The organism is Candidatus Enterococcus moelleringii (genome assembly GCF_017377575.1).
GTDB classification, from domain to species: domain Bacteria; phylum Bacillota; class Bacilli; order Lactobacillales; family Enterococcaceae; genus Enterococcus_A; species Enterococcus_A moelleringii.
The window spans coordinates 114432-168344 of the sequence record NZ_JAFREM010000033.1; the positions used below are offsets into that span (position 1 = coordinate 114432).

The following is a 53913-nucleotide window of genomic DNA, read 5'->3' on the forward strand; positions in this document are numbered from 1 at the left end:
TAACCGTTGCTGGTATTCCTCTGTTTGATAAAATTCCGGTAAGCGGGTAGTTTCATCAGTAAAATCAATTCCCTGAAGCAGCTGTTCTTTGACTTCAGCAATCGATAATTCTTTTTCGAATACATCAGACAGTGTCGTCATGCTATCAGGATTGACTGCGGGATAACCCAAAGTTCCAAAGGCCTCTTCTAGACCAGCCTGGTAAAATGATCGAACCAACTCGCCGCGATACTTCTGATCACCAGAAACACTTAGGTACATCATGATCGCAACGCCTTCTTTAACCCGGCGTTGGGCGATCCCGGCAATCTTCTTACCGTTAATAGAAAGATCGAATTTCCCAGGACAGTAGGAATCCGCTACTTCCCCGGCTGTGATGGTTGCCTTACCGAAACTAGTGCGATTCAGCCAATCCAGCATTGTTTGGTACCCATCATCGATGGATAACGGATTGATGGATTGCTTCGGCAAAATTAAGGAAACATTCAAAATCCCGGCATCACTGACAACGCCCAGGCCACCCGCATTGCGCAGTAAAGGATAATAGTCGGCTGCTTGAATTGCCTGCAATCCTTGGTTAAGATAAGGAACGCGGCTGTCCTTCATGCCTAAAATGAGGGTTTGAGAAAGCTGCCAAAAATGAATCATCGGTTGATCCTTTTCTCCAGCATATGTAGTTAATACGTCCGTTAGGGCAAAAGGACTAAAGTGATCGGCACGGGAAATCATTCCTTGGTCAAACAGCAGGGCAGTTTTCATAAAATCTTCCTTTCAAACAATGTCTAGTACCAGTATAAACAAAAATGGGCGTTTCGCGTAGTGCAAGCAACTAAATAAAGCAAGTAGTTGACAAAAAAATTAAAACCGTGAAAAATAGGAGTGAAAGGGGCGAGACTCAGTGAATAATAGTGGAGGAACTCCAGCCAAGATAAAACTGCAAACAAAAGTAACTCAAAACAATGAAGTGGAAGAATTTGTATTCGACTTGTCAGGCCAAGTGGTCCAAATAGGTGATACCTTATACATTCGTTATAAGGAAGAACAGCCGGATGGCAAGGAAGTACCGGTGACGATGAAAATCACACCAGATTCCCGCGTTCAATTAATTCGCTCCGGCGATATGCGCTTGCGCATGAAATTCGGCTATCGGGAGAAAATTGAAACCAGCTACAAAACACCTTATGGGATGTTCGTGATTACCACAAATACACATAAACTGCATGTTAGTTTAAAAGACCGGCCATTTTCGGGAATCATTACCATCGACTACTCACTGGCAATGCATGACGAAAAAGTTGGAGATTATAATTTAGTCTTAGAATTTACCACTTAAAACAAAGAAAGGTTTGCTTTTTAGTCACTGATTTTGTATGATAAGGAGTAGACTTTGAAAGGACGTGTCATACTTGGAACTTAGTGTTTTTGATGGTTTAATTAAAGATGAATTATCAATGATTGAAGTGGCACACGCAATCCTGGAAGAACGCGGCGAGGTAATGGATTTTTCAGATTTGGTGAATCAAATCCAAACATACCTTGGCAAGTCAGACAGCGAGATTCGTGATGCATTAGCCCAATTTTATACCGATCTAAATATTGATGGAAGCTTCATTTCACTTGGAGATAATCGTTGGGGATTGCGTTCATGGTACGCTATCGACTCAATTGATGAAGAAGTTAATCATGGATTAGATGAAGAAGACGAAGAAAAACCGCGTCGTAAAAAACGTAAACGAGTAAATGCCTTCATTAATGGCGATGACGATGCCATCGACTACAACGACGACGATCCAGAAGATGCAGATCTGATCGACGACGATGATGATGAAGATATTGTTGACGACGATGATGACGATGATGAAATCGCAGCATACAACTCTGACTTACAAGAGATCGGTGCCGATGAAAACAGCGATGACGAAGAAGTTGTCCCTGGTGGAATCGAAGACGATCTAAGTGTCATTGATGATGACGACGATGATGATTTTGATGACGACGAAGACGAAGAATAAACTGTCTTCAGTTTAAATGAATCAACAATTAAAAAGGCTAGCAGTTCGAAGATGATTTCTTCAAACGGCTAGCCTTTTTTGCTTTTATAGATTTTCAGGATCTAAATGCTATTTTACATTGGGAACCCTACGCCTCAGTTTTCTTCTTTTTTGGCAGCTTCAGCGATTTGGAAGGGATAATCAAAATAATTGCCCAAACCATCAATGAGACAACAAGGGATGCTTTTTGCACAAACGTCCCTTTATAGATTGCTCGAACAGTATGATCTCCTTTAGTAACTTTAAAGCTAAGCAGCCCTTTTTTGTTAGTGACTGCAACTTTTTGCCCATCTATTTCTACTTCATAACCTTTATAAGCAATTTTCGGCAGTGTGACCAATTGGTTATCTGCAGAAATGATCGAGTACGTAAACTCATTATACTCATTAGAGTCATTAACGATTTCGTAGACTGTCGCAGCATCATTTAGCATGGAAGGATTGTTATCAGGATTAGCAAACATTTGATCAGCGTCCATATTAGCTGGGAGATATTCTCTACCGCCACCTATAGAAGAAAGTGCATAATCGCCATAACTCTCATTCGTAAGGTTTGGTATGTTTTTTTGCTGAAAATCGTATAGTGCATTAGTAGAAAAAGAGATACTCAGAACCACTAGCAATACTGAAAGCCCTGTTTGCGCATTTCTCGGAACTTTTAAATCATCGATAAAACTCGTGAAGGCTAAGCTTAAAAAGAATGTTCCTAACGTTAATAATCTCCAGGGAAATTGAACAAAGGAGAGAAAACTAGTTTTAAAAAGCACCCACGGAAAAAGATTTGTTGTAAGTAGTGAGAAAGCTATACCAATCACCAGCAGCAGCTTTGTCCTGCCAGTTAATCTTTTAAAGATTGTGACCGCAATTAGAACAAAAATCATCAGCGCAACTCCAATGCCGGGTTTTAAATCTCCCCAAGTATCCGCACTGTTGGCTAATGAGTTGGATAATAGATTAAAAAAACTGTACTTTAACCCATTCGACCAAAGCGTACGATTTTCAATGTAATTAAAATCGATGTGCAAGTTTTGTTCTAAAATAGGGAGCAAAATATAGGCACTTAACAATACTCCTAAAACAGTTGCTTTTAAAAATTTCAACAACCTATACTTAGTTAATCTCTTCAAAAAGAACTGAAAAATAAGCATGATCCCAATAGCTATGACCACAAAATAAGCTGTAATAAAATGCGCGTGGATCAATAAGGCCATGGACACGCCGAGTGTAACCCAACCGTTTTTACTATCCTCCTGATAAAAAATCCGATACAATCCCAAGAAGACCATTGGCAAAAACACGAATGACAAGGTTTCGCCAAGCGCCCCTCTGACAAACTGATCCAGTAGCCGATAAGTGGAAGTTATATAAATGATAGCGAACAACAGTGAAGGATTGTCTTTTTTAAAAAAAGGTTTCGCAGAAAAATAAGCCGAAACGAATGTAGCAATACAAATCAGCAGCATGTATCCATTGTAAGAATTCAAATAACTGAATCCAAGCATTCTAAGAATGGCGTAAGGGTATAATAAAATTGACGGATAGAATAGATCAGCAGCATAGCCATACCCATTTGCCATATTTTGAAAAATCTTCGGGAAAAAATTGTTTGATATGACAGCACCGTAATAACTTTCCAGCCGTACCCGATGAAAGGAAAAATCGTCCTGAACGTAAATACCTTTGTTCAAGAGGAAAGGTGCCATTATGATTAAACATATAATTATTCCGATCAGCAGATGAATAATAGTTAACTTATGATTGGCAATCAGCCTTCTTATCAAACAAATCAACTCGCTTTCTGAAATTATTGTATCATTATGTCTGCAGTTGAAAAAAGAAAAATCTGCAGCCAAATAAAAAAGTCCTCATATTTGAGAGGACAACAGATTGTGTATATATTTTAAAATAAAAAAAGAGAGCTCTTCAGCTCTCACGAATGTATTATTCAGATGTTCCGTAATCCGCTTCACAACAGCATTTTGTAAAATTACGTAATCTAATGTATACTTAAAACTGCTTACAAGACGCGCCCTGAGGGAATCGAACCCCCGTCTCAAGAACCGGAATCTTACGTGATATCCACTACACTAAGGGCGCAGCAACGATTATTAGTTTAGCATATAATCTAAAAAATACAAGGGGAAATTACTATGAAGTTTCAACAAGGTTATTCGCAAGCACAACAACAGACCCAAAAGCTGGCCATGACGCAAAAACTCCAACAAGCTATTCAAATGCTTCAATTCAACACTGAAGAGCTGCGGGACTATGTTGAGACGGTTTCTTTAGAAAATCCGTTGATTGAAGTGGTGGCACCAAAAATTCGCAGTGATCTGACGATGATGGGCAATCGTTCTGAAAAAACAGATTTCATTGGACAGATTCCTGACCAGCATGAATCATTATTTGAATATTTAATTAACCAAATCCATCTAAACTATCGTGATACCTTTTTACGCAAGCTGATGCTGGTTTTGGTGGAGTATGTAGATGTCAACGGCTACTTGAAGGTAGACGAAGAAGAAATTAAGCAGGAAATGGGCGCTACTGATATTCAACTCTTGGATGCGCTGACACTGCTGCAGCAGCTTGATCCACCTGGCGTAGGTGCCAGAAATTTACAGGAATGCTTGATGCTGCAAACTGAAAGAGACAACCACGCACCTGATTTAGCCTACTTACTATTAGAAGAAGCATTTGATCAAATAGCTAATCATCGCTTTGAACAAATCGGTAAAGAGTACAAGTTGACGATGGTTCAAGTGCAAGAGATAATTGACTACATTCGTTCCTTGAACCCTTTTCCAGGAGCAGGCTTTGGCGAGAGCGTTCCGGATTTTATCATTCCTGATTTGACGCTTATTCGTAAAGAGGAACAGCTGTCGGTTCTTTCTAATAAACGTGGACAGCTGAAATTGAACTTCAACGAAAGCTATTTTACCCGTTTGGAACAGCAGGCTGATGCTGAGACCAAGGAGTATTTGAAAGAAAAGCTGCAGCAATATGAGTGGCTGAAACGAACGATTGGTCAACGCAAGGACACGATCTTAGAGGTGGGCAAGCTGATCGTGAAATACCAAGAGCCTTTCTTTTTAGAGAAAAAGGGGGCATTGAAGCCGCTAATGCTAAAAGACATCGCCAAGGAGTTGGAAGTTCACGAGTCCACGATTAGCCGTTCAGTAAACGGCAAATATATCGAAACTGATTTTGGCGTCTTTGAATTACGAAGCTTCTTCGTGAATAAAATCAGCGACGAAGATACATCGGCGGATGAAGTAAAACAGCTGATCCAAGGATTTATCGACGATGAAAATAAAAACAAGCCGTTATCTGATCAAAAGATTGCGGATATGTTAAAAACAAATGGGCAAAAAGTGTCCCGTAGAACAGTAGCCAAGTACCGAGAAGCATTGGGTATTGCCAGTTCATCTAAAAGAAAACGATTTGACTAAGCCAAGAAAAAAATCTTGGCTTTTTCCTTGCTTGTTAGGGCCAAAACTGGTAAAATTCAATTTGTAAGGTTTTGAGATTGTAAAAAATCAACGATTGAACTTACTTTTTTTTACTATTCATGGGTCGCTAAAAGTCTATGAGGGACTTAAGGAGTCCAACGGAGGGAATCCTTTGTTATCAGAAATCAGAGTTCTTGAAGCAATTGCCCCTGATGTGTTAAATGCGGTAAAAAGAAGATATCGAGTACTACAAAATATCTTCTGGATGCAGCCGATTGGGCGCAGAAACCTTGCTGATTCATTAAACTTAACGGAACGTGTGTTGCGTGGTGAGACAGATTTCTTAAGAGATCAACGTCTGATCGAAACAACGAAAAGCGGTATGTCGTTAACTGAACGGGGAAAAGAAATCTTGCAGCAGTTAGATCTGCTGATGGATCAATTCACCGGGATGGATCAACTGGAAAAGCATCTAGCCACCATGTTTAACATTGATCGGTGTCTCATCGTATCTGGAGACAGTGATGAACAGCCGAAAGTAATTGGAGATTTTGGGGAACTCGTTAATGAAGCCTTACATCGCCGATTACCTGATGGCAGAAATGTTATCGCAGTTATGGGCGGGACAACAATGGCTGAAATTGCCAAGCATATTACGCCGCTTGAAACAAGCAATCGCAAGAATTTGTTTGTGCCAGCACGAGGCGGCATTGGGGAATCTGTTTCCATTCAAGCCAACTCAGTCAGCGCAGTGATGGCCGCAAATGCTAAAGGCAATCACCGGGTATTGTATGTACCAGAACAGCTGAGTCAGGAAGCCTACCACACATTGCTGAAGGAACCGTCTATTATGGATGTTCTTGAAACAATTAAAGAAGCAAACTGCGTCGTTCATAGTATTGGACGGGCATTGCATATGGCAGCCAGACGTAAAATGCTGGAAAAAGAGATTGTTTCTCTAAGACAACACAAAGCTGTAGCAGAATCTTTTGGCTATTTCTTCGATGAAAGTGGTCAGATCGTCTACCGTGCTTCCCGAATTGGGTTGACACTAGAGGATGTACAGAAGATTCCAGTCGTTTTGGCAGTTGCCGGAGGAAAATCAAAAGCCAAAGCAATTATGGCTTATATGAAAAATGCACCAAAACAAACGTGGTTCATCACTGATGAAGCCGCAGCAAACGAGATTTTAAAAGGGGTAACCCTTTAAAATAAATATTTTTCTAATTCCATAAGGAGGAATTTTTAAATGACAGTAAAAGTTGGAATTAACGGATTTGGACGTATTGGGCGCTTGGCTTTCCGTCGCATTCAAAATGTAGAAGGACTAGAAGTAGTTGCAATCAACGATTTAACAGATGCTAAAATGTTAGCTCACTTGTTAAAATATGATACAACTCAAGGTCGCTTCGATGGAACAGTTGAAGTTCACGAAGGATCATTTGACGTTAACGGTAAAGAAGTTAAGGTTACTTCTCATCGTAACCCTGAAGAAATCCCTTGGGGCGATCTAGGTGTAGATATCGTTCTTGAAAGTACTGGATTCTTCACTTCTAAAGAAAAAGCTGAATTACACTTAAAAGGTGGCGCTAAACGCGTTATCATCACTGCTCCTGGTGGAAGCGACGTTCCAACAATCGTTTACAACACTAACCATGACATCTTAACTGGTAAAGAAACAGTTATCTCAGGTGCTTCATGTACAACTAACTGTTTAGCTCCTATGGCTAAAACATTAAACGACAAATTTGGTGTTGTTGAAGGAATCATGACAACTATCCACGCTTACACTGGCGACCAAATGACTCTTGATGGACCTCATCCTAAAGGTGACTTCCGTCGTGCACGCGCTGCCGCTGCAAACATCGTACCTAACTCAACTGGTGCTGCTAAAGCTATCGGCTTAGTAATCCCAGAATTGAACGGTAAATTAGATGGCGCTGCTCAACGTGTTCCTATCGCAACTGGTTCATTGACTGAATTAGTAACTGTTCTTGAAAAAGAAGTTACTGCTGATGAAATCAATGCAGCTATGGAAGCAGCAGCTGACGAATCTTACGGTTACAACACAGACGAAATCGTTTCTTCTGATATCGTTGGTATGACTTTTGGTTCATTATTTGATGCAACTCAAACTAAAGTTATGACTGTTGGCGACAAACAATTAGTTAAAACTGTTGCTTGGTATGACAACGAAATGTCATACACTGCACAATTAGTTCGTACTTTAGAATACTTTGCTAACTTATAAGATCTAAACATTGTCTGAAATAGGCGGGGAAGCAACGCGCTTCTCCGTTTTTTTAATAGGTTATCATTACCTTTTTTTATTGAAGAGGTATATACTATACAGGGTGTCAAAAAAATATTGGGAGGTCTTCTTTCATGGCAAAAATGACTGTCAAAGATATTGATTTAAAAGATAAAAAAGTCTTAGTACGTGTAGACTTTAATGTTCCTTTAAAAGATGGTGTGATTGGCGATGATACTCGTATCAAAGCAGCACTGCCTACTATTAACTACGTAATCGACAACGGTGGGAAAGCAATCTTATTCTCTCACCTTGGACGCGTAAAGACTGATGAAGATAAAGCTGGCAAATCTTTAGCACCAGTTGCTAAACGTTTGGGCGAACTTTTAGGTAAAGAAGTAACTTTCGTACCTGAAACTCGTGGTGCTGATTTGGAAGCTACTATCGACAACATGAAAGACGGCGACGTAGTTGTCTTTGAAAACACTCGTTTTGAAGATATCGACGGCAAAAAAGAAAGCGGCAATGACGCTGATCTTGGCAAATACTGGGCTTCTTTAGGCGACGTATTTGTAAATGATGCATTTGGTACGGCTCACCGTGCGCATGCTTCAAACGTTGGGATTGCATCAACAGGTATTCCAACTGTTGCTGGCTTCTTAATGGAAAAAGAAATCAAATTTATCGGCGAAGCGGTTGAAGAACCAAAACGTCCAATGATCGCAATTTTGGGTGGAGCGAAAGTTTCTGACAAAATCGGCGTAATCAAAAACTTGATTCCTAAAGCTGACAAAATCTTGATCGGCGGCGGCATGACTTATACTTTCTACAAAGCTAAAGGCATGGAAATCGGCAACTCTCTAGTTGAAGAAGACAAAGTTGAATTGGCGAAAGAATTAATCGAAGCAGCTGGCGACAAATTAGTTTTACCAGTTGATTCAATTACAGCAGCTGAATTCTCTAACGATGTACCAACTGAAGAACATGAAGGCGCCGTTCCTAAAGGCCAAATGGGTCTTGACATTGGACCTGAATCAATTGCTTTATTCGCTGAAACCTTAAAAGGCGCTAAAACAGTTGTATGGAATGGACCAATGGGCGTATTCGAAATGAGCAACTTTGCACGCGGAACAATCGGTGTTTGCGAAGCAATTGCTAACTTAGAAGGCGCAACAACAATCATCGGCGGTGGAGATTCTGCAGCGGCAGCAGAACAATTAGGTTTTGCTGACAAATTCACGCACATCTCAACTGGTGGCGGTGCAAGTCTTGAATTACTAGAAGGTAAAGAATTACCTGGACTTGCTGCAATCAACGACAAATAATTATTTTTGCGAGGAATGAAGCGAACTATTCGCTTCGTTTCTTGCGGAAAATTAGTATTTTAATACGAAAAGGAGTGCTACTACATGCGTAAACCTATTATCGCTGGAAACTGGAAAATGAACTTGACTGCCTCTGAAGCAAAAGACTTTGCTGAAGCAGTGAAAAACAAAATTCCTGCAAACGACCAAGTGGATTCAGTTATTGGATCACCTGCTTTGTTCTTGCAAGAATTAGTTGAAGCTGCTAAAGGAACTGAATTGAAGATTTCTGCTCAAAACTGCTACTGGGAAAATTCTGGTGCCTTCACTGGTGAAACTTCACCAGCTGCATTAGCTGATCTTGGTGTGGAATATGTAATCATCGGCCATTCAGAACGTCGTGAATACTTCCATGAAACAGACGAAGAAATCAACAAAAAAGCGAAAGCAATCTTTGCTAACAACATGACTCCAATCCTTTGCTGTGGCGAATCTTTGGAAACTTACGAAGCAAGCAAAACAGCTGAATGGATCGAAGGCCAAATCAAAGCTGGCTTGGACGGCTTAACTGCTGAACAAGTATCAAGCATGGTTATTGCTTACGAACCAATCTGGGCAATCGGAACTGGTAAATCAGCCGATGCACAAATCGCTGACGAAATTTGCGGCGTTGTTCGCGCAACTGTTGAAGGCATTTACGGTAAAGAAGTTTCTGAAGCTGTACGTATCCAATACGGTGGTTCAGTTAAACCTGAAAACATCGCTGAATACATGGCTAAAGAAAATGTTGATGGAGCTTTAGTTGGCGGAGCCAGCTTAAAAGCTGATTCTTTCTTAGCTTTACTTGAAGGTGCAAAATAAATTCGTCAAATAAGACAATTTTGATTGCAACTGTGGTCGTTTTTGACTAATATTGGTTATGAGGGTTTTATACCCTATTAATAAAACAAAACTCAAAGGAGAGACAAAACATGTCAATTATTTCAGATGTTTACGCTCGCGAAGTCCTAGACTCACGTGGTAACCCAACAATCGAAGTAGAAGTTTACACAGAAAGCGGCGCATTCGGCCGTGGAATGGTTCCTTCAGGTGCTTCAACTGGTGAATACGAAGCTGTTGAATTACGTGATGGCGACAAAGCTCGTTACGGCGGCAAAGGTGTTACTAAAGCTGTTGACAACGTAAACAACATCATCGCTGAAGCTATCATTGGATACGATGTTCGCGATCAAGCGGCTATCGACCAAGCAATGATCGAATTAGACGGCACACCTAACAAAGGTAAATTGGGCGCTAACGCTATTCTTGGTGTATCAATTGCCGTTGCTCGTGCAGCTGCTGATTATCTAGAAGTGCCATTGTACAACTACCTTGGCGGCTTCAACACAAAAGTTTTGCCTACTCCTATGATGAATATCATCAACGGTGGCTCACATGCTGACAACTCTATCGATTTCCAAGAGTTCATGATCATGCCTGTAGGAGCACCTACATTTAAAGAAGCTCTACGTTACGGCGCAGAAGTATTCCACGCTTTGGCTTCAATCTTGAAAGCAAAAGGCTTGGCTACATCTGTTGGTGACGAAGGCGGATTCGCTCCTAACCTTGGTTCTAACGAAGAAGGTTTTGAAGTAATCATCGAAGCAATCGAAAAAGCTGGCTATGTACCTGGTAAAGACATCGTTCTTGCTATGGATGCTGCTTCTTCAGAATTCTTCGACAAAGAAAAAGGTGTTTACGTTTTAGCTGATTCAGGCGAAGGCGAAAAAACAACTGACGAAATGATCGCTTTCTACGAAGAATTAGTTTCTAAATACCCAATCATCTCAATCGAAGACGGCTTAGACGAAAACGACTGGGAAGGTACTAAGAAATTAACTGAAGCTTTAGGCGACAAAGTTCAATTAGTTGGTGACGACTTGTTCGTTACAAACACTGAAAAATTAGCTGAAGGTATTGAAAAAGGCGTTTCTAACTCAATCCTGATCAAAGTTAACCAAATCGGTACTTTGACTGAAACTTTCGATGCTATCGAAATGGCTAAAAAAGCTAGCTACACTGCAGTTGTATCTCACCGTTCTGGTGAAACAGAAGATTCAACAATCTCTGACATTGCAGTTGCAACTAACGCTGGCCAAATCAAAACTGGTTCTCTTTCACGTACTGACCGTATTGCAAAATACAACCAATTACTACGTATCGAAGACCAACTTGGCGATGTAGCTGAATACCAAGGAATCAAATCTTTCTACAACTTAAAAAACAACCCATTCATCGGTAAATAATTTTTACTGAAAATTGGATCGTTAAGGCCCGTTTATCTTTCGAGATAGCGGGTCTTTTTTTGCCAGTTCCACTTTTCGCAGTTTAGTGAAGCAAGTTCGTCAAATAAACAATTTTCAACTTATATCAGGTTAGAGCATTTTAGTGGAATGGTATGTGAACGACAATTAGACTCATTAATACGAGCTAGCTACCAGTTCAACCTTGCACTCCGCATGGCGCAGACTAGACATCACTATGTAACATCCCTAAACTAGACGTTCCCCTAAAATACTCGCCTAAAATTACTCTTTTTTACAATTATTAACTCTTTTTCTTTGCTAAATTGAAAGTAAGAAATGATTGATAGCGTTTACTTCGTTGGTAGGTAAGGGAGGTTTAGAAAAGATTAGTTCGGCGAAGGTACGTTTATTTTGTCATCAGTTTTGGATGATCGGAGATTAGACAACTAAACTTTTAATACGGGAGGAAAGGTTATGAATGTAGGAAATTGTTTTCCGTTAAATGGAAAAATTGAAACGGAATGTTTAAGTGTGGCACTTTTTCAGATGAAACTAGCAGTAGTTCCGAAAACACGAGAAGAAGTCATGCAGAATGTAGATAAAATAATTGAGTGGATCGATCGAGCGATTACAGGATTTCCAGGAATCGACATGATTGTCACACCTGAAGCTTCTTTGAACGGGGTGGGACCGCACGCCTCACTGTGCTGTATTACGCTAGACGGACCTGAACTTAAACGGCTGAAGGAAGTTTGCAAGGAATATCAAATTTGGTTGGTAGTGGGGGCCTGCGTAGATGAAAAGGATGGAAACTTCTATAAAAATTGCGCGATCACTATTAATGATCAGGGGGAGATTGTCGATATTTATCGCAAGGTGACACCTTGGAATCCGGTTGAGCCTTCGAGTCCGGGGGATGAGATTCGGGTGTTTGAAGGTCCGAAGGGTGCACGGATTGCTTCGATTATTTGTTCTGATGGTGACTATCAGGACAATTGGCGAGAAGCGGCATCGAAGGGTGCGAATGTAGTTCTGCGTTTAACGACCTACATGACACCGTTTGAAAATCAATACGAGCTGACCAATCGGGCAGGTGCTTATTTCAACAAGGTATATGTGGTAGCCGCGAATAATTCGGAGATGGATGAGTGCTATTCGTTATTTGGCCGCAGCATGGTAGTTAATCCGGAAGGGGATATTATCGCTCAGGCACCAGTGGGAATTCCCTATATTTTTAAGGCAGATCTTTATCCTGGCTTATGTGATGCAATTCAGCAGCAGGCATTGATGGGGAATTTACTTTGGTTACGAAACCACCGCGGTGCGGCGTCGCCTGATACCCATGGACTGGGCCGAGACTCGGCGATGTACACCTATTTAGATGAAAAGTAATTAGCAGCGAGAGGAGGTAAAACGATGGGATTTCCGAATATTGGCATGCACTATTTTGTGAAGGCCTTCAATCAATTGGACGTGCGTTTTCCCGTGACAAAAAAGGAGTTGATTGAAAAAGCTGGCGATATTCAAGTGAAAACTTGGGAGGATCAATACACTCCATTAAAAGAAATTTTCGAATCCATGGCACCGGAAGACTATCCAAATGGGACAGCCTTCATGTGTGCTTATACTTCGGCAAATTTACAAATGCCGAAGAGAGCTTTTTTAGAAAACAAATAGTTGTAAAGCTTGAAGGGACGAAGTCAAACGGCTTCGTTCTTTTATAATACCCAGGCATGCAAGCCGTAAGCTGCTAAAGCTAGGGAGATCAAGACTAGCATTGGCGGCACCAAATATCTCAACACCCAATGAATCAGCTGATTGAATTTGTTGTAAAAAACGGTTAGTTTGTCTTCAAAATAAATGGAGAAAATGTAAATCAGCAATAAGGGTGCTATATAGATGACGTTATAAATCGCCAGCAACACAGCAACTATACCAAAGGACAGTTGATAAGACACCAGCAAGCCTAAGAAGGCAAAGTAAGGAAGGGCGCTGGACAATTCCAAGACACAGGCCAACACGCCTAAGAAGAACAGCTTGGTGGCATTTAGATTAGTGACTTTCTTTTCTTCCTGTTTTTCGTTTTCCTTTTTCCTAAAAACAAAATAGATAATCCCTAGGGCAGCTAAAAGGGCCGCGGTAGGCAGAAACATTGGAAAGCGTTGAACAAACTCTTGGTAAAAGCGCACGAACAGCTGGTTGATTCCTTGATAAAAAAGCAGTCCGGCTAAGAAGTTGGTTAACCCAATCCCCACGATGAAACTGCGGATATCTTTTTTCTTTTTGCTGAGGGCTTGGAAGGACAGCTGCTGCGCGATGGCAACGGGATTTAAACTGTCTAAAGCACTGGTAACAAAGGTCATACTTAAAATGGCAAACATAATTTTTCCTCCTACTATTACGTGAGTAAACTGCCGACAAACAAAAAAAGAGCATCTTAACTGCACCACAATGGCCTAAGTGCAGGTAAAATACTCTTGTGTCCGGCGACACGCATTTGTTCTCTTTCCTTGAACTATAGCAAATTTTTTCAAAGAAGGCAAACTTTTTGCTATACTAGGTATCCGAAGTAAAAATGAGGAAGTGAAAAAATGGCAGAGGATAATTTGAAAAAGCACTTGGATGCCGGGCGTTATGGTTCGCCGAAAATCAATCCAGACGAGCAGCGGGAATACTTAGGTACCTTTAGAGAACGCTGTTTATTAAGCATGACCATTAAGGAAATGCGAGACAAGGACAATGAAGCCGGCTTGCTGCTGGAGATCCAAAAAGAACCAACGGCGCGACTGTTGATTAATGGGGCAATTTCTACTTCGCTGCAGCAGCGCTATATGAGTATTGCAACGAAACAAAACATTGATTTTACGATTGTCAGCGATGCAGTGGCGGATAATGATTCAAAAATCGGCTTGCTGGTGGTAGCGGATTATGCAGTAAATTTACCGGTTATTGATGTGGAAGAAAAATATCCAGAGCTGCAGAAGGATGATGAAAGCGAAAAGCCGAAGGAGAAATCCAGTTTTTGGAATCGTTTGTTTAAATAAGAATTTCTTTAGTAGTCTTTTTAAGGTGTTGACTTTTACGGCTATAGTAGGTATTATACTGCTTGGGCACCCTTTTAAGAGGGGTCAGAAGTTTAGTAAATTTTCGCTCCCTATTCATTTGGATAGGGAGCTTTTCTTTATTTTCTAGGCTTTTCCTGCAAATTACAATGAGGGAGTTTTTTCATTTATGACAAAGTATATTTTTGTAACTGGCGGCGTTGTTTCTTCTATCGGTAAAGGGATCGTAGCAGCATCACTTGGTCGCTTGTTGAAGAACCGTGGGTTAAAGGTAACGATTCAGAAATTTGATCCTTACATCAACGTAGACCCAGGTACGATGAGTCCATACCAGCACGGGGAGGTTTTTGTTACCGATGATGGTGCTGAAACTGATTTGGACTTGGGACACTATGAACGATTCATTGATATCAATTTGAATCAATACTCCAACGTGACAACAGGAAAAATCTATTCTGAAGTAATTCGCAAAGAACGTAAAGGCGAATACTTAGGAGCAACTGTTCAAGTAATTCCGCATATTACCAATGAAATCAAATCGAAAATTATGCGGGCAGCAAGTATGACAGACTCAGACGTCATCATCACTGAAGTTGGCGGAACTGTTGGGGATATCGAATCCTTGCCATTTTTGGAAGCTTTGCGTCAAATGAAGGCAGATGTGGGTGCGGACAACGTGATGTATATTCACACCACTTTGATTCCTTACTTAAAGGCTGCTGGTGAAATGAAAACTAAACCAACCCAACACAGCGTAAAAGAATTACGTGGCTTAGGGATTCAGCCAAATATTTTGGTTGTACGGACGGAATTACCAGTTTCTCAAGGTACCAAAAACAAATTGGCACAATTCTGTGATGTGGCACCAGAAGCGGTTATCGAATCTCGTGACGTTGAAACATTGTATTCCATTCCATTGGCTTTACAAGCACAAGGCATGGATCAATTTGTATTAGATCATTTGAAGCTGGAAGCACCAGAAGCGGATATGTCTGAATGGCGTGCGTTGGAAGAAAAAGTACTAAACTTGAAGAAGAAAACCAAAATTGCTTTGGTTGGTAAATATGTTGAATTGCCAGATGCTTACATTTCAGTAGTGGAAGCTTTGAAACACTCCGGCTTTGCTTTTGATTCAGATATTGAAATCAACTGGATTAAATCACAAGAGTTAACCAAAGATAACGTAGCTGAGCAATTAAGCGATGCGGATGGTATTTTAGTTCCTGGCGGCTTTGGTGATCGGGGAATCGAAGGCAAAATTGAAGCGATTCGTTATGCCCGCGAAAACGATATTCCGTTCCTTGGTATCTGCTTAGGGATGCAAATGGCCTGTGTTGAGTTTGCCCGTAATGTGGCAGGCTTGGAAGATGCGAATTCAGCTGAAACTGTTCCAGATACACCAAACAACATTATCGATTTAATGGCGGATCAAGAAAACGTAGAAAACTTAGGTGGAACCTTGCGTTTAGGCTTATACCCATGTAAATTGAAAAAAGGCACTAAGACAGCTGCTGCTTATGACAATAAAGAAGTGATTCAAGAACGTCACCGTCATCGTTATGAATTTAACAACGGCTACCGTCAATTGTTTGAAGATTTAGGCATGGTCTTTTCAGGGGTTTCACCAGACAATCGTTTGGTAGAAATCGTGGAATTACCAGAGAAGAAATTCTTTGTGGGCTGCCAGTTCCATCCAGAATTAATTTCTCGTCCGAATCGTCCACAACCATTGATCAAAGCCTTTGTGGGAGCGTCATTAAAAAACAAAGAAGAAAAGTAAGGATTCGACTGAAATAGCGATGGCTATTTCAGTCTTTTTTACTAAAAAAACAGTCAAGTCATAAGAAATATTGAATGTAAAGGCTTTTAAGGATGGATAGTAGTAGCAATATGGGGGAATCTTTGTTAAAATTAGATCGTTAGTTAAGACGATGTCTTAGCCAAAAAGATTACTTAGGAGGAATTTTATATGCCAGTAGTATCAGGAGCTGAATTTTTAAAAGCTGCACGTCAAGGCGGATACGCAGTCGGTGGATTTAACACAAACAACTTAGAATGGACGCAAGCAATCTTGCGCGCGGCTGAAGCGAAAAAAGCACCCGTTCTAATCCAAACTTCAATGGGCGCTGCGAAATACATGGGCGGATACAAAGTTGCTAAAGATATCGTTTGCAACTTAGTAGATTCTATGAACATCACTGTTCCAGTTGCTATCCACTTAGACCACGGTTCTTACGAAGCTGCTTTAGAATGTATCGAAGTTGGCTACACTTCAGTTATGTTCGATGGTTCTCATTTACCATTCGAAGAAAACTTGAAATTGGCTAAAGACGTTGTAGAAAAAGCTCACGCTAAAGGCGTTTCAGTTGAATGTGAAGTTGGTTCAATTGGTGGAGAAGAAGACGGAATCATCGGTGCTGGCGAATTAGCTGACATTGACGAATGTGTACAAATGGTTGGCACAGGTATCGACTACCTAGCATGTGGTATCGGTAATATTCATGGTGTATACCCTGAAAACTGGAAAGGCCTAGCATTTGATCACTTACAAGCAATTGCTGATGCTGTAGGTTCTGATGTACCATTAGTATTACATGGTGGATCTGGTATTCCTCAAGAACAAATCCAAAAAGCTATTTCAATGGGTGTTTCTAAAGTAAACGTAAATACTGAATTCCAATTGTCATTTGCTAAAGCGACTCGTGAATATATCGAAGCTGGCAAAGATAAAGAAGGTAAAGGATTTGACCCTCGTAAATTGTTAGCACCAGGTGTTGCAGCTATCGTTAAAGATGCTGAAGAACACATTGACTGGTTTGGTTCAGCAAACAAAGGTTAATCAAATCTCAAAAGTAGATAGAATCAAGGGCTGCTAAGCTTAGCAGTCCTTTTTTTTGCGTTTGCTAGTAAAAAGCCTCAGATTTAGGATCTGGATTTTTTATTATGAAAAATTTATGTCTCTAACTGGAATCTGGTGAAATTGACATCGTTTTGTTAGTATGACGGCATAATATTTCTCGATTTCAACTAAAAAGTTATCCTTGCGGCTAAACCTTTTTTACTTTACTGTATGAATTTGTGTGTACTGTCTTTTTTAGTGAAGGGATATGTGCTAAAATGAAAGATGGTCTACATGTAAAATGTAAATAACTTAATAGGTGAATATAGATGAAAAAAATAGAGATTCATGGCGGAAAGCCATTAAAAGGTGAAGTAACAATCAGCGGGGCTAAAAACAGCGCCGTTGCTTTAATTCCAGCAGCAATCATGGCGGATTCTCCCGTCGTTTTAGAAGGCGTACCAGACATTCAAGACGTCCACTCATTGATCGAAATTTTGGAGATTATGGGGGCGACGGTGAAATTTGAAGACAATCGCATGGAGATTGATCCTAGTAAGATTGTTTCCATTCCGATGCCAAGCGGAAAAATTAATTCTTTGCGTGCTTCTTACTACTTCATGGGAGCTTTGTTAGGCAAGTTCGGTGAGGCGGTCGTTGGTTTGCCGGGCGGCTGTTTTTTAGGCCCGCGTCCCATCGATTTGCATATTAAAGGATTTGAAAGCTTAGGTGCCGATGTCGCAAATGAACATGGGGTTATTTACCTACGCACCGAAGAAGAAGGTTTAAGAGGCGATCGGATCTTTATGGATGTGGTCTCAATTGGTGCCACCATTAATGTCATGCTGGCAGCGGTTAAAGCCAAAGGCAAAACGATTATCGAAAACGCGGCTCGCGAACCAGAAATTATTGATGTGGCGACTTTGTTAAACAACATGGGTGCTAAAATTCGCGGAGCTGGTACCGATGAAATTCGGATTGAAGGCGTGGATGAGCTGCACGGCTGCATTCATTCGATTATTCCTGACCGGATTGAAGCGGGAACCTATCTTTCTTTAGCAGCTTCTATCGGCCAAGGGATCAAGATCAACAACGTCATTTATGAGCATATTGAAAGCTTTATTGCTAAGCTGGAGGAAATGGGCGTAAAAATGAATATTTCCGAAGACAGCATTGAAGTATTGCCATCAGAAGGCTTAAAGGCGGTTGATATTACCACCTCGCCTTACCCGGGCTTTGCGACGGACTTGCAGCAGCCGATTACTCCGTTGTTATTAACGGCTGGTGGTACTGCTGAGATTACCGACACCATCTATTCTAAGCGGATTAATCATATTCCTGAGCTGGTAAGAATGGGTGCGGATGCCAGTGTTGAAGGCAATATAATTGTGATAAACGGTCCTGCCAAGCTGCATGGTGCAGAGGTTGTTGCCTCTGATTTGCGTGCTGGAGCTTGTTTAGTGATTGCCGGACTAATGGCTGAAGGAAAAACGACAATTTTTAATGTCGAGTATATATTGCGGGGATACGATCACATTATTGATAAACTAACCGCATTAGGAGCTACAATTGAAATGATTGAGGAAGAGGAAAACGTATGAGCGACTATTTAACGATGGCTGAGCTTGAAAATAAAACGCTAAAGGAGATTTATACTTATGCGCGGGACTTCAAGATTCCTTACTACAGCCAAATGAACAAAAAAGAGCTGGCCCTGGCGGTGATCCGGGCGCAGGCTGAAAAACAAGGCTTCTTTTACATGGAGGGAGTCTTGGATATTGTCGGACAAGACGGCTATGGCTTCTTGCGACCGATCAACTATGGTTCAAGTGCGGAGGACATTTACATTTCTTCTTCGCAAATTCGTCGTTTTGGTTTACGAAACGGGGATCTAGTAGCCGGCAAGGCGCGTCCGCCAAAAGAATCAGAACGTTATTATGGTCTGATGCACGTAGAGAGCGTGAATGGCAAAGATCCTGAAGATGCCAAGGAACGTCCGCATTTTCCAGCTTTAACTGCTTTGTATCCCGACAGACATATGGTTTTAGAAACCACCCCAGGACGTCTGTCAACACGAATGATCGACATTTTTTCTCCTGTCGGTTTTGGCCAACGTGGATTGATTGTTGCACCTCCGAAGGCCGGTAAAACTACCATTATTAAAGAAGTTGCTAACGGAATTACCGATAATTACCCTGATGTGGAACTAATTGTTCTGCTAGTCGATGAAAGACCGGAAGAAGTGACCGATCTTGAGCGCAGCGTTAAAGGTGAAGTAGTGTATTCAACCTTTGATCAACAGCCGCAAAACCATACGAGAGTTTCAGAATTAGTTTTGGAACGGGCAATGCGTTTAGTTGAAGACAAACGGGATGTAGTCATTTTGATGGATAGTATTACCCGGTTGGCGCGGGCTTATAACTTAGTGGTTCCTCCAAGTGGACGGACATTAAGCGGCGGGATTGACCCGGCAGCTTTGTACAAACCGAAGAAATTCTTTGGGGCGGCTCGTAATATTGAAGAAGGCGGCAGTTTGACTATTTTAGCTACGGCTTTAGTGGATACTGGCAGCCGGATGGATGATGTCATCTATGAAGAATTCAAGGGAACCGGGAATTTGGAGCTGCAGCTTTCTCGTGATCTGGCAGAGCGTCGTATCTTCCCAGCTATCGATATCAAGAAATCAGGGACTCGTAAAGAAGAATTACTGATGGAACCTGAGAAACTGGAAGAAATCTGGAAAATCCGTAAAAATATGACCGGAGATTCTTTAGAGTACACGCATCAGTTCATCAACTTCTTGAAGAAAACCAAAAATAATGAAGCTTTTTTTGCGGCATTTAAAGAAGTATCATTTAACAACCGAGCTGCAAGAAAAAATCCAAAAAGATAATTGCATTCATGATTCTTTCATGATAGTATATACCTGTTGCGAATTGCAAACAAACTCTGATTCAGCAAATGTTTCAGGGCAAAGGAGCGGAAAAAAAGTATGAAACAAGAAATTCATCCAAATTACCATCCGGTAGTATTTATGGATTCAACAACTGGTTTCAAATTCTTGTCAGGTTCTACTAAGGGCTCTCAAGAAACAGTTGAGTGGGAAGACGGAAACACTTATCCATTGATCCGTGTCGAAGTTACTTCTGACTCTCATCCATTCTACACTGGACGTCAAAAATTCACTCAAGCAGATGGACGTGTCGATCGTTTCAACAAGAAATACGGTCTCAAAGACACAAACGCTGGAGAATAAGACACAAACGTTATTGCAACGTTTCGAAGACTTTCCTATTATGGGAGAGTCTTTTTTTTTTACCAGTCGTGCTTTTTGCAGTTTGTGAGTGTAGAAGGAAACGTAATATTTAGCCATCTACAAATGGATACGAAGCGTTTAGCACGATGGTATGCGCACAAGAATCACTTGAATTTTCCCTGGGCTTGGAAAAATTAAATCCTTCCTCCGAGTTAGCTGCCAGTTCCACTTTTTGCAGTTTATTTTAGCTAAATTACCGAAGAATAAATCAAAAAAGCAGTATCAGGCAAGGATAGCTTAGTGGAATGGTATGCGTACGAGAATCGCTTGAATTTTTCCTGGACTTGGAAAAATTAAATCCTTCCTCCGAGTTAGCTGCCAGTTCCACTTTTCGCAGTTTATTTTAGCTAAATTACCGAAGAATAAATCATGAAAGCAGTATCAGGCAAGGATAGCTTAGTGGAATGGTATGCGCACGAGAATCACTTGAATTTTTCCTGGGTTTGGAAAAATTAATTCCTTTCTCCGAGTTAGCCGCCAGTTTTCTTCAGTTTGGGCATCATTCTGGGAACCTTTCTTATATAGAAGGGTTCTTTTTTACGTAAAAAAGCCGAACTCGGCTTAAGAAGGTTAATTACGGGTATAAAATCCGCCCCAGAAAACGCCAACAGCTTGGGCCAGTATAAACAGCAGCAGCAATAAGGTTACAGCAAGATATGGGGAGTAGCCGGTATGGGGAATTTGGAGTAGACCTTTGATCCTGATAATTAGATAAGTGAGAATAATATTTATAAAATTAGCGGTGATTAAAAAGGGAACTTGACGAATTTTGCGGGCATAAAAACCTAGAAAAGAGGTGATTAAAACGGAGCCGATAATCCCGGCTAATGAATGCAAATAGAAATCCACCATTAATGATAGATGGACATAGGGTAGTAGAAAATATAGAAATGGCAGCTTTTGTAAATGGTTTCCGTTCATAATCATTCTCCTCGATCAGCTTGTCTGGTCATTTTATGTTCTTTGCTGAGTTGTTTCAATGGTATTTGACTTTTTTCCGACTTTAATGAAAAATTATTTATCTGGTTATCAAGAAAACGTAAGTAATTTGTGAGAAAATTCAAACAGTACCAAAATTCTTTAACTAGAAGGAAGTATGCCCAATGAAAAAGCAATTATCACGTCTTTATCTATTATTTTGGTTAGTACCATTAGTAGTTTCCCCACTCCAATGGTTCAGTTCAACTGTTCAAGAGGTGGATATCTTCAGGCCGGTGGCTGGCACCGGTATTCTAGTGGCTAAAAATTTTGGAACACTAACGATTCTTTATTTTCTTATACTGGCTACGATGCTGGTGTTTGAGTTTTCCCGCAAGCACCCGCTGGTTTGTGTAGCCATCAGTTCTCTTCAAATTATGTTTACTACCATTTTTTTCATGCTGCCGCGAATTATTATCGGACCAACAGGGTTGTCTCAAACTGGGATGAGTGATGTTGACTTTTATTTACGCGCTGTTCTGTTGTCAATTGAGCCCAGTTACGTGATTGCGTTGATCAGTTTGATAGTTTCAGTCGGGTTACATTTTGTTTTCAACATTTGTCATGAAAATAAATCAACTTAGGGCTTTACTAAATTTCAGTTTATGATAATATGATTAGAAACGGAGGGTGAGTATGAATAAATTAGACAAACGATTTAATCCAAATGTATACAAGATTGCGGTCTCTTTGATTCGCCAATTCGATGAGCAGGTTTCAGATATTCCTGATATTTTGAAATTAACTTTGGGGGAGCCTGACTTTAATACGCCAGAGCATGTTAAGGCAGCTGGTGAACAAGCGATTAAGGACAATTATAGTCATTACACAGGGATGTCTGGGTTGCTGGACGTTCGTGATGCAGCGAGTCAATTCGTTGCGCAAAAATATGATGTGCATTACGACAGTAAATCAGAAGTACTGGTTACCGTTGGGGCTACTGAAGCAATTTCAGCCAGCTTATTGGCTATTTTGGAGCCAGGCGATAAGGTATTATTGCCGGCACCGACTTATCCAGGCTATGAACCATTGATTTTGTTGGCGGATGCTGAACCGGTTTACATTGACACTCGTGAGAGCGACTTTGTGTTGACGCCGGAGCAGATTGATCAGGCAATGGCTGAACATGGTGATGCGGTTAAAGCGGTTATTATTACTTCGCCGTCTAATCCGACGGGCGTGGCTTATAATGAAGAAGAAGTCAAAGCTTTGGCGGAAACCTTGGCGAAATATGACGTGTTCGTAATTAGTGATGAAATTTACAGTGAATTGAATTATGAAGCGCAGCACGTGTCTTTTGCTAAGTATTTACGAGATCAAACGATTTTGATTAACGGCTTGTCGAAATCCCATGCGATGACGGGCTGGAGAATTGGTTTCATCTTTGCACCGGAAAGTTTGACGGCTCAAATCATCAAGGTTCATCAATACTTGGTTACAGCAGCTGCGACTATGTCTCAGAAGGCGGCGGTTCGGGCGTTGGTTCAAGGGATTTCTGATGGTGAAGTGATGCGGGAAGAGTACCGCAAGCGCCGTGATTATCTGTACAAAGAAATGAGCGATATGGGCTTTAAGGTGGCTCGTCCATCGGGGGCATTTTATCTGTTTGCGAAAATTCCGGAACAGTTTGGCACTGATTCAATGGCCTTCTGTTTAGAATTGGCGAAGAAAAATCAATTGGCGGTTATTCCAGGGATTGCCTTTGGTGAAGAAGGCGAAGGCTATATTCGTTTAAGCTACGCTGCTTCATTGGAGCAATTAACCGAAGCTGCCAAACGTTTGCGAAATTTTGTCGAAAGTAAGTAGATGCGAGAAGCGGGAATTTTCCTGCTTCTTTTTTTATGGGTTAAGCTTAAAAGCAGGACAAATCTGTAAAGCCTTTCATTAATGTTACAATGAAAGCAGCAGAAAGAAGGAGGAGGACCAGATGGAGATGCAGGCGGTACTGGATTTTTGGTTTAAGGAATCGACCCCGGAGCAGTGGTTTACTAAAGATGAGGCCTTTGATGAGACGATACGTGAACGTTTTGGTGAGCTTCATGGAAAAGTGGCGCAAGGGGAGAAGGCTTCTTGGCGGGAAACCATTCAGGGAAGATTGGCGGAGATTATTGTGTTGGATCAGTTTTCTCGTAATTTGTTCAGGAATGATCCCCGTTCATTTGCCTATGACGGCATGGCCTTGGTATTAGCCCAGGAAGCATTGGCTAATGAGTTGGATCAACTGACGGTTCAAGAAAGATCGTTTCTATACATGCCCTTTATGCACTCGGAATCTTTATTGATTCATCAGCAGGCTTTAAAGCTTTTTTCCGAAGAAGGGATGGAGGAGAATCTGGACTTTGAAAAACGCCACCAGGAAATTATTCAGCGTTTCGGTCGCTATCCTCATCGCAATAGTGTTTTACAGCGGGTATCGACGGAGGAAGAATTGTTGTTCTTAACAGAGCCTAATTCGTCGTTTTAGAAAAACAGAGGTGTTGTCCACGTATTTTTGCGGACAACACCTCTGTTTTTATTTGGCTAAGTAATTGTATAAGCCAGCGATCGTTGAATCGGTCAATTCGATTTTTTGGTCATCCAGCCAAGCTTCGTCAACGTGGTAGTAGTCGGCTAAATCGGGGACTTCTTTTAGTTGAGCGGCGATAAAATCTTTCGCAGCAGGATAGGTTTTTTGGTTAGTTTGTTCATTGGTACGATAATTTATTTTTAGCATTTTTCTTCACCTCGCTGGTATTGTACGCCTAAATGGGGAAAATAGAAAAGATTTGGCTTTACGTAAAATTTACAGTCCTTAACCATTCATTTACATGAACTCCATCACCCCTTAACGTAGGATTGGTAAAGTCGAAATGTACCAAACATGAAGCGAGGAGAGAATTGAATGAAAAAATTATTAGCAACTTTATTTGTATCTAGCATTTTATTAGCCGGTTGCGGTTCGGGCGGCGGCACTAGCGAATCATCAAGCGGCGGTTCAGCTTCAGGAAGCGGAACAGAAATCACGGCTGTAGGTTCAACAGCTTTACAACCTTTAGTGGATGCGGCCCAAGAAAGCTTTGTTCAGGAAAATCCTGAAGTGCAGATTTCCGTCCAAGGGGGCGGCAGCGGTACTGGTTTAAGCCAAGTATCCGAAGGCGCGGTTGAAATCGGCAACTCAGATGTATTCGCCGAAGAAAAAGACGGGATCGATGCCGAGAAATTAGTCGATCATCGCGTAGCGGTTGTCGGATTTGCGCCAGTTGTTAACAAAGATGTGAGTGTGAAGGACATTACTAAACAAGAATTAGTGGATATTTTCACGGGTAAAATTACCAACTGGAAGGAAGTTGGCGGTGAAGATCAAGAGATCGCAGTAGTCAACCGGGCCAGCGGCAGCGGCACTCGGGCAACCTTTGAAAAATGGGGCTTGGACGGTGCTGAATCGATTCAATCACAGGAACAGGATTCTTCTGGTACAGTGAAGAAAATTGTGGCCGAAACACCAGGAGCTATCAGCTACTTGGCCTTGTCTTACTTGGATGACAGCCTGCAAGCGTTGAAATTAGACGGGGTTGAAGCCAATGAAGAAACTATTTCTACCAACGAATGGCCAATCTGGTCTTACGAGCATATGTACACTAACGGCGAGCCAGAAGGCAAGCTCGCGGAATTCTTGGAATACATGGTTTCGGATGATGTTCAAGAAGGGCCAGTGAAAGAATTAGGTTACTTGCCAATCACTTCAATGGAAATTGAGCGGGATGCTGATGGGAACGTGAAATAAGTAAGAAAAGACTTCGTATCGTAATTTTGCCGATACGAAGTCTTATTTTTATTATATTGGCAGTTTAACCGTAAAGGTGGAGCCTAAGCGCGGTCGGCTTTCCACCGTGACGTCGCCGCCTAAAATTTGGCTGTATTCCCGCACGATGGCAAGGCCGAGGCCAGTGCCGCCAGAATTTCGGGTACGGGCGCGATCCACGCGGTAAAAGCGTTCGAAAATTCTTTCCTGATCTTCCTTAGAGATTCCAATGCCCACATCGGTTACAGATAGGGTTAATTCCTTATCCAGCTGGTAATCGATGGTGATGGTTCCTTGATCGGGAGAATATTGAATCGCATTTTCGATCAAATTCTTGATAATCGGCTGGAAGAAGACCAGTCGAGTCAGAAAGAAACTGTTTTCCGGTCCGTGAATCTTGACGTCGATTTCTTTTTTGTCTAACAAATGCTGATACATTTCCACCTGCTGATGCAGAAATTCCGACAGTTCAATCGTCTGAAGCTCTTCTGGCACGTGATCGCTGTCTTTGGACAATTCGATAATGTCTTGAATCAAACGCTGCAGGCGATGAGCATCCTTTTGCATAATCATCAAAAATTCGGTCGTTAATTCCGGATCATCCTTAGCACCATCTAAAAGGGTTTCGGTAAAACCAATTAAGGAGGTGACCGGTGTTTTTAATTCGTGGGAAACATTGCCGACGAAATCCCGTTGAATTTTTTCCAAATGGCGAACGTGGGTCAAATCGTAGACGGTTCCCATGACTTGATCGCCAGTCGCCGTATTTTCTAAATAACGTAAACGGATATCTAGATCCCGTTTTTCTGGCTGTTTCAATACTATTTCCTGATGGACTTGATCTTTTTCCACCATGATTTGCTGAATCAGTTGGATCAACTTGTGGTCCTCGATGACTTCCCAATAGTGGTGCTGATCGGCCGCACCCACCTGGAGAATTTCCTCCATCATGGGATTGATCATAAAGAATTTTCCTTCATCATCAATAATGAAGACCCCGATCATCAACTCGTGGAAAAGGGTTTTGAACTGTTCTTCGGTAGCGTTGAAGGCGGCATAGGTTTCATTTAATTGTTCGCTCAGCTGATTGATGGTGACGTACAGCTCCTGCCAGCTGCTGGAGTTCTGCACGACGTAATTGCTTTTCTCAGGTTCAGCTACCATTCGCTTCAAAACCGGCAGGACAGTCTCTAAGGGCCGATTCCGTTGATAGATCAAATAAGCGATACTGCCATACAAAATCAGGTAGAAAAGAAACAGCACAACGAACATGGAACGGCGAAAGCTCATGGTTTTCGGCGCAAAGGCGTCGGTTTCTTTGGCAATCCGCAGCACCCCAATCAGTTGGGTTCCTTGTTGAATCGGCTGAGCCGTGTAAAGCAGTTCCTCTTTTAATGTGTCGCTGTAACGGACAGAGGTGCCGACCGAATTGCTGTCCAGGACCGTTTTGACTTCTGGTCGACTGTCACGGCTGCCGGTTAAATGGGGATAAACTGAATCATAAAGGATCGCCCCTTTGTCATCCAGCAGTGTAACCCGCTCGTCCAGCTCACCGCCAAATTGGTGCATCATGGCTAAATTGCTTTCCGAGCCTAAGTCAGTCAAGTCCAGCTGACTTAACAACAGCCGGCCGTTATTGGTGAGAAATTCTTCCTGTTGGTTGATTAGCTCTTTATTATAGAAGTAATCGGTCAAACGCCACGTACCAAAAAACAATCCGGCAATTAGTACAAACAACAAGAGGTAATCGAATTTCGGCTTTCTCATTGGTTCGGTACCTGGAACTTATAGCCAAACCCGCGAACGGTTAGTAAATACTTCGGATGTTTGGGATCGACTTCGATTTTTTCACGTAAATGGGAGACATGAACATCCACGATCCGGCTTTGAACCGAAAAGTCATAATGCCAAATACGGTCCAGCAGCGTATCTCGATCAATCACCCGATCCTTGCGCTTCATGAAATAAACCAGCAGTTCAAATTCCTTCGGCGTCAATTCAATTGCTTTGCCCCGAACGGAAACCTGATAATTAGTTAGATCAGCCACAATCTCACCAGTGGTCAAAATTTCATGCACAGATTCTTCCTTACGAGGTTCAATCCGGCGGAAGATCGCCTTCATGCGGGCCAATACTTCTCGGGGAGAAAAAGGCTTAGTCAAATAATCATCGGCGCCGATTTCCAAGCCTAAAATCCGATCAATAGCATCGTCTTTGGCCGTCAGCATTAAAATCGGTGTATCGACTTTTTCCTGGCGCAGTTTTTTTGCGACATCTAGTCCATCCATTGACGGCAGCATCACATCCAATATAATAAAATCGTAGGAATCGCTTAATGCTAATTCATACCCCTCTTTGCCATCGGCTGCTGAGGTCACAGCGTAACCTTCTTTTTCTAAATTAAAAGTCAATAATGTAACAATTGATGGCTCATCATCTACAACGAGTACTCGCTTCATAAGCTTCTCCTTTTATTCGTAATTAACTAGCTAGTTGGACTATTTCCAACTATAATTAAATGGTATAATGGGAAAGCAGTTTTGTCACTTATTTTTTGCTAAGAAATGGAGAGAATTGCATGTTAGGGGTTAGTGCATGTTTAGCTGGTGTCCGTTGTCGTTACGATGGAGACCATAATCAAGATGATTCATTAAGGAAATTAGTGAGTGAAGGAAAAGCTATCATGATTTGTCCGGAGATTTTGGGCGGACTGCCAACACCACGTACACCAGCCGAAATTGTCGGGGGCGATGGTTTTGATGTGTGGGATGGCCTGGCCGATGTGATTGATAAGTCTGGAAACGATGTGACGGATATGTTTAAGGTTGGGGCAATCAAGGCCTATAAAGAATTGGAAAGATTAGATGTGACCCACTTAATCTTAAAAGAACGAAGCCCTTCTTGCGGCAGTCAACTGATTTACGACGGGACCTTTTCCGGAATACGAAGGATGGGTGTCGGAGTGGCTTCCGCCTATTTCATGAAAAAGGGCATCCGAGTGTTGTCTGAAGAAAACTGGGTCGGCGAGGTGGAATTTTATGGAGATTGAAAAAACGAACCGCATGAACGCACTGTTTGAATTTTATGCGACCCTGTTAACTGAAAAGCAAATGAACTATATGGAGCTGTATTATGCCGATGATTTTTCTTTAGGAGAAATTGCGGAAGAATATCAGGTGAGTCGTCAGGCAGTTTATGATAATATAAAGCGAACCGAAAAAATCTTGGAGGAATATGAACGGAAGCTGCACATGGTTTCTGATTATATTGTCCGGGAACAGCAATTAGACAAACTGGAAAACTACGTCAAGGAACACTATCCAAAAGATGAGATGCTTGCTGCAATGACAAAAGAGCTGCAGGATTTGGACGAATAGGAAAGGAACGAAGAGAAAACCATGGCATTTGAAAGCTTAACTGAACGCCTCCAGGCGGCAATGAGTAAATTACGCAGAAAAGGAAAAATTACCGAAGCGGATGTAACGGAAATGATGCGGGAAATCCGCTTAGCGTTACTAGAAGCCGATGTAAACTTGCAAGTGGTGAAGCAATTCACTAAACAGGTTCGGGAACGGGCATTGGGAGTAGAGGTCTTAGACAGTCTGTCACCTGCCCAACAAATCGTTAAAATCGTTGACGAAGAACTGACCAAAACATTAGGTTCGGAAACTGTCGGCATTGAAAAATCACCAAAAATTCCAACCGTTATAATGATGGCTGGTTTGCAAGGGGCAGGTAAAACCACCTTTGCCGGTAAATTAGCCAATCACTTAATCAAAACTGAAAAGGCTCGTCCATTGATGATCGCCGGCGATATTTATCGTCCAGCAGCGATTGACCAATTAAAAGTTCTTGGTCAGCAATTGGATGTTCCAGTCTTTGACATGGGTACAGATGTAAGTCCCGTTGAGATCGTTCGTCAAGGGATGGAAGTGGCCCGCGAAAAGAAAAACGACTATGTCTTAATCGATACCGCCGGCCGTTTACATATTGACGAAGAGCTGATGGGTGAGCTGTCACAAATTAAAGAGATCGCTCAACCAAATGAAATTCTGTTAGTTGTGGATGCCATGACGGGTCAAGATGCGGTCAATGTAGCGCAAAGCTTCAATGAACAGCTGGGTATTACCGGAGTGATCATCACTAAACTGGATGGGGATACTCGTGGTGGTGCGGCGCTGTCGATTCGCCAAGTAACCGGCGCACCGATTAAATTTGTCGGTACTGGTGAAAAATTAACCGACCTGGAAGTATTCCATCCAGACCGGATGTCCAGCCGAATTCTCGGCATGGGGGACATGCTGACCTTGATCGAAAAGGCGCAGCAGGATTACGATGAGCAAAAGGCTGAAGAGTTGGCTCGCAAAATGAAAGAAAATTCTTTTGACTTCAACGACTTTATCGAACAGCTGGATCAAGTAATGGGCATGGGTCCATTGGAAGATTTGCTGAAGATGATTCCTGGTATGAGCCAAGTACCCGGTATTGAAAACGTCAAGGTTGATCCAAAAGACGTTGCCCGCAAAAAAGCGATGGTCTTCTCTATGACACCGGCTGAACGGGAAGATCCTGATTTGTTAAACCCAAGTCGTCGTCGTCGGATTGCGGCGGGTTCTGGTAACTCAGTAGTAGAAGTCAACCGAATGATCAAGCAGTTTAAAGAATCCCGCAAAATGATGCAGCAAATGAGCAAAGGATCAATGCCGGCTGGTATGGATCAAATGTTCGGCAACGGCGTTAAAGGGAAAATGGGCAAGATGGCCATGAAGCAGATGATGAAGAAAACCGGTAAAAAGAAGAAGAAAAAGAAGAAAAGATAAAAAGCAGGTCACAAAAAAACAGCGTTGCGAGTAGATACATGACTCGCAACGCTGTTCTTTTTGTTATTACAAGATCATGTTGTAAATCATAATGAAGAGGATAAATCCTAAGCAGAGGATAAAAAGAATAGTGCCTAAAATGGTTAGGAAGCGATCTAATTTTGTTTCGGAAAAAATTCGTCGTAACAATTGATAGATCAATAAACCAGTAATTCCTCCAGCGGTATTTACAAGTAAGTCGGTTATGTCCGTTGCACCCACACCTAGGATAAATTGCAGAACTTCGATCGTTAAACTAAAGCCTGCGATCAAGAAACATTTGCTTAAAAAGGAGCGGTTCTTTACGGCAATTCCCAGCAGTCCGCCAAAGGGAAGAAAAACCACAAAGTTGTAGAAAATTTCCGTCAAACTAATTTTGCCGTTAACAATAGCGGAGGCTTGGAAGGGGATCAAATTAATACTGCGTCCATTGTTAAGAATCCCTTGTAAATCTGACCATGAGAAGGCGAGTTTAAAAAGCAAAATCCAAACTAAAACCAGCAAATAAACAACTAGCAGGATACGTCCGCTTTTTTGAGTTTTCACGTCTGTCACCTCCAGTTATAAAAAGCGCAGGAAAAACCACCAATTGTACAAGAAGAACACGCTGGCTAAGCTAAGAAAAATGTAGGCCGCGGCTTCGTTTTTGCCTAATGCTTGGATGTCTTTGCTGCTTTTTTTCGCGAATTTCTGCCATAGCTGCCAAACTAGAAAGCCTAAAAAGGCGCCTAGCGTATTCATCAGCAGATCATCAATATCCGAAACGCGCCGATTAAACACCTGTAAAATTTCAATCGTAAAGGAAAAGCTGGCAGCTAACCCGACCACCGGCAGAAAGCGGCGAAATCTTTGCCAAATATAAGGCAGCAAGAAGCCTAGTGGCATAAACATAAAGGCGTTCAGTATACGGGTAAGCAGTCCGCCCGCTACAAAGGGAATCAAGTTGATTTCTTCTGGGCGGATGGTTTCGGGATAACGTAGAAAGTCCCAAAAAGTGCCGACACCGGTCGTTTCAATGACGAGATAGAGATAAAGAATAAATAAAAAACGCCAGATCATACTAGAAAGTGGAACCGTTTCTCGCTGCTGGTCCTTCCTTAAAAAGTACCATTGAAAAATTAAGCATGGCAGAAAGACACAGAGTGGCAAGTAAAGATTGAATAATAGATTTATGATCATGAGATTTCACCTCTTCGCCGCTTATTGTTTACTGAGGATGGCGGTTTTTCGTTGCTGCAGTTTTCTTTTGATATCGGAAAAGAAGACTAAAGTAAAACTTAGAAGTCCTAAGACTGCAAGAATGATTAATGAACTGTTAATTGGGTCCCAAATTGAAACGGGTTCACCGATAAAGTGATTCATGTAGTAATTATGCCAAGGGCTGAAAAGAGTAGTCCCCAAAATAGCCGAACTAAAGAGGGTCATGAAAATCCAAACCGGCCAGCGGGATTCTTTATTCAGTAAATAGCTGCCGTCATTTTCTAAACTAATGGTCTGATACTTGCGATAACTCCAAAAAAGCAGGAGGCCGCTGGCTAAACAAATCAGCAGGCTGATCCACCAATAGCCGCCATTTTTTCCAATGAAAGTAATAAATAAATTGTGGGAAACAGATGGTGCGTTCCCATTTCTTAAGGTGATGATATCTAAAACCGTATAAATGGTGTCAGGGATTGATAACATAAGGAGCCAAAAAACAAACCAAGTTAGCGGACCGAACACAATGTTACCGACCATTGATCCCACAAAGGCGCTGGCACTAAACAGCCCAACCATCGTGAAGAAGTAACTAATGACCGAAGCAAACAGCTGCCCCAGTGTGGCATTCATATAAGGTGCCGGGATCAAAGAATGGATCAAGAGAGCATACAGACCTTGTCCAACTAATACGGACAGCAGGATTGGTACGCCCAGATACAACAGCTTTTTACCAAATATTTCCTTGCGAGAAATCGGCAGGGAAAACAGAAAGTGATTAAAACCCGTTTTGGCATCAACGAAAAAGAGTAAAAAGCCGATTAATGGAACCAGTAAAAATAGAAAAGGGAAGTTGCTGGTATTGTCGGCAGTGTAATTCTCCTTCTGATCGTAATCGGTGGCTTCCGGCAAATTTGCTGGATTATACTGATCAGAAGTTGGTCTATAAAAGTATAGGTTGGCATTTACAAACTCTTCATAGCTATCATAAGCTTTATTGGTTTGGGAAGAAGGATCAAAATAGGTATATTGATCGCGATACTCTGCAACATTCTGTTTGAACTCTCTATTTTCTGTATATTGTGTATGCATCGAATGCCAATGATCACTTTGGAGTTTCGCATTCAGCAGACAAATGCCGATAATGACTAAACACAAAGCAATCAATGGTTTTTTGTAGCGTTCTAAATAAATGGCTTTAAGCATTGGATAAACTCCCTTCTACAATAGTTTCCGTTTTGGTTTTAAATTGGCTTCAAACAAATCCTCCAGTGATAGAGGCAGTTCTTCGAAGACTAATGGATCATGGCTTTTGATTTCAGCGGCTAATTCTGGCGTGAAGTTTTCAAACACGGCGGTAATCACGCGGCCTTGGAAATCGATCAGCTTGGAATTTTCTTTGACAACGGCTGGAATCTTTTTGGTTTTGAAGACCAGCTGCATTTTCTTGGCGGTTTCCCGCATATCTTCTAAACGGTAGTCTTTGGTAATCGTCTGTCCTTTTAACAAAAGGGCGCGATCAATCAAGCTTTCCAACTCATTCAAATTATGAGAAGCGATCAGAGCCGTGCGGTTATTTTCGCTTAAATGCTCCAGCAATAGACCGATGACCTGTTTGCGAACAATTACGTCCAAGCCATCAAAGGGCTCGTCCAGCAGGAGATAAGTCGCATTGGAGCAAATCGCTAAAATCATTTGGAACAAACCTTGCATTCCTTTGGATAATTGCCGATAGCTGGCATGTAAGGACAATTCGTGCTGCTGGATCAATTGCAGGAAAAGATCCTGATCAAAGGCCGAATAGCTGGCCCGATAAAAAGCATTGATCTTTTTTAGTGAATAGCCCCGCAGGAAGTTTTCTTTTTCGTCGATAAAGAAAATCTGCTCTTTTAAGCCCGGTGTTTGATAAATCGACTGCTGATTGATTTGAATGTCGCCGGCATCCGGCAGGTATTGTCCAGCGATGATCCGAAACAAACTAGTCTTACCAGAGCCGTTGCGGCCGACTAAGCCGACTAATTCACTTTCGGCTAGCTGAAACGATATATTTTCTAAAACGGGTTGTTGGTTAATTGTTTTGCTTAATCCTTCTACGATCATTCTCCATGACCTCCTAACTTTTCTTCCGATGCCTGTACCCAGTCGATGATTTCCTGTGAGGTGACCTGCAAATGACGGGCTTCAACCACTAAATCGTCGAATTGTTCCCGCAGCTGCTGAATCCGCATTTCATTGCGGGGCAGGGTGCCGCTGTCGCGAACAAAAGTGCCTTTGCCTTTGACCGTAACTAGGACTTGTTCAGCCTCCAGCACCTTGTAGGCTTTACTGACGGTGTTGGGATTCATCAACAGCTGCTTGGCCATCTCCCGTACGGAGGGAATCCGGTCGCCTGGCTGCAGGATGCCTTGGAGAATATCTTCCTTGATTCCTAGAACCAGCTGTTCATAATAAGCCTTATTCCCGCTTTTATTAATAGTAACCATAGGGCGCCTCCTTTCACTGTCTTTATGTGTACTAGTATACGTAGTACACTTTGTAAATGCAATCTTTTTTAAGAAATTTTTGGTACAATGAAGCCAACGAGGTGAGAACTATGGAACGATGTGCATGGGCACAAGACAATGAAAAAATGAAAATTTACCACGATACAGTGTGGGGAGTTCCGGAATACGACGATCAACGGTTGTTTCGCAAGTTAGTGTTGGATATGAATCAGGCCGGCTTAAGCTGGCAAACAATTTTGAATAAGTCGGAGAATTTTGACCGAGCCTATGAAGGGTTTGATATTAAAAAGGTGGCAGCTTTTGATCAGCAGAAGATAGAAGAGCTGATGCAGGATGAAGGAATTATCCGCTATCGCCGCAAAATTGAGGCAGCAGTCAGCAATGCTCAGCTGGTGTTAAAAATTCAAGAAGAGGTGGGCAGCTTTTCGGAGTATTTGTGGAGCTTTGTTGATGGTACACCAGTAGATGGTCAACGTAAAACTGCGGAAGAAATTCCTGCCACCAACGAGCTGTCGGATGCCTTAGCTAAGGATTTGAAAAAGCGGGGCTTTAAATTTGTTGGCAGCACCACGATTTATGCTTTTATGCAGGCCGTGGGGATGCTGAATGATCATGAGCTGACCTGTTTTCGCCATGATGAGGTGAAAGAGGTTTAGATTTAGTCGTAAAAATAATGTCCACTTCACCGAAATTGCCTAGAGCTTTCGGTGAAGTGGACATTTTTTAGTTTGGAAATGTTTGTCTGTAAGCTTCACGATACTTTTTGGGTGTCTGGTGATAGTAAGCTGTAAAATAGCGGCGAAATTGTTTGGTGTCATTAAAACCCACAGCTTCAGAGATCTGATTCAAAGGTAAGTCGGTGCTGAGCATTAGACCGCGAGCGCTAGTACAGCGCAGGCGAGTGACTAATTCGGTGACGCTTAGGTGAAAATTGTTTGTCACTAATTGAGTGACCCGTTTCGGGGTGATGGACAAAGCTTTAGCAATCTTTTCAATCGTTATAGGTTGGCGGTAATTTTCGTAAATGTACATATAAATATCGTAACTATCATCCTCCACCCAGGTGCCATACTGAGGAAAAAATGAATTCCGGTAAGCTTGCGGTGTTTGCTGGTGAACCTTTTTAAATTCTCGATAGAAGTAGGCATCGCTTTGAAAACCAACGATGCGGCCAATTTGATTGACGGACAAGGCATTGAATTCTAATAAAGCGGTAGCATTAATGATCCGCACGCGATTTAGGTTTTGGGCAAAGCTGAGTTTGGTCAGCTGCTTAAGCTGGAGTGAAACATCAGCTGGTTTGAGTTGGAATTCAGATGCTAGGTCTTCAATGGTCAAATTTTTTTGATGATGGAAATGCAAATATTGCAGCAATTGCCAAGGCGAATTCATCGGGGCTTGCTTTTTTTCTTCCCGACGAACAAGACTGGTTAAAAAGAGATAAACGACCGAAGTGATCGCCGACAGGATGCGCAAATCATTGGCCCAAGGCAAAGCGTCAGCTTGTTGATTAAGTAGTTTTTTACAAAGCTGATCCATTTCAATTTGCTCTTCCGGCAGTAAAGAGACCAGGGGAATATCGCGATCCAATTCGCTTAGACTTTCGTGATAGGTAGATTTACTGGTATTTGACAACAGTAATAAGCCGATAGAAAACTGGCATTGGTAATAACTAAAGCCAACTTGAGAAATCGGCTTTAGCTTGAAAATATGATAGGACATCACCAGGATGAGCTGGCCTTTTTTGAAGGAGATGGTTTGTCCATTAATTTCTAGAATCGCTTCTCCGGCGGTGGCGTACATAAAAAGTACATTGTCATGGCTGCTGGGAGGAGTTTCCTGCTCCAGCTGAAAGAATTCAATCACAACTTCATCGCTTTTCAGATTTTCCCGGTAATAGTCAACGCTGGTGTAGGGGATTAACTCATTTGTGTAGTCCATGGTGAGCTCCTTTTCTTTAGCTGTTAAGCTTAGTATAACCCATAAACAATGAAGTGTTAGTGTTTTGTCAGAAAATGCCCTTTCTATCTATTGGAAACGCTTATATAATGTGAGTATAATCACAAATAGGAAATGGGGAAAACACCATGAAGAAAATTTTTATTTTAGGTGGTACAGGATTTTTAGGCTATTACACCATGAAGGAAGCCTTGAAAAGAGGCTATGCAGTTAAGACAATGGCGCTGCCGCCGCTGCCAGCAGAAGGAATCATGCCAGCCGAAGTGGATTGCCAATTAGGAGACTTTTTCGCCCTGACCGATGATGAAATGATCGCAGAATTAAACGAGTGTTATGCCTTTATCTATGCGGCAGGTGCTGATGAACGGGCGCTTCCGGCTAGTCCAGCGCTGAAATTTTTCTATGAAGCCAATGTTTTGCCGACGCAACGGGCAGCACGTTTAGCTAAAGAAGCCGGCGTGGAGAAATTTGTGGTGTTTGGTTCGTATTTTGCTGAATTCGCTGAACGGCTGCCGGAATTTGAACTGCGTAAACAAGCTTATCCTAATACTCGGCTTTTACAAGAACAGGTGGCTTTTGCGGAAGGTGAAGGGGCGATGGACGTGACCAGCTTGCGCTTGCCGTATATTTTTGGCACGATGCCTGGGCGGACGCCGTTATGGAAAATGTTTATGGATCAAATCAAGGGCCAAGCGGTTTATCCCACTTTAGCCGGTGGAACGGCGATGGTTACGGTGCAGCAAGTGGCCCAAGCCGCTTTGGGGGCTGTTGAAAATGGCACCCATCGGACTTCCTATGCGATTAGCGGCATCAACATGAAATACCGCGATTTTTATCAACTAATGGTGGAGGCGTTAGGTCAAACGGAGACCACCCAGCTGCCAATTGTTGAGTTTGACAGTATGGTGGAGATCTATCGGCAAGTGGATCAGCAGGCGGCCGCAGAGGGTCTGGAGCATGGGATCCATATTGAAGTCAGCTCTCGCATGCAAGTGGAGGATTTGTATATTGATCCGCAAGAAACGATGCCGGTCTTAGGTTATCAAGAAGATGATGTGGTGGCCTCAATTAAAGAAACGTTAAAGGCTTGTCTATAATACAAGCAATAAAAAAGGGCATTGATCACTTGATCAATGCCTAAAATTGTTCATAAATACGTTTGTCGTGGTAATCGTCAATCACACCGGCTAAGACACCGCTTTGCAGCAGCATTTTATTGTTGCCGTCAGTGGAGACGCCCCAAATGGCACCGACTTTGGCGCTAAAGGCCGAGCGGATGCCGGAAACGGAGTCTTCAAAAACGATCACTTCTTCTGGCGGGCACTGGATGTTTTTCGCCGCCAGCAGATAGAAGTCAGGCGCCGGCTTGCTTGGTACATCGCCGTCATTATAAACCACTTTGTCATAGTCGAACCAGCGGTCTAATTTGAAAAAGTCAAAATAGAAATCCACGTTGTTTTTCATGGATGCAGTAGCAATAGTAATCGGAATCTTGCGTTCGGTTAAGAAGTCCAAATATTCCTCGGCACCTTCCACTAGTTCGTTGCCGCTATCTAAGGCCACCACCATATCCCGATAAATTTTTTCTTTGCGTTCGGCCAGTTCGTCCGCCGTTTTTTTGTCTAGTTTTTTATTGAAAATATATTCTAAGGCTCCGTGGTTGTTTACGCCATGGACATGGTGCTCAAATTCCTGCTTGGTTAACACACGATCGGTTTCCTGAGAAATAAAGGTGTGCCAAGCTGTTTCATGGTAGGCTGAATCTCGAAATAATGTTCCATTAAAATCAAATACAACGCCCTGCATAGAAATCCCTCCTCAGTTACTTCTATTATACAAGAAAAAAGCCAGGTTACGAGAATTTCTCGCAATCTGGCTGAGGAAAAATTATTTAACTAATTTTTCAAAGAATTCAATATATTTATCAGTGATCATTTTGAAGAACTTCACTGTGTCGTCAACCACGTTGCCGTCGTTGTCGATTAAGTTCATTACGCCGCCGATATAAGCTTCTGGTTGTTGCAAAGTAGGAACATCCAAGAATACTAATGATTGACGCAAGTGGTGGTTAGCACCGAATCCGCCAGGGCCGCCAGGAGATGCTGTTACGACTAAACCAGGTTTGCCGCCCCAAACGCTGTCGCCCATTGGACGAGAGCCAACATCTAACGCATTTTTCAAAGCTGCTGGTACAGAACGATTGTATTCTGGTGTGAAGAAGTAAACACCTTCTACTTCTTTCATTTCGTTACGGAAACGAGTCCATTCGCTAGGAATACTTCCTTCAACGTCCAAGTCTTCATTGTAAAGTGGTAAATCATCGATTTTAATGAAAGCTGCTTCATAGCCTTCAGGTAATAGTTCCGCAAATTTTTTGGCAATAATCTTGTTGTATGAATCCTTACGCAAGCTGCCCACTAAGATACCGATTTTTTTTGTCATAAATAAATCCTCCTTTATTTGAGTACATATTTATCTTACAAAAAATAAGTAAATAAGACAAATGATACGACTCGGCACTTTTTTTACCCTGTAAAGAAAAAACTCTTTACAGGGTCGCAAAAGCGTGATAAACTACGTCTTGTGATTAATTAAATGGAGGTGTAATAATAAATGGCAGTTAAAATTCGCTTGAAACGTATGGGTTCTAAAAAGAAACCTTTTTACCGTATTGTTGTTGCTGATTCTCGTTCTCCTCGTGATGGACGTTTTATCGAAACTGTAGGTACTTACAATCCTTTGAAAGACCCTGCAGAAGTCGTGTTAAAAGAAGAAAATGTTTTAGACTGGTTACAAAAAGGTGCTCAACCTTCTGATACAGTTCGCAACATTCTTTCTAAAGAAGGAATCATGCAAAAACATCATGAAGCTAAATTCACTAAGAAATAAGGTGGACAACTATGCAAGATTTGTCAAAACTTGTGTTAACCATTGTTCATCCTTTGGTTACCAAACCAGATGAAGTGAAATTAGAAATCAACGAGTCGAAAGATTTCTTCGAGTACAACTTAACCGTTGCACCTGAAGATATCGGTCGCATTATTGGGAAGCAAGGACGAGTAGCTAAAGCGATTCGTACAATCGTGTACAGCGTTCGGACAGATGGACCCAAAAAAGTTCGTCTCAATATTGTAGATGGCAAATAATTTACAAAACACTCGTGTCTTAGGATTCGAGTGTTTTTTGTTTTTGTAGTACGATAGAAGAAACAAAGGAGGAATCCAACATGAAAAAATATCTCGTGTTAATTGGTGCATTATTGCTGCTGGCAGCTTGCGGCGGCGGTAATTCATCTTCTAATGAATCTTCAAGTACCCAAGAAAGCAGTGTCAGCTCATCCAGCAGCACCAGTCAGAGCAAGGATTCGGCTAGCAGTTCTACTAAGGAGTCTACGTCGCAATCGACGACTGCTTCAAGCAGCGCACCGGTAGATAATTCGGCCGACTCGCAGCTGCAACAAACTTATCCTAACGAGCAACTTCCAGCTGTCTCAGCAGTCGGTGCCGCACAAAACATTTCGATGGCGGTCCAAGAGCAAGACAACGGATTGATTGTTTCCTACTATAATACTGACAGTAAATTGCCGTTAAACGATCCGCAGCTGCAAAACCAGACGCCGATCGCTCAATTTCAAAAGACTACCTATGCAACAGCTGATGAAGCTCGCGATGCGGTCGCTCCATCTTTTGATGGCGATGGCCAGGCAACTGATTTAGGCTATGGCATTACCGGCTATCGTCAATCTGGTGCCGGCTCCAGCTTCTTAGAGTGGCAGGAGGGCAATTGGAATCTCGGTGTTCAAGCCAGCAATATCAACGGCGAAGATCCAGTGCCAACCGCGCAACAAGTCGTTGAATATTTAGAAACGGCCTTTTTACCAGTACCGCAGGATGTCGGACAAATTAGCTTATCGGCAGTTTCTGGCGGCTACGAAAGCAATGTGGTTGCCTGGCAAGTGGGCAACACCGTATATAAAATCATGCACACCGATGCATTAAGCAGCCTGCAAATGGCTGTTTCCATGAATCAATAAGAAAGAATGGGGAAAAAGCAGTGACTAATTATTATGAAGTGGGGAAAATTGTCAATACACACGGCATCCAAGGAGAAGTTCGCGTGATTTCACAAACCGATTTTCCAGAAGAACGTTACCAAGTAGGGGCAACCTTATATTTATTCCAAGAAGGCAAATCACCGTTGAAGCTGACGATTGCTAGTCATCGCCAACACAAGAATTTTGATTTACTGACCTTCGAAGGCTACTACAACATCAATATGGTAGAGCCTCTTCGCGACGGTATTTTGAAGGTTTCAGAATATCAAATGGGTGAATTGGAAGAAAACGAATATTACTACCATGAAATCATCGGTTTAACGGTGATTGATGAAAAAGACCGGGAGTTAGGCAAGATCACTGAAATTCTTGCTACCGGAGCCAACGATGTTTGGACTGTGAAACGCAAAAACAAAAAAGATGCCTTGATTCCATATATCGAATCGGTAGTAAAAGAAATTGATCTGGATGCCGGCAAGGTGTACGTGGAAGTTCCGGAAGGATTGTTGGACGATGCGGATTGATGTACTGACATTGTTTCCGCGGATGTTTGAAGGCCCGATGGGGGAATCCATCATCGGCAAAGCGGTGGAAAAGGATTTATTGGAGATCAATATCCACAATTTTCGCGATTACTCCGACAACAAGCATCAGCAGGTAGACGATTATCCTTATGGTGGCGGTGCTGGCATGCTGTTGAAGGTGCAACCGATTCACGATAGTTTAAAAGCGATTGAAGAAGAAACCGGTGAACAGCGCAAGCGGGTGATTTTGTTAGATCCTGCTGGCAAACCCTTTGATCAGAAGATGGCAGAGGAATTTGCCAACGAAGATCAGCTGGTATTCATCTGTGGACACTACGAAGGCTACGATGAGCGGATTCGCTCCATGGTTACCGACGAAGTATCCTTAGGGGACTATGTCCTGACAGGGGGCGAACTAGGGGCGATGGTGATGATCGATGCTACCGTGCGTTTATTGCCGGAAGTCTTGGGAAACCAAACTTCTGCTAAAACCGATTCCCATTCTACCGGCTTGCTGGAGCACCCGCAGTATACCCGGCCAGCAGAATTCAACGGCATGAAGGTACCAGAAGTCTTGATGAACGGCAACCATCGTTTAATCGAGGAATGGCAGTTGAAGGAATCCTTGCGGAGAACTTATCAGCGCCGTCCCGATATGTTGGCGAAGCTGGAATTAACCGATCAAATGAAAAAAATGCTGGACGAAATCAAAGCTGAAAACTAATCTAGAGATCAAATGACTAATCATATTTTTTTAGTCATTTGATCTTTTTTGCTAAAATTAAAGGAAAGAAGGTGCAAAAGGAGGAGGAATTGGTATGAAGGAGAGTTCAGTTCTAACCAATCAGGAATTATACGATAAAATTTATGACGGGATTTATCCGAAAAAGGAAAACATCATGATTTTGGTGTGCGCAATTGTAATCGCTTCAATCGGCCTAAACATGAACTCCCAGCCAGTCGTGATCGGTGCCATGCTGATATCGCCTATCATGGCGCCGGTTCAGGGCTTAGGTATGGGCTTGGCTACTTTTGATGCTCGGTTGACGGCGAAGGCCTTGAAGCTGTTGCTGCTGGAAGCGGGATTTGCGATTGTGGCTGCGGCCATTTATTTTCTATTGTCGCCGATTACTTATGCCAGCGCTGAAATTATTTCCCGCACCCAGCCGACGATTTGGGATGCGATTATTGCGGTTTTCGGGGGAGTAGCCGGAATGATCGGTGCCCGGCAAAAAGAACCCAACAACATTGTTCCCGGAGTGGCGATTGCGACTACCTTGATGCCGCCGTTGTGCGTGATGGGGTATGGTCTTTACGAACGCGATGCCAGCTTTTTCTTTGGAGCGGCTTATTTGTTTTTGGTAAATGTCTCCTTCATTATGATTACCGCCTTTATCGTGGTGCAGGTTTTGCAGGTGTCTAAGCGCAAAGTCGTCAATAAGGACGAGGAAAAGAAGCGGAAATATTTGATGATTGGGCTGGCCTTGCTGATTATGATTCCTAGTATTTACTCTGCTGGAACATTGGTGCGCAAGCAAGTCGCCCAACAAAATGCCCAAAGCTTTGTTTCCCAGGAATTTACACCATTTTATGTGCTGAAGCAGGAGGTGGACAGTGACAACCACGAGCTGGTGGTGGATACCATCGGCAGCGAGCTGTCAGAAGAGCAAGTGGCGCAATTACAGGCGGAAATGGCGAACTACAATTTAAATGACTATCAACTGGTTGTCAGGCAGGTGGCGGATAGTGATTCTTTAAGCTTGCAGGATATTGACCGCTATTTAGAAGAAAAGGCGCAGGAGACTCGAAGTATTTCTGATACTCGCCCTCTCAGCAGTGCCGCTGCTAACGAATCCATCAACCGCCAGCAGGAAATGATTAAGCGGGAGCTGTTTAGCGAATTCCCGAATCGAATTACCAGTATTACATTAAGAAACAGCGAAACAAGAGCTGGAGAGGAAACGGGAATTGTCGAGGTTACCCCAAGTGGGAACGTGACCGAAGAAGATCGGCAGGCGATTATGGAAGCAGCAGAGAAGCTGACGAAGGACGCTTCAGATATCACCGTAAATTTGACTGATTAACGCCAAACAAGCCCGAACTCTTGAAGTCACGGGCTTATTTCATGGAGTGAGTTACTCAACTGCTTCAATCGTTACGTTGCCAGAAAAAGCATCTAGAAATTCTTCGCCAGCCACGACTTCACCTAATTCGTATAAGCTGCCGTTAGCTGAGAAGCTGTCATAAAAGATAACTACGTCGCCCCACGGTTCGTAGTAAGCCAGGCAGCCGATTTTGTTAGCGGCTTTTGGCGTGTTGGCGGTATTTAGTTTTTCTGGTGGATAAAAGATTTTTTCATTGCTGCCAAATTCCTCTAGTTCCACCGTTAGCGGCAGCTGCTCGTACAATTCATTGGCTGCGGTGCTGTCGTTGAGCTGAAAGATCATAGCATCTGCTCCTGATTGAATCCTGATTTGACGTGCTTGTGTGGTTGATTCCATAGTAGTTTCCTCCTTCTGGTTTTCAGTTGAAGCAACTGAAGGGTTTTCTGAAGCTGTTTCTTCACTGCCGCAACCGACTAAAAAGACGATGGCCAAAAGCAAAGAAAGGGCTGTTAGTAATTTATTCATGTCTGCCTCCTTTAGTGATCTGTTTTTAGTCTAGCAGTTAATGTTCAGATTAAGTCAAGCAGCATTTTGCAGTAAAAAAGGAAGAAGCAGTGAAAACTTAAGAAAATATAGCAGGATGACAAGAAAATTGTCTTTACAGATAGATTTTGATTGTGCTACAATGTCTTGGTGAGTGAAAAGCTCTCAACTATTACGATGTTCCGCTGGGGCGCAGGCCTTAAGAATGTTTGGGAATAAGGAGAATGATAAAAATGAATCCATTGATTCAAGAACTAACACAAGACCAATTACGTACGGATATTCCAGCATTTCGTCCTGGGGACACTGTTCGCGTTCATGCGAAAGTTGTCGAAGGTACTCGCGAACGTATCCAGTTATTCGAAGGCGTAGTAATCAAACGTCGTGGAGCTGGCATCAGCGAAACTTATACAGTACGTAAAATCTCTAACGGTGTAGGCGTGGAACGTACATTCCCATTACACACACCACGTGTTGCTCAAATCGAAGTAGTTCGTTACGGTAAAGTACGTCGTGCAAAATTGTACTACCTACGCGCATTACACGGAAAAGCAGCTCGTATCAAAGAAATCCGTCGTTAATCATTATTATCGAATGGTACCAAAGCCCTTGGAAACAAGGGCTTTTTTCTTTGGGTACCGGTTATGTTTAATACTAATTGTTGTTTGTTAGAAAAGTATGATTCGAGCCGAGGGGCAAATAAGAGGCAAGGTGCTACCGGTTTTCAATGTCTTGCTTCAATTTTTCCTTTAGAGGTTTAAAAATATTGTTTACAGCTAAGGAAGTCACTCTACGACAGTATCGTCCGCTATCTTTCTCCCTCTCAATATCACAATCATAAAAAAATATAAGAATTTGGTCACTATCTGATTTACTATCAATCACTTCGTTTGGAGTATAACCCTGCGTTAGCAATTGAATCAATACATAAATTAAGCGATATCAGAAGTATTCTTATATCTAGAATACTTAAACGCTGGATATTTTTGCCAGAGTACCATTTATATCTTGTAACACAGTATTAAGAGTGTCTTTGTGATGGCGAACTCTGTCATCCGGATCAACTACAAAAGATTCATTTTAATAAATAAATCAAGAACTTATTTTGTTATATACTAAGCTTGACCTTCTGATTCTGTAATATTCAAATGATTTTCAACCTCTTCGATATAAATCTTCAAAAAAATTCCTCTTTCTATAAAATATTTAGATATAATATTACAAAAACCGCTTGTAATAAGCCCCGTTGTTTGATAAACTTTAATTGGAAAAACTAAATAATAACTAAAACGTTAATTTAAGTGATGGTGAGTTAGTGTATTAAGTGCGTATTCTAACGTTTATAGCAGAATCATGATGGGATATTTAAATAAGCTTATATGAACCTGACTTAAATCTGTAACCAGGATGGTCAAGGCTTTTTATTTGCAAGTTAATAGCTTTAATCACTGAGAGTAAAATAAAAAACGTACGAGTGATTTTGTCAAATTATTTTAATTTTTATCATTCGAAAGTTTTTTATGTAACATTTACATATATTGTTGCGATTTTTGTAACTTGTATGGAGTAGTGGCGTGTAGATCAAAAGTTGTCGTTTTTTTGTAAATGTTTACCTGCATTTTTGCTTTTGTTGCTAATAATAAACATCTTATTTCTATTGTTAAAACTTAAACGTTAGTCTACAATCTAAAGTTTCGGAAAAGGGGTCAAAGAGGATGAAAAAGAAAAGTGGAAAAAGAGTTTTTAGATGGTTGCTTTACTCGAATACGATATTGCTTGCAATGAGTACGCCAATCAATGTGATCGCTGTAGCAAAGTCGCATACAGAGCAAGTTGGTCAAAATGAAAAGCAAACTCGCACAAATAATTATGAAGCGGCATTAGCAGCTTACAAAAAGGCTGAGGAAGATTATAAAACAGCTAGAGACAGTTATTTGAGTAGGAAAGCAGAATACGATACCTTGGTTCAGGATGCAGAAACTGCCAAAAATAGTTACAAAGATGAAGTCGATAATTTAGAGTTAGCCAAAACCACTTACAACAATTTAAAAGCAGAGTATGTTACTGCCAAAGCTATCTATGACGGATTAATACAAGAATTTAATGAAATTAACGATGATTATACTGGTAAAATACCAGATTATAAAACTGCCCAAAAAAACTATGAAGATTTAGTCGGACCGTATGAAGTCGCAAAAATTGCGCTCATTCAAGCTGAAAGTGAATATCTTACAGAGCTGAATAATTATAATCAACTAAAAAGTCAAGTTGACATAGATAGCGTGTTACAACAGACATATCTTGCTGCTAAAGCGACCTATGATACTAAATTAGCAGAGTACAAAATTGCCAAAGCAGACTACGAAAGTAGCCAAGTAAATTACCAAGCTGCTATACAAAGATATAATGAGTTGTTGGGTGACTATCAGTTTAATCAAGTAAATTATCAGGAGAAATTAGGTCAATACAATGAACTGAAAGCTATCTATGACGACACGCTGGCAAATTATAATACAGCACTAACTGAGCTGACAACGCTTAATGATGAGGTTGAAGCGCTAACTAATAGCTATCAGGAAAGCTTAGCTGCGTATACACCTATTCAAAATCAGTACCAGGATTTGCTGGCTGAGTACGACGCAATCAAATCAGAATACAACGAGAAAAAGGATGTTTATTTAAACGAACTGGCTAATCTAAATGAATTGATAGCTGATCATAATACAGAAATCGCCTCTTATAATCAGTTGAGAGATGAATTTATTAATGCAAAGCAAGAGTATGAACTAGCGGTTACCTCCTATCAGACGAGTACTGAAGCAATCAATAATTTATTGCCGGCTTATGAAGCAAAAACCACTGAATATGAGCAAGCCAAAGCAACTTATCAAGAGCGAGTAACAGCCTATCAAACAGCTAAGGCCGCTTATGAGCAAAATAAAGACAACTATACTAGCCAATTAACAGCATTTGAAGGTAACCTTACCATTTATCAAAACAATCGAGATGCTGCTCAAAAAGTTTTGGATCAATATGAGCAGGGCTCTGTTGAATATGAAGCGGCTTACCAAGCCTATACTGAAAACAAAGCGCTCTATGACCAAACATTAGCTGAGTACCAACAGGTCAAAGCCGCTTACGATGGGCTAGTAGAAGAATTTTTACCAATACAAGCAAACTTTGAGACAGTAACTGCCGATTTCCAAGTGCTAGAAACGCAATATCAGAATCTAAAAGCTGAATATGATGGCTTAAGTACTCAAAAGATTCTAGCCGAACAAAGCTACAAAGAATTGGAAATAAAATATACGAATGCCTCCGATAAATATAGCCAAGTGAAAACGGAGCATGAACGCCTGTTGGACGAAATTTCTACATTAACAATCGAAAAAGATCGTGTATCAGCTTTGCATGATGACCTGGCAACAGCTTATGAAGAAGCTAAAAATAAATTAGCTGTTGGTCAAGAAGACTATGAGATTGTGAATGAATATTATCAAAAAACACTAGCTGATTATAGAAATGCGATGGCCAAATATGAAACTGCTCAGATTAAAGCCAATGGGTTAAAAGTAGATAAAGAAGCGTTAGAAATTGACTTAGCAGAACTGAATACTTCCTATACTCAGCTAGAAGGAAAATTAGGAGTGTTAAATCAAGAATTAGCTGCTGTCCAAGCGGAAAAGATTACTTTGCGCACAACATTTGAAAGTACAACGACTAACTACCAAGCAGTTTCTGCACAATTTGATGAAGTAACCAGACTGTTAGGCATAGCTGAAAGTGCGCGACAAGCTGTTATTGCTCAAGTGGAAGAAGCAGGAGTTGACTTTCAAAGGGTTAAGGTCCTGTATGACGAGTTAGTGGTTCAAAACAGCAAGTTGGAGACTCAATACAATGATGCTGTGGAGAAGTACGAAGAAGCAGATAGGCTTTACACAGCATTAGCTGGACAAAAAGCAATATTAGAAGGCTTGATTGAAGATATTAAAACAGAAATCGACAACAACGGCTTGGAACAAAAATATAACGCTGCAAAAGACTATTACGAAAATGATTTGAATACTTCCTTAGCTAATGCGAAGATACGCTATGATGCTGCTCTGATAGCTATTGAAGCATTTAATAAGAATCCAGATGTGGTAGAAGTCAGGAGCCTTTACGAAGAAGCCACAAAACGTTATGGGGAAATGGAAGCCTTATATGATATAGCTGAAGCAGCAGTTGAGGAATACAATAAAGATACAACCATTTCGCCACAGTATCAGAAAGTCCTTAAAGCGTATGAAAAAGCAGATGTAGCTAAAGATAGTATAATGGAAGCTTTCGATAGTTTGAATGCTGTGATTGATAATTATCCAATAAAAAATCCAATGAATATTGAAGGACCTGTCACTGGAAACGAAGATGAGGAAGGTGAACTAACTAGAGTTTTAGCAGAATTTGACGAATGGCATCAAGAGTATCAAACTGAGTTAGAGAATTCTCAAAGAATTTTTGAAAGTTCGAAACAAGACATCTTGGATTACGAAACTGCTTATAAAAATTATAAAGCTTCTGGTCTCGCTACTGATCTGCCACCAAATGTCGTGATTGACCCAGATTTTCTAACGATTTCTGAAGAGGTCTTTACTGAATTAGATGGAGACATAAGTATCAAAAATCTAGAAGCCTATAGTAAAGTTGTGAAACTAATGAAGCAGCTTAGACTAGATTATCAGGAATACGTGAATACAATCATGAACGAAAATGCCAATCCAAATCCTGATGGCAAGAAAATCACAACAGCAACCACTACCACGGAATGGTCATTGACTGCAGAAAGCATACGAATAAGAGATGCTCAAAACAATCCTGTTGAGCTAGATTTTTCGTTTTTAGGTCCTGAATTTTCGGATATTAGTAGTCAAGAAACTTGGAATGCTATGTTAGAAGCTTATCAAAGACAAGCAGCTATGCAACAAGAAGAAATTAGAATCTGGTCTAGCTTCGCTCAAAAGGAGATTGCTTCTTGGGCTGGAAAAAAAGCAAAATTTTTAAGTGATTTGGATAGTGCTATTGTTGGGACGGATATTAACAAAATTTCAACTATTAGCCCAATCGCAAATGGAGCAATCGGGAATAGTGCGGAAGTTTATACTGAAAAATTTAAGGAGACTACGGATGGTACTCATCAAGAGTTGATACGTGCATTTAACCAAGGTATCATTAATTTAGATGCTACTCCTGAAACAATATGGATGTTCATTAGTGATCCTGCATATGAAGGCTTTACTTTGATTTCAGTTTTAGAAACAGGAGGGTTTAACACTGAACAAAATCAACAGAGCTTTAATGTTGAACCAGGACCTTCTTTGATGTTAGAGGCCTCTGTAACACTAACGCCAATTAATAAAGAATTTCCAACTGTAGAAGTATATTCGCCAAAAATACCAGATCAAGTAACAATGCTCGATAAACTAGAGTCTGTAGCAATTAAAGAATTTGACGGTAAAATTAGTCCACCAGAAATGGATGCAACTATTGTTGAAAATGTAATCGTTCCTACTGTTGAACCAATTGAACCTGTTACTCCAATTGAACTTCATTCAATATCATCAGCAGCACCAACAGAAGTTGTTGTTAATCTACCAGGATTAGAAACAACAACAAATGTAACAGACGTCAAATTTGAAGTGCCTGATCCGACAGGAAATACAGCTCCAATTAGACCAAATGATGTTATCAGTGAAGTTGTTGATCCAGTGAAACCTACTCCAGACTTTGATGATTCACCAGCTTTTGAGGATATCGAGCCAGTTGATCCGTTTGATCCAACACCTATTGAGACACCAGAAACACCTGGCGATCAGACTGTTCATGAAGAGGAAGAGAATATTGACATCGTAGAGCCGATTGCTCCTAATCCAGAGGAGGTTATCAAACCGGTTGAACCTACGCCAATTCCAAACGTGGATCCTCCAGTTATGGAACCAGTTAAACCGGAAGAGCCGGTAGACCCAGAAGAGCCAGTCGATCCAGAAGAGCCGGTTGATCCAGAAGAGCCAGTCGATCCGGAAGAGCCGGTTGATCCAGAAGAACCAGTCGATCCGGAAGAACCGGTAGATCCAGAAGAGCCGGTAGATCCGGAAGAACCGGTAGATCCGGAAGAACCAGTCGATCCAGAAGAACCGGTAGATCCAGAAGAACCAGTGGATCCGGAAGAACCGATTGACCCAGAAGAGCCAGTCGATCCGGAAGAACCGGTAGATCCAGAAGAACCAGTAGATCCGGAAGAACCGATTGACCCAGAAGAGCCAGTAGATCCGGAAGAACCGGTAGATCCGGAAGAACCGATTGACCCAGAAGAGCCAGTAGATCCGGAAGAACCGGTAGATCCAGAAGAGCCGGTAGATCCAGAAGAACCAGTCGATCCGGAAGAGCCGGTAGATCCAGAAGAACCAGTCGATCCAGAAGAACCGGTAGATCCGGAAGAACCAGTCGATCCAGAAGAGCCGGTAGATCCAGAAGAACCAGTCGATCCGGAAGAGCCGGTAGATCCGGAAGAACCGGTAGATCCAGAAGAGCCGGTTGATCCAGAAGAACCAGTCGATCCGGAAGAACCGGTAGATCCAGAAGAACCGGTAGATCCAGAAGAGCCGGTAGATCCAGCGGAGCCAGTGGATTCTAGAAGGCCTACTGATTCTAAACTAAGTTTGACAAGTGTTCAACAACCGAACGTTAGCAACAACAATAGACAAATGCTACCACAGACCTCAGAATCAAATCCATCTTGGTATCAACAGTTAGGAATGGGTTTGCTAGGTATCTTAGGTATTTTTAGTATCAATCGACGTCGACAACAAAAAGAAGAAAAATCCAGAACTCAGAAATAGACTCCAATCTATCGCAGCGCAAACTATTTTAACTCAATCGTTTGCGCTGTTCCTTTTGAAAAATCGTTTATTTAGTTTCTAAAAAGTGCATTTGATCCTATCGTAAGTGCCGCCCAGGTTCTTTCCAACCTTATAGGAATCACTTGTTTTCTAAACCTAAAACTTTCTTTGAACAGATCGCTTTGTATCTCAGTATTCTTTATCTTTTTTGTCACAAAAAAATAAAGAATGTCGTAATACCAATAGTGTATTTTAAAATGCAGATTGATCTTTATGGAAAAAATGATTAGTAAATTAGAGTTTTTTGTGATCAAGAATACAGATTGAAATTTTCTAGTAATTATCATTAAGTGATATCCGAAGGGGCACCTTTGCGAAGTTCAGACAAAGATACCCTATTAAATCGTCAAAGGATCACAATAGAAATGAGCAAATTCTAAAAATCAAAATGTATAAGAACTATTGCGTTTGAAGTCGTATTAGTAAAAACATTGAAAGGAAAAGGTATATATGAACGTATTAATTTTGACTAACTGTTTGCTTGCAGAAATGGAGTTTACAAAAAAACTCAATATGCTGGGTTATGAAGTGTTTTGCAGCCATGATTTACTGAATAAATTTAAAGAAAAGAATTTGCATGACAATGTAACTAAGTTTTTTCAAAACATTATAATCAGTGAAACGGTTTCAGATGGTGAAATGGAGGATCTGCTAAAAAACAAATTCTTTTATTCGGATGTTTTGTATAGAAAAACTTCATCTTCACTTGATGTTTTGGAGAATAAAGATAGTAGAATTCAGGATTTGATTCTTCCGGACGAACCTCTAGAGAGCCTTAGAGAAAAATTATCAAAGACTAACCGTAACAAGGTGAACCTATTGAATAAACAATTTATTGATCCCTCTACTATAAGTAGTAATAATTTGAATGGTTTTTTACCTTTTAGTAAACAAGAGAAGATAGTTTTTGAAATTTTGCGCGAGGCTAATGGGAATATTGTGTCTAGAGAAAAAATTTGTGAAACAATTTGGTCTGAAGTTACACAATCCAATCTTGCTAGAACTTCCAGCATATTAAAAAATATAAAAATTAAACTTGAAGAAGTAGGGATTGATAACAGCAATATACAAACCCTTTGGGGAAAAGGATATCGTTTAGTCTAGAGCTGATTCAATAAATTGCAATTGTAACAATAGAAACTTATAGGTTAACAACTCGTGACTTTAGTCGTGAGTTGTTAACCTATTTCGAAAAAAGGACAGTGCTGCTTGCTTTATCAATGAATTGGTAGAAACATTGGGAATTGACAAACCTTATCTGTTTGGCCGCCCACGAAGCTGCGATTTAAGCGCAATGTCCGAATCATTGAAGTGAATCTCACGTTAGAGTATTTTAAAGCAAAACAACGCACACTGCTTTCAGAATCTAAAACTGGAGAAGGTGAAAAATGAAACAGTTATTCTCGTCATGGTGCTAAACATGAGGAAACTAGCGGCAATGAAGCGAGCAGGAGCCCTACCTACATAAAAAATAACCCGAGCGCCAAAAATCTCTACTAGATTTCTGACGCTCGGGCTATTTTAATGCTGTTTTGAGACATGACTATGACACAGCCTTTTTTCCTTTGAATTTTTAACCGTTTGATAAAAAAGTGATACTGGAAAACATTAAAAAACTCTAAATATTCTGCCAAAAGACGATAATGGAAAGTTGAGTTATAAGATATAATTGTAGGAAGCGACAAAGTCAGAAAACTTGCTGACAGGACGATTTTAGGAGGATAAAACATGACATTTCCAAAGAATTTTTTATGGGGCGGGGCAACAGCTGCCAACCAATGTGAAGGGGCCTGGAATATTGATGGCAAAGGGGATAGTATTCCTGATCATGTAATGGGCGGCAACTTGAATAAGCAGCGTGAATTTACCAAGGTGATCGATTTAGATAAGTACTATCCAAGCCATGAAGCGATTGATTTTTATCATCACTATCAAGGAGACATCGCCCTTTTTGCCGAGATGGGTTTTAAGGTATTTCGTTTGAGCATTGCCTGGTCGCGTATTTTTCCTAAAGGGGATGAGTCGACACCTAATGAGGCTGGTTTAGACTTTTATGATCGAGTGTTTGATGAGTGCGCCAAATATGGGATTGAGCCTTTAGTGACGATCAGTCATTTCGAGCTGCCTTACCATCTGGGTGAAAAATATAATGGATTTGCGGATCGCCGGGTGATTGATTTTTATTTGAATTTTGCCGAAACGCTTTTTAAACGCTACAAAAACAAAGTCAAATACTGGCTGACCTTTAATGAAATCAACTTTGGAACTTTACCGATGGGCAATCGTCATTTGCTGGGGATCATTGATGGAGTAGATGACGTCAATCGTCGTTATCAGGCTTTGCACCATATGTTAGTCGCTAGTGCGAAGGCAGTTGAACTAGGCCATGAGATTAATCCTGAATTTAAGATTGGTTGTATGCTGGCTTATATCACCATGTACCCATTGTCTTGCAAACCAGAAGATGTGCTGGCTTGTCAGCAGATGAATCAAGTGTTGAATTTCTTCTGTGGTGATGTTCAAGTGAAGGGTGCTTATCCTTTCTACATGAAAAAGTATTTTGCAGATCATGGTATCACACTGGATACTCCCCAAGAAGATTTGGAAATTTTGAAAAAAGGAACGGTTGATTTTTATACCTTTTCTTATTACATGTCTACCTGTATCGCTGGCAATCCTGAAGGCGAAGATCAAACTGGCGGGAATCTATTTGGCGGAGTCAAAAATCCTCATCTGGAAACCAGTGAGTGGGGCTGGCAAGTGGATGCGATTGGCTTGCGCTATACCTTAAATCAGCTATATGATCGTTACGAGATTCCTTTGATGGTCGTCGAAAATGGCTTAGGCGCTATCGATAAAATTGAAGACGATGGTTCTATTCACGACGACTACCGAATTGATTACATCAGAAAGCACGTAATTGAAATGGATAATGCAATTCAAGATGGTGTTGACCTAATCGGTTACACGTCATGGGGCTGTATTGATTTAATCTCTGGCGGCACCGGTGAGATGGCTAAGCGCTACGGTTTTATCCATGTAGATAAAGATGACGCAGGCAACGGCAGCTTGAAGCGTTCTAAAAAAGACAGCTTCACCTGGTACAAAAAAGTAATTGAGACAAATGGCGCTGTCCGCTAAACGGATACAACAGAAATTTTGACACGATAATGATCAGGGAACAGCTTTTTAGGAGGCTGTTCCCTGATTTTTCCCGCGTTTATCCATTAGAATAAACTGCCGAAAGAGTTCTCAGTCCTTATCGCCGTTTCTTCTTCCCAGGTTTCTTCTTCCCAGGTTTTTTCTTCCCGGGTTTCTTTTTATCTAGCGCCTTCTTGATTTTTTTCGCGTCTTTTTCTTCCGCCCATTGTTCTTCAATCTTTTCTTTGGTGAAGTGGGTCTTCCGATTGTAATTGAGCTTATTTAGCAGCGACTTTCCTTTTTTGTTCTTCGGTTTTTCTGGCTGCGTATTTTTAGGAATATCGTCTGGTTCTTTCGGCGTTTTCACCGTTTTGCTGCCAGAGGAATCAAAGGGGTTCGGAGCATCTTTTAATTTTGTACCGCTAATTAAAGCTGAAAGGATTCTTTCTTGAATTGCCTCTGGATCGTCCATTGGTGAAAATGTGAAGTCATCAAACAGATACGCCGCAATTTCTTCCGATGTTTTGCCTGCATAGACATTATTTTTCAAATAATTTGGAGACTCCATTAGTGAACCAGCATCCGGGTCGTTATTTGCCTTCACCAGTGCCAAGGCTTTCAAAGCTTGGTCCAGCAGTGGTTGAAGCGGGTGGTCAACAGCTGGCGCGGTCTCAGCCATTGTTTCCGCCGTCTTTTCTTCTTGTGCTTCCGCATCGTAAACCGGAGTCGTCGACTGATAAATATAGCGAACCAATTCCGTAAAACGCCGCACGC

51 protein-coding genes, 1 tRNA gene and 1 pseudogene (1 of these 53 cut by a window edge) are annotated in these 53913 nt (G+C 41.5%); 35 read left to right on the forward strand and 18 right to left on the reverse strand.

The window, feature by feature from the left end; all coding sequences use genetic code 11:
* On the reverse strand, positions 1 to 759 hold the 5' portion of the coding sequence (locus JZO70_RS20095; protein ID WP_207675479.1) for a lipoate--protein ligase family protein. Its footprint begins 57 nt before the window's first position; the window shows 759 of its 816 coding nt (coding positions 1–759); its start codon is at positions 757 to 759; its stop codon lies beyond the left edge, outside the window.
* A gap of 139 nt (positions 760 to 898) precedes the next feature.
* On the opposite strand from JZO70_RS20095, the gene JZO70_RS20100 reads away from it, so the two are divergent.
* Together JZO70_RS20100 and rpoE are read left to right on the forward strand one after the other, a co-directional pair.
* Positions 899 to 1333: a DUF1934 family protein gene (locus JZO70_RS20100; protein ID WP_207675480.1), complete on the forward strand. Its 435-nt coding sequence runs from the start codon at positions 899 to 901 to the stop codon at positions 1331 to 1333.
* Positions 1334 to 1406: 73 nt separating this feature from the next.
* Positions 1407 to 2012 carry a DNA-directed RNA polymerase subunit delta gene (rpoE, locus tag JZO70_RS20105; RefSeq protein WP_207675481.1) on the forward strand — a complete coding sequence of 202 codons (606 nt, stop codon included), beginning with the start codon at positions 1407 to 1409 and terminating at the stop codon, positions 2010 to 2012.
* 127 nt (positions 2013 to 2139) lie between these two features.
* Here rpoE and JZO70_RS20110 read toward each other — a convergent pair whose 3' ends face one another.
* Positions 2140 to 3903: a YfhO family protein gene (locus JZO70_RS20110; protein WP_207675482.1), complete on the reverse strand. Its 1764-nt coding sequence runs from the start codon at positions 3901 to 3903 to the stop codon at positions 2140 to 2142.
* Between the two features lie 172 nt (positions 3904 to 4075).
* Positions 4076 to 4147, reverse strand: a tRNA-Arg gene (locus tag JZO70_RS20115).
* A 53-nt stretch (positions 4148 to 4200) separates the two neighbouring features.
* On the opposite strand from JZO70_RS20115, the gene rpoN reads away from it, so the two are divergent.
* The 8 genes from rpoN to JZO70_RS20155 all read left to right on the forward strand — a co-directional run bounded on the left by rpoN (position 4201) and on the right by JZO70_RS20155 (position 13019).
* Positions 4201 to 5502 carry an RNA polymerase factor sigma-54 gene (rpoN, locus tag JZO70_RS20120; protein ID WP_207675483.1) on the forward strand — a complete coding sequence of 434 codons (1302 nt, stop codon included), beginning with the start codon at positions 4201 to 4203 and terminating at the stop codon, positions 5500 to 5502.
* Between the two features lie 172 nt (positions 5503 to 5674).
* Positions 5675 to 6712 (forward strand): sugar-binding transcriptional regulator, encoded by a 1038-nt coding sequence (locus JZO70_RS20125; RefSeq protein ID WP_207675484.1) that lies wholly within the window; start codon positions 5675 to 5677, stop codon positions 6710 to 6712.
* Positions 6713 to 6751: 39 nt separating this feature from the next.
* Positions 6752 to 7753, forward strand: a complete 1002-nt coding sequence (gap, locus tag JZO70_RS20130; RefSeq protein ID WP_207675485.1) for a type I glyceraldehyde-3-phosphate dehydrogenase — start codon at positions 6752 to 6754, stop codon at positions 7751 to 7753.
* A 134-nt stretch (positions 7754 to 7887) separates the two neighbouring features.
* Positions 7888 to 9078 (forward strand): phosphoglycerate kinase, encoded by a 1191-nt coding sequence (locus JZO70_RS20135; RefSeq protein ID WP_207675486.1) that lies wholly within the window; start codon positions 7888 to 7890, stop codon positions 9076 to 9078.
* Between the two features lie 84 nt (positions 9079 to 9162).
* Positions 9163 to 9918 (forward strand): triose-phosphate isomerase, encoded by a 756-nt coding sequence (gene tpiA / locus JZO70_RS20140; protein ID WP_207675487.1) that lies wholly within the window; start codon positions 9163 to 9165, stop codon positions 9916 to 9918.
* Positions 9919 to 10028: 110 nt separating this feature from the next.
* Entirely contained in the window at positions 10029 to 11342 is a 1314-nt protein-coding gene (gene eno, locus JZO70_RS20145) for a phosphopyruvate hydratase (protein ID WP_207675488.1), read from the forward strand.
* A 474-nt stretch (positions 11343 to 11816) separates the two neighbouring features.
* Positions 11817 to 12734, forward strand: a complete 918-nt coding sequence (locus tag JZO70_RS20150; RefSeq protein ID WP_207675489.1) for a nitrilase-related carbon-nitrogen hydrolase — start codon at positions 11817 to 11819, stop codon at positions 12732 to 12734.
* Positions 12735 to 12758: 24 nt separating this feature from the next.
* Positions 12759 to 13019, forward strand: coding sequence for a hypothetical protein (locus tag JZO70_RS20155; RefSeq protein WP_207675490.1), 261 nt, complete (start codon positions 12759 to 12761; stop codon positions 13017 to 13019).
* A gap of 41 nt (positions 13020 to 13060) precedes the next feature.
* On the opposite strand, the gene JZO70_RS20160 is transcribed toward JZO70_RS20155, so the two are convergent.
* Positions 13061 to 13723: a GAP family protein gene (locus JZO70_RS20160; protein ID WP_207675491.1), complete on the reverse strand. Its 663-nt coding sequence runs from the start codon at positions 13721 to 13723 to the stop codon at positions 13061 to 13063.
* 210 nt (positions 13724 to 13933) lie between these two features.
* Between JZO70_RS20160 and JZO70_RS20165 the strand changes: the two genes are divergently transcribed.
* The 6 genes from JZO70_RS20165 to JZO70_RS20190 all read left to right on the forward strand — a co-directional run bounded on the left by JZO70_RS20165 (position 13934) and on the right by JZO70_RS20190 (position 20499).
* Positions 13934 to 14386 (forward strand): YueI family protein, encoded by a 453-nt coding sequence (locus tag JZO70_RS20165; RefSeq protein WP_207675492.1) that lies wholly within the window; start codon positions 13934 to 13936, stop codon positions 14384 to 14386.
* Positions 14387 to 14573: 187 nt separating this feature from the next.
* Positions 14574 to 16184, forward strand: coding sequence for a CTP synthase (gene pyrG / locus JZO70_RS20170; RefSeq protein WP_207675493.1), 1611 nt, complete (start codon positions 14574 to 14576; stop codon positions 16182 to 16184).
* A 189-nt stretch (positions 16185 to 16373) separates the two neighbouring features.
* Positions 16374 to 17243 (forward strand): class II fructose-bisphosphate aldolase, encoded by an 870-nt coding sequence (locus tag JZO70_RS20175; RefSeq protein WP_207675494.1) that lies wholly within the window; start codon positions 16374 to 16376, stop codon positions 17241 to 17243.
* Positions 17244 to 17572: 329 nt separating this feature from the next.
* Entirely contained in the window at positions 17573 to 18844 is a 1272-nt protein-coding gene (gene murA, locus JZO70_RS20180; RefSeq protein ID WP_207675495.1) for a UDP-N-acetylglucosamine 1-carboxyvinyltransferase, read from the forward strand.
* Entirely contained in the window at positions 18841 to 20136 is a 1296-nt protein-coding gene (gene rho / locus JZO70_RS20185) for a transcription termination factor Rho (RefSeq protein WP_207675496.1), read from the forward strand. The genes murA and rho overlap by 4 nt, the downstream gene beginning before the upstream one ends.
* Positions 20137 to 20235: 99 nt before the next feature.
* A complete protein-coding gene (locus tag JZO70_RS20190; protein ID WP_207675497.1) occupies positions 20236 to 20499 on the forward strand; it encodes a type B 50S ribosomal protein L31 in 264 nt (87 codons plus the stop codon).
* Positions 20500 to 21129: 630 nt separating this feature from the next.
* Here JZO70_RS20190 and JZO70_RS20195 read toward each other — a convergent pair.
* Positions 21130 to 21480 carry a hypothetical protein gene (locus JZO70_RS20195; RefSeq protein ID WP_207675498.1) on the reverse strand — a complete coding sequence of 117 codons (351 nt, stop codon included), beginning with the start codon at positions 21478 to 21480 and terminating at the stop codon, positions 21130 to 21132.
* A gap of 182 nt (positions 21481 to 21662) precedes the next feature.
* Between JZO70_RS20195 and JZO70_RS20200 the strand changes: the two genes are divergently transcribed.
* From JZO70_RS20200 to JZO70_RS20210, 3 genes are all read left to right on the forward strand, one after another.
* Positions 21663 to 22121: a hypothetical protein gene (locus JZO70_RS20200; protein WP_207675499.1), complete on the forward strand. Its 459-nt coding sequence runs from the start codon at positions 21663 to 21665 to the stop codon at positions 22119 to 22121.
* Positions 22122 to 22173: 52 nt separating this feature from the next.
* Complete coding sequence (locus JZO70_RS20205; protein ID WP_207675500.1) at positions 22174 to 23343, forward strand: pyridoxal phosphate-dependent aminotransferase; 1170 nt, start codon at positions 22174 to 22176, stop codon at positions 23341 to 23343.
* 121 nt (positions 23344 to 23464) lie between these two features.
* The gene (locus JZO70_RS20210; RefSeq protein WP_207675501.1) at positions 23465 to 24001 is read left to right on the forward strand and encodes a DUF924 family protein; all 537 of its coding nucleotides are present in this window, start codon (positions 23465 to 23467) and stop codon (positions 23999 to 24001) included.
* A gap of 48 nt (positions 24002 to 24049) precedes the next feature.
* Here the strand turns inward: JZO70_RS20210 and JZO70_RS20215 are convergent, their stop codons facing one another.
* Positions 24050 to 24250, reverse strand: coding sequence for a hypothetical protein (locus JZO70_RS20215; protein ID WP_207675502.1), 201 nt, complete (start codon positions 24248 to 24250; stop codon positions 24050 to 24052).
* A 168-nt stretch (positions 24251 to 24418) separates the two neighbouring features.
* Here JZO70_RS20215 and JZO70_RS20220 point away from each other — a divergent pair, with 168 nt between their 5' ends.
* On the forward strand, positions 24419 to 25300 hold the full coding sequence (locus JZO70_RS20220) for a phosphate ABC transporter substrate-binding protein PstS family protein (protein WP_207675503.1): 882 nt from the start codon (positions 24419 to 24421) through the stop codon (positions 25298 to 25300).
* A gap of 51 nt (positions 25301 to 25351) precedes the next feature.
* Here JZO70_RS20220 and JZO70_RS20225 read toward each other — a convergent pair whose 3' ends face one another.
* Both JZO70_RS20225 and JZO70_RS20230 read right to left on the reverse strand, forming a co-directional pair.
* Complete coding sequence (locus tag JZO70_RS20225) at positions 25352 to 27085, reverse strand: sensor histidine kinase (protein ID WP_207675504.1); 1734 nt, start codon at positions 27083 to 27085, stop codon at positions 25352 to 25354.
* The gene (locus JZO70_RS20230; protein ID WP_207675505.1) at positions 27082 to 27777 is read right to left on the reverse strand and encodes a response regulator transcription factor; all 696 of its coding nucleotides are present in this window, start codon (positions 27775 to 27777) and stop codon (positions 27082 to 27084) included. Before JZO70_RS20230 ends, JZO70_RS20225 begins: the two co-directional genes overlap by 4 nt.
* A gap of 119 nt (positions 27778 to 27896) precedes the next feature.
* On the opposite strand from JZO70_RS20230, the gene JZO70_RS20235 reads away from it, so the two are divergent.
* The 3 genes from JZO70_RS20235 to ffh are packed head-to-tail and all read left to right on the forward strand — an operon-like array spanning position 27897 to position 30138.
* Positions 27897 to 28367 (forward strand): 2-thiouracil desulfurase family protein, encoded by a 471-nt coding sequence (locus tag JZO70_RS20235; protein WP_207675506.1) that lies wholly within the window; start codon positions 27897 to 27899, stop codon positions 28365 to 28367.
* Complete coding sequence (locus JZO70_RS20240; RefSeq protein ID WP_207675507.1) at positions 28357 to 28695, forward strand: putative DNA-binding protein; 339 nt, start codon at positions 28357 to 28359, stop codon at positions 28693 to 28695. The genes JZO70_RS20235 and JZO70_RS20240 overlap by 11 nt, the downstream gene beginning before the upstream one ends.
* A gap of 21 nt (positions 28696 to 28716) precedes the next feature.
* On the forward strand, positions 28717 to 30138 hold the full coding sequence (gene ffh, locus JZO70_RS20245; protein ID WP_207675508.1) for a signal recognition particle protein: 1422 nt from the start codon (positions 28717 to 28719) through the stop codon (positions 30136 to 30138).
* 66 nt (positions 30139 to 30204) lie between these two features.
* Here ffh and JZO70_RS20250 read toward each other — a convergent pair whose 3' ends face one another.
* From JZO70_RS20250 to JZO70_RS20270, 5 genes are read right to left on the reverse strand one after another with little or no spacing between them, the layout of a single operon-like run.
* Positions 30205 to 30723 carry a VanZ family protein gene (locus JZO70_RS20250; protein ID WP_207675509.1) on the reverse strand — a complete coding sequence of 173 codons (519 nt, stop codon included), beginning with the start codon at positions 30721 to 30723 and terminating at the stop codon, positions 30205 to 30207.
* A 15-nt stretch (positions 30724 to 30738) separates the two neighbouring features.
* Complete coding sequence (locus JZO70_RS20255) at positions 30739 to 31356, reverse strand: VanZ family protein (RefSeq protein ID WP_207675510.1); 618 nt, start codon at positions 31354 to 31356, stop codon at positions 30739 to 30741.
* A gap of 21 nt (positions 31357 to 31377) precedes the next feature.
* Entirely contained in the window at positions 31378 to 32580 is a 1203-nt protein-coding gene (locus tag JZO70_RS20260) for an ABC transporter permease (RefSeq protein ID WP_207675511.1), read from the reverse strand.
* Positions 32581 to 32595: 15 nt separating this feature from the next.
* Positions 32596 to 33474 carry an ATP-binding cassette domain-containing protein gene (locus tag JZO70_RS20265; protein WP_207675512.1) on the reverse strand — a complete coding sequence of 293 codons (879 nt, stop codon included), beginning with the start codon at positions 33472 to 33474 and terminating at the stop codon, positions 32596 to 32598.
* The gene (locus JZO70_RS20270; protein WP_207675513.1) at positions 33471 to 33857 is read right to left on the reverse strand and encodes a GntR family transcriptional regulator; all 387 of its coding nucleotides are present in this window, start codon (positions 33855 to 33857) and stop codon (positions 33471 to 33473) included. Before JZO70_RS20270 ends, JZO70_RS20265 begins: the two co-directional genes overlap by 4 nt.
* A gap of 110 nt (positions 33858 to 33967) precedes the next feature.
* On the opposite strand from JZO70_RS20270, the gene JZO70_RS20275 reads away from it, so the two are divergent.
* The gene (locus tag JZO70_RS20275; protein WP_207675514.1) at positions 33968 to 34534 is read left to right on the forward strand and encodes a DNA-3-methyladenine glycosylase I; all 567 of its coding nucleotides are present in this window, start codon (positions 33968 to 33970) and stop codon (positions 34532 to 34534) included.
* A 67-nt stretch (positions 34535 to 34601) separates the two neighbouring features.
* Here the strand turns inward: JZO70_RS20275 and JZO70_RS20280 are convergent, their stop codons facing one another.
* The gene (locus JZO70_RS20280; protein ID WP_207675515.1) at positions 34602 to 35819 is read right to left on the reverse strand and encodes an AraC family transcriptional regulator; all 1218 of its coding nucleotides are present in this window, start codon (positions 35817 to 35819) and stop codon (positions 34602 to 34604) included.
* A gap of 146 nt (positions 35820 to 35965) precedes the next feature.
* Between JZO70_RS20280 and JZO70_RS20285 the strand changes: the two genes are divergently transcribed.
* Positions 35966 to 36934, forward strand: a complete 969-nt coding sequence (locus JZO70_RS20285) for an NAD-dependent epimerase/dehydratase family protein (protein WP_207675516.1) — start codon at positions 35966 to 35968, stop codon at positions 36932 to 36934.
* Between the two features lie 40 nt (positions 36935 to 36974).
* Here JZO70_RS20285 and JZO70_RS20290 read toward each other — a convergent pair whose 3' ends face one another.
* Both JZO70_RS20290 and JZO70_RS20295 read right to left on the reverse strand, forming a co-directional pair.
* The gene (locus JZO70_RS20290) at positions 36975 to 37643 is read right to left on the reverse strand and encodes an HAD family hydrolase (protein WP_207675517.1); all 669 of its coding nucleotides are present in this window, start codon (positions 37641 to 37643) and stop codon (positions 36975 to 36977) included.
* Positions 37644 to 37724: 81 nt separating this feature from the next.
* Positions 37725 to 38279, reverse strand: a complete 555-nt coding sequence (locus tag JZO70_RS20295) for an NADPH-dependent FMN reductase (RefSeq protein ID WP_207675518.1) — start codon at positions 38277 to 38279, stop codon at positions 37725 to 37727.
* Positions 38280 to 38450: 171 nt separating this feature from the next.
* Between JZO70_RS20295 and rpsP the strand changes: the two genes are divergently transcribed.
* From rpsP to JZO70_RS20325, 6 genes are all read left to right on the forward strand, one after another.
* Positions 38451 to 38726, forward strand: a complete 276-nt coding sequence (gene rpsP, locus JZO70_RS20300) for a 30S ribosomal protein S16 (RefSeq protein ID WP_207675519.1) — start codon at positions 38451 to 38453, stop codon at positions 38724 to 38726.
* An 11-nt stretch (positions 38727 to 38737) separates the two neighbouring features.
* Complete coding sequence (locus tag JZO70_RS20305) at positions 38738 to 38983, forward strand: KH domain-containing protein (protein ID WP_207675520.1); 246 nt, start codon at positions 38738 to 38740, stop codon at positions 38981 to 38983.
* A gap of 80 nt (positions 38984 to 39063) precedes the next feature.
* Positions 39064 to 39870: a hypothetical protein gene (locus JZO70_RS20310; RefSeq protein WP_207675521.1), complete on the forward strand. Its 807-nt coding sequence runs from the start codon at positions 39064 to 39066 to the stop codon at positions 39868 to 39870.
* Between the two features lie 20 nt (positions 39871 to 39890).
* Positions 39891 to 40415, forward strand: coding sequence for a ribosome maturation factor RimM (gene rimM / locus JZO70_RS20315; RefSeq protein WP_207675522.1), 525 nt, complete (start codon positions 39891 to 39893; stop codon positions 40413 to 40415).
* Positions 40405 to 41139 (forward strand): tRNA (guanosine(37)-N1)-methyltransferase TrmD, encoded by a 735-nt coding sequence (trmD, locus tag JZO70_RS20320; protein ID WP_207675523.1) that lies wholly within the window; start codon positions 40405 to 40407, stop codon positions 41137 to 41139. Before rimM ends, trmD begins: the two co-directional genes overlap by 11 nt.
* 94 nt (positions 41140 to 41233) lie before the next feature.
* Positions 41234 to 42499 (forward strand): TIGR00341 family protein, encoded by a 1266-nt coding sequence (locus JZO70_RS20325; RefSeq protein ID WP_207675524.1) that lies wholly within the window; start codon positions 41234 to 41236, stop codon positions 42497 to 42499.
* A 51-nt stretch (positions 42500 to 42550) separates the two neighbouring features.
* Here JZO70_RS20325 and JZO70_RS20330 read toward each other — a convergent pair whose 3' ends face one another.
* A complete protein-coding gene (locus JZO70_RS20330) occupies positions 42551 to 43045 on the reverse strand; it encodes a cyclophilin-like fold protein (RefSeq protein ID WP_207675525.1) in 495 nt (164 codons plus the stop codon).
* 251 nt (positions 43046 to 43296) lie between these two features.
* Here JZO70_RS20330 and rplS point away from each other — a divergent pair, with 251 nt between their 5' ends.
* The 4 genes from rplS to JZO70_RS20350 all read left to right on the forward strand — a co-directional run bounded on the left by rplS (position 43297) and on the right by JZO70_RS20350 (position 53139).
* Entirely contained in the window at positions 43297 to 43644 is a 348-nt protein-coding gene (gene rplS / locus JZO70_RS20335) for a 50S ribosomal protein L19 (protein WP_207675526.1), read from the forward strand.
* 1134 nt (positions 43645 to 44778) lie between these two features.
* Positions 44779 to 49938, forward strand: coding sequence for an LPXTG cell wall anchor domain-containing protein (locus tag JZO70_RS20340; protein ID WP_207675527.1), 5160 nt, complete (start codon positions 44779 to 44781; stop codon positions 49936 to 49938).
* A gap of 510 nt (positions 49939 to 50448) precedes the next feature.
* Positions 50449 to 51102: a winged helix-turn-helix domain-containing protein gene (locus JZO70_RS20345; RefSeq protein ID WP_207675528.1), complete on the forward strand. Its 654-nt coding sequence runs from the start codon at positions 50449 to 50451 to the stop codon at positions 51100 to 51102.
* 624 nt (positions 51103 to 51726) lie between these two features.
* Positions 51727 to 53139, forward strand: a complete 1413-nt coding sequence (locus tag JZO70_RS20350; RefSeq protein WP_207675529.1) for a glycoside hydrolase family 1 protein — start codon at positions 51727 to 51729, stop codon at positions 53137 to 53139.
* 118 nt (positions 53140 to 53257) lie between these two features.
* Here the strand turns inward: JZO70_RS20350 and JZO70_RS20355 are convergent.
* Positions 53258 to 53913, reverse strand: a pseudogene (locus JZO70_RS20355) (hypothetical protein); the annotation flags it as partial.

What these genes read in the sequence shown, in the direction of transcription:
- rpoN (WP_207675483.1), top strand. Translation starts at nt 4,201, where the DNA reads ATGAAGTTTCAACAAGGTTATTCGCAAGCACAACAACAGACCCAAAAG.
- gap (WP_207675485.1), top strand. Translation starts at nt 6,752, where the DNA reads ATGACAGTAAAAGTTGGAATTAACGGATTTGGACGTATTGGGCGCTTG.
- JZO70_RS20135 (WP_207675486.1), top strand. Translation starts at nt 7,888, where the DNA reads ATGGCAAAAATGACTGTCAAAGATATTGATTTAAAAGATAAAAAAGTC.
- tpiA (WP_207675487.1), top strand. Translation starts at nt 9,163, where the DNA reads ATGCGTAAACCTATTATCGCTGGAAACTGGAAAATGAACTTGACTGCC.
- eno (WP_207675488.1), top strand. Translation starts at nt 10,029, where the DNA reads ATGTCAATTATTTCAGATGTTTACGCTCGCGAAGTCCTAGACTCACGT.
- JZO70_RS20150 (WP_207675489.1), top strand. Translation starts at nt 11,817, where the DNA reads ATGAATGTAGGAAATTGTTTTCCGTTAAATGGAAAAATTGAAACGGAA.
- JZO70_RS20155 (WP_207675490.1), top strand. Translation starts at nt 12,759, where the DNA reads ATGGGATTTCCGAATATTGGCATGCACTATTTTGTGAAGGCCTTCAAT.
- JZO70_RS20160 (WP_207675491.1), bottom strand. Translation starts at nt 13,723, where the DNA reads ATGTTTGCCATTTTAAGTATGACCTTTGTTACCAGTGCTTTAGACAGT.
- JZO70_RS20165 (WP_207675492.1), top strand. Translation starts at nt 13,934, where the DNA reads ATGGCAGAGGATAATTTGAAAAAGCACTTGGATGCCGGGCGTTATGGT.
- pyrG (WP_207675493.1), top strand. Translation starts at nt 14,574, where the DNA reads ATGACAAAGTATATTTTTGTAACTGGCGGCGTTGTTTCTTCTATCGGT.
- JZO70_RS20175 (WP_207675494.1), top strand. Translation starts at nt 16,374, where the DNA reads ATGCCAGTAGTATCAGGAGCTGAATTTTTAAAAGCTGCACGTCAAGGC.
- murA (WP_207675495.1), top strand. Translation starts at nt 17,573, where the DNA reads ATGAAAAAAATAGAGATTCATGGCGGAAAGCCATTAAAAGGTGAAGTA.
- rho (WP_207675496.1), top strand. Translation starts at nt 18,841, where the DNA reads ATGAGCGACTATTTAACGATGGCTGAGCTTGAAAATAAAACGCTAAAG.
- JZO70_RS20190 (WP_207675497.1), top strand. Translation starts at nt 20,236, where the DNA reads ATGAAACAAGAAATTCATCCAAATTACCATCCGGTAGTATTTATGGAT.
- JZO70_RS20195 (WP_207675498.1), bottom strand. Translation starts at nt 21,480, where the DNA reads ATGAACGGAAACCATTTACAAAAGCTGCCATTTCTATATTTTCTACTA.
- JZO70_RS20200 (WP_207675499.1), top strand. Translation starts at nt 21,663, where the DNA reads ATGAAAAAGCAATTATCACGTCTTTATCTATTATTTTGGTTAGTACCA.
- JZO70_RS20205 (WP_207675500.1), top strand. Translation starts at nt 22,174, where the DNA reads ATGAATAAATTAGACAAACGATTTAATCCAAATGTATACAAGATTGCG.
- JZO70_RS20210 (WP_207675501.1), top strand. Translation starts at nt 23,465, where the DNA reads ATGGAGATGCAGGCGGTACTGGATTTTTGGTTTAAGGAATCGACCCCG.
- JZO70_RS20215 (WP_207675502.1), bottom strand. Translation starts at nt 24,250, where the DNA reads ATGCTAAAAATAAATTATCGTACCAATGAACAAACTAACCAAAAAACC.
- JZO70_RS20220 (WP_207675503.1), top strand. Translation starts at nt 24,419, where the DNA reads ATGAAAAAATTATTAGCAACTTTATTTGTATCTAGCATTTTATTAGCC.
- JZO70_RS20225 (WP_207675504.1), bottom strand. Translation starts at nt 27,085, where the DNA reads ATGAGAAAGCCGAAATTCGATTACCTCTTGTTGTTTGTACTAATTGCC.
- JZO70_RS20230 (WP_207675505.1), bottom strand. Translation starts at nt 27,777, where the DNA reads ATGAAGCGAGTACTCGTTGTAGATGATGAGCCATCAATTGTTACATTA.
- JZO70_RS20235 (WP_207675506.1), top strand. Translation starts at nt 27,897, where the DNA reads ATGTTAGGGGTTAGTGCATGTTTAGCTGGTGTCCGTTGTCGTTACGAT.
- JZO70_RS20240 (WP_207675507.1), top strand. Translation starts at nt 28,357, where the DNA reads ATGGAGATTGAAAAAACGAACCGCATGAACGCACTGTTTGAATTTTAT.
- ffh (WP_207675508.1), top strand. Translation starts at nt 28,717, where the DNA reads ATGGCATTTGAAAGCTTAACTGAACGCCTCCAGGCGGCAATGAGTAAA.
- JZO70_RS20255 (WP_207675510.1), bottom strand. Translation starts at nt 31,356, where the DNA reads ATGATCATAAATCTATTATTCAATCTTTACTTGCCACTCTGTGTCTTT.
- JZO70_RS20260 (WP_207675511.1), bottom strand. Translation starts at nt 32,580, where the DNA reads ATGCTTAAAGCCATTTATTTAGAACGCTACAAAAAACCATTGATTGCT.
- JZO70_RS20265 (WP_207675512.1), bottom strand. Translation starts at nt 33,474, where the DNA reads ATGATCGTAGAAGGATTAAGCAAAACAATTAACCAACAACCCGTTTTA.
- JZO70_RS20270 (WP_207675513.1), bottom strand. Translation starts at nt 33,857, where the DNA reads ATGGTTACTATTAATAAAAGCGGGAATAAGGCTTATTATGAACAGCTG.
- JZO70_RS20275 (WP_207675514.1), top strand. Translation starts at nt 33,968, where the DNA reads ATGGAACGATGTGCATGGGCACAAGACAATGAAAAAATGAAAATTTAC.
- JZO70_RS20280 (WP_207675515.1), bottom strand. Translation starts at nt 35,819, where the DNA reads ATGGACTACACAAATGAGTTAATCCCCTACACCAGCGTTGACTATTAC.
- JZO70_RS20285 (WP_207675516.1), top strand. Translation starts at nt 35,966, where the DNA reads ATGAAGAAAATTTTTATTTTAGGTGGTACAGGATTTTTAGGCTATTAC.
- JZO70_RS20290 (WP_207675517.1), bottom strand. Translation starts at nt 37,643, where the DNA reads ATGCAGGGCGTTGTATTTGATTTTAATGGAACATTATTTCGAGATTCA.
- JZO70_RS20295 (WP_207675518.1), bottom strand. Translation starts at nt 38,279, where the DNA reads ATGACAAAAAAAATCGGTATCTTAGTGGGCAGCTTGCGTAAGGATTCA.
- rpsP (WP_207675519.1), top strand. Translation starts at nt 38,451, where the DNA reads ATGGCAGTTAAAATTCGCTTGAAACGTATGGGTTCTAAAAAGAAACCT.
- JZO70_RS20305 (WP_207675520.1), top strand. Translation starts at nt 38,738, where the DNA reads ATGCAAGATTTGTCAAAACTTGTGTTAACCATTGTTCATCCTTTGGTT.
- JZO70_RS20310 (WP_207675521.1), top strand. Translation starts at nt 39,064, where the DNA reads ATGAAAAAATATCTCGTGTTAATTGGTGCATTATTGCTGCTGGCAGCT.
- trmD (WP_207675523.1), top strand. Translation starts at nt 40,405, where the DNA reads ATGCGGATTGATGTACTGACATTGTTTCCGCGGATGTTTGAAGGCCCG.
- JZO70_RS20325 (WP_207675524.1), top strand. Translation starts at nt 41,234, where the DNA reads ATGAAGGAGAGTTCAGTTCTAACCAATCAGGAATTATACGATAAAATT.
- JZO70_RS20330 (WP_207675525.1), bottom strand. Translation starts at nt 43,045, where the DNA reads ATGAATAAATTACTAACAGCCCTTTCTTTGCTTTTGGCCATCGTCTTT.
- rplS (WP_207675526.1), top strand. Translation starts at nt 43,297, where the DNA reads ATGAATCCATTGATTCAAGAACTAACACAAGACCAATTACGTACGGAT.
- JZO70_RS20340 (WP_207675527.1), top strand. Translation starts at nt 44,779, where the DNA reads ATGAAAAAGAAAAGTGGAAAAAGAGTTTTTAGATGGTTGCTTTACTCG.
- JZO70_RS20345 (WP_207675528.1), top strand. Translation starts at nt 50,449, where the DNA reads ATGAACGTATTAATTTTGACTAACTGTTTGCTTGCAGAAATGGAGTTT.
- JZO70_RS20350 (WP_207675529.1), top strand. Translation starts at nt 51,727, where the DNA reads ATGACATTTCCAAAGAATTTTTTATGGGGCGGGGCAACAGCTGCCAAC.